The 57,671-nt window shown below is 34.8% G+C and carries 53 protein-coding genes, 1 tRNA gene and 1 pseudogene (2 of these 55 cut by a window edge); 19 read left to right on the top strand and 36 right to left on the bottom strand.

The annotated features are described in order from the left end of the window. The 3 genes in view from HNP35_RS09405 to HNP35_RS09395 are tightly spaced (at most 16 nt apart) and all read left to right on the top strand, a layout consistent with a single transcriptional unit that may run on beyond the window. A protein-coding gene (locus tag HNP35_RS09405) for an AsmA family protein (RefSeq protein ID WP_184160639.1) crosses the window boundary here: on the top strand, window positions 1-2,190 show its 3' portion. The gene continues 624 nt to the left of window position 1, outside the view; only the last 2,190 of its 2,814 coding nucleotides appear in the window; the start codon falls outside the window, past its left edge; it ends in the stop codon at window positions 2,188-2,190. Window positions 2,191-2,192: 2 nt separating this feature from the next. Beyond that, complete coding sequence (locus HNP35_RS09400; protein WP_184160637.1) at window positions 2,193-2,669, top strand: low affinity iron permease family protein; 477 nt, start codon at window positions 2,193-2,195, stop codon at window positions 2,667-2,669. Window positions 2,670-2,685: 16 nt separating this feature from the next. Continuing rightward, window positions 2,686-3,885, top strand: a complete 1,200-nt coding sequence (locus HNP35_RS09395; protein ID WP_184160635.1) for an NAD(P)/FAD-dependent oxidoreductase — start codon at window positions 2,686-2,688, stop codon at window positions 3,883-3,885. Between the two features lie 81 nt (window positions 3,886-3,966). On the opposite strand, the gene HNP35_RS09390 is transcribed toward HNP35_RS09395, so the two are convergent. Both HNP35_RS09390 and HNP35_RS09385 read right to left on the bottom strand, forming a co-directional pair. Then, the gene (locus HNP35_RS09390; RefSeq protein ID WP_184160633.1) at window positions 3,967-4,920 is read right to left on the bottom strand and encodes a bifunctional helix-turn-helix transcriptional regulator/GNAT family N-acetyltransferase; all 954 of its coding nucleotides are present in this window, start codon (window positions 4,918-4,920) and stop codon (window positions 3,967-3,969) included. Between the two features lie 231 nt (window positions 4,921-5,151). After that, window positions 5,152-6,177: a helix-turn-helix domain-containing protein gene (locus HNP35_RS09385; RefSeq protein ID WP_184160631.1), complete on the bottom strand. Its 1,026-nt coding sequence runs from the start codon at window positions 6,175-6,177 to the stop codon at window positions 5,152-5,154. A 168-nt stretch (window positions 6,178-6,345) separates the two neighbouring features. On the opposite strand from HNP35_RS09385, the gene HNP35_RS09380 reads away from it, so the two are divergent. Both HNP35_RS09380 and HNP35_RS09375 read left to right on the top strand, forming a co-directional pair. After that, window positions 6,346-6,831, top strand: a complete 486-nt coding sequence (locus HNP35_RS09380; RefSeq protein ID WP_184160629.1) for a DNA-deoxyinosine glycosylase — start codon at window positions 6,346-6,348, stop codon at window positions 6,829-6,831. 300 nt (window positions 6,832-7,131) lie between these two features. Beyond that, complete coding sequence (locus HNP35_RS09375) at window positions 7,132-7,566, top strand: DUF6526 family protein (RefSeq protein WP_184160627.1); 435 nt, start codon at window positions 7,132-7,134, stop codon at window positions 7,564-7,566. Window positions 7,567-7,584: 18 nt separating this feature from the next. Here the strand turns inward: HNP35_RS09375 and HNP35_RS09370 are convergent, their stop codons facing one another. From HNP35_RS09370 to HNP35_RS09360, 3 genes are all read right to left on the bottom strand, one after another. Then, window positions 7,585-8,751, bottom strand: coding sequence for a hypothetical protein (locus HNP35_RS09370; protein WP_184160625.1), 1,167 nt, complete (start codon window positions 8,749-8,751; stop codon window positions 7,585-7,587). A 169-nt stretch (window positions 8,752-8,920) separates the two neighbouring features. After that, entirely contained in the window at window positions 8,921-10,339 is a 1,419-nt protein-coding gene (locus HNP35_RS09365; protein ID WP_184160624.1) for an MATE family efflux transporter, read from the bottom strand. Between the two features lie 59 nt (window positions 10,340-10,398). Beyond that, the gene (locus tag HNP35_RS09360) at window positions 10,399-10,875 is read right to left on the bottom strand and encodes a MarR family winged helix-turn-helix transcriptional regulator (RefSeq protein WP_184160622.1); all 477 of its coding nucleotides are present in this window, start codon (window positions 10,873-10,875) and stop codon (window positions 10,399-10,401) included. Between the two features lie 171 nt (window positions 10,876-11,046). Between HNP35_RS09360 and HNP35_RS09355 the strand changes: the two genes are divergently transcribed. Further along, a complete protein-coding gene (locus tag HNP35_RS09355; protein ID WP_184160620.1) occupies window positions 11,047-11,961 on the top strand; it encodes a hypothetical protein in 915 nt (304 codons plus the stop codon). 340 nt (window positions 11,962-12,301) lie between these two features. On the opposite strand, the gene HNP35_RS09350 is transcribed toward HNP35_RS09355, so the two are convergent. From HNP35_RS09350 to HNP35_RS09325, 6 genes are all read right to left on the bottom strand, one after another. Further along, window positions 12,302-14,320, bottom strand: a complete 2,019-nt coding sequence (locus HNP35_RS09350; RefSeq protein ID WP_184160618.1) for a glycoside hydrolase family 97 protein — start codon at window positions 14,318-14,320, stop codon at window positions 12,302-12,304. Window positions 14,321-14,345: 25 nt separating this feature from the next. Further along, window positions 14,346-15,590 (bottom strand): glycoside hydrolase family 71/99-like protein, encoded by a 1,245-nt coding sequence (locus HNP35_RS09345; protein ID WP_184160616.1) that lies wholly within the window; start codon window positions 15,588-15,590, stop codon window positions 14,346-14,348. 299 nt (window positions 15,591-15,889) lie between these two features. Next, window positions 15,890-17,392, bottom strand: a complete 1,503-nt coding sequence (locus HNP35_RS09340; protein WP_184160614.1) for a RagB/SusD family nutrient uptake outer membrane protein — start codon at window positions 17,390-17,392, stop codon at window positions 15,890-15,892. A gap of 29 nt (window positions 17,393-17,421) precedes the next feature. Beyond that, window positions 17,422-20,436: a SusC/RagA family TonB-linked outer membrane protein gene (locus HNP35_RS09335; protein ID WP_246453424.1), complete on the bottom strand. Its 3,015-nt coding sequence runs from the start codon at window positions 20,434-20,436 to the stop codon at window positions 17,422-17,424. 30 nt (window positions 20,437-20,466) lie between these two features. Next, complete coding sequence (locus HNP35_RS09330; protein ID WP_184160612.1) at window positions 20,467-21,552, bottom strand: hypothetical protein; 1,086 nt, start codon at window positions 21,550-21,552, stop codon at window positions 20,467-20,469. Between the two features lie 8 nt (window positions 21,553-21,560). Next, window positions 21,561-22,082 carry a DUF5004 domain-containing protein gene (locus HNP35_RS09325; protein WP_184160611.1) on the bottom strand — a complete coding sequence of 174 codons (522 nt, stop codon included), beginning with the start codon at window positions 22,080-22,082 and terminating at the stop codon, window positions 21,561-21,563. A 480-nt stretch (window positions 22,083-22,562) separates the two neighbouring features. Here HNP35_RS09325 and HNP35_RS09320 point away from each other — a divergent pair, with 480 nt between their 5' ends. Beyond that, window positions 22,563-24,161, top strand: a complete 1,599-nt coding sequence (locus tag HNP35_RS09320) for a DUF6377 domain-containing protein (protein ID WP_184160609.1) — start codon at window positions 22,563-22,565, stop codon at window positions 24,159-24,161. 150 nt (window positions 24,162-24,311) lie between these two features. On the opposite strand, the gene HNP35_RS09315 is transcribed toward HNP35_RS09320, so the two are convergent. The 9 genes from HNP35_RS09315 to HNP35_RS09275 all read right to left on the bottom strand — a co-directional run bounded on the left by HNP35_RS09315 (window position 24,312) and on the right by HNP35_RS09275 (window position 32,742). Further along, window positions 24,312-25,535 (bottom strand): sterol desaturase family protein, encoded by a 1,224-nt coding sequence (locus tag HNP35_RS09315; protein WP_184160607.1) that lies wholly within the window; start codon window positions 25,533-25,535, stop codon window positions 24,312-24,314. Window positions 25,536-25,658: 123 nt separating this feature from the next. Further along, a complete protein-coding gene (locus HNP35_RS09310; RefSeq protein WP_184160605.1) occupies window positions 25,659-26,945 on the bottom strand; it encodes a Glu/Leu/Phe/Val family dehydrogenase in 1,287 nt (428 codons plus the stop codon). A 458-nt stretch (window positions 26,946-27,403) separates the two neighbouring features. Continuing rightward, window positions 27,404-28,258 carry a DMT family transporter gene (locus tag HNP35_RS09305; RefSeq protein WP_184160603.1) on the bottom strand — a complete coding sequence of 285 codons (855 nt, stop codon included), beginning with the start codon at window positions 28,256-28,258 and terminating at the stop codon, window positions 27,404-27,406. A 259-nt stretch (window positions 28,259-28,517) separates the two neighbouring features. After that, complete coding sequence (locus HNP35_RS09300; RefSeq protein ID WP_184160601.1) at window positions 28,518-29,981, bottom strand: magnesium chelatase; 1,464 nt, start codon at window positions 29,979-29,981, stop codon at window positions 28,518-28,520. 163 nt (window positions 29,982-30,144) lie between these two features. Next, the gene (locus HNP35_RS09295; RefSeq protein WP_184160599.1) at window positions 30,145-31,263 is read right to left on the bottom strand and encodes a vWA domain-containing protein; all 1,119 of its coding nucleotides are present in this window, start codon (window positions 31,261-31,263) and stop codon (window positions 30,145-30,147) included. A gap of 106 nt (window positions 31,264-31,369) precedes the next feature. Next, complete coding sequence (locus HNP35_RS09290) at window positions 31,370-31,768, bottom strand: YchJ family protein (RefSeq protein ID WP_246453422.1); 399 nt, start codon at window positions 31,766-31,768, stop codon at window positions 31,370-31,372. Then, a complete protein-coding gene (locus HNP35_RS09285) occupies window positions 31,740-31,973 on the bottom strand; it encodes a hypothetical protein (protein WP_057116258.1) in 234 nt (77 codons plus the stop codon). Before HNP35_RS09285 ends, HNP35_RS09290 begins: the two co-directional genes overlap by 29 nt. A gap of 80 nt (window positions 31,974-32,053) precedes the next feature. Further along, window positions 32,054-32,200 carry a hypothetical protein gene (locus HNP35_RS09280; RefSeq protein WP_184160597.1) on the bottom strand — a complete coding sequence of 49 codons (147 nt, stop codon included), beginning with the start codon at window positions 32,198-32,200 and terminating at the stop codon, window positions 32,054-32,056. Then, window positions 32,200-32,742: a hypothetical protein gene (locus HNP35_RS09275; protein WP_184160595.1), complete on the bottom strand. Its 543-nt coding sequence runs from the start codon at window positions 32,740-32,742 to the stop codon at window positions 32,200-32,202. Before HNP35_RS09275 ends, HNP35_RS09280 begins: the two co-directional genes overlap by 1 nt. 85 nt (window positions 32,743-32,827) lie before the next feature. Here HNP35_RS09275 and HNP35_RS09270 point away from each other — a divergent pair, with 85 nt between their 5' ends. The 6 genes and pseudogenes from HNP35_RS09270 (at window position 32,828) to HNP35_RS09245 (ending at window position 37,442) form a co-directional block, all read left to right on the top strand. Beyond that, entirely contained in the window at window positions 32,828-33,073 is a 246-nt protein-coding gene (locus HNP35_RS09270) for a hypothetical protein (RefSeq protein WP_184160593.1), read from the top strand. A gap of 394 nt (window positions 33,074-33,467) precedes the next feature. Continuing rightward, complete coding sequence (locus HNP35_RS09265; RefSeq protein ID WP_184160592.1) at window positions 33,468-33,908, top strand: KTSC domain-containing protein; 441 nt, start codon at window positions 33,468-33,470, stop codon at window positions 33,906-33,908. A gap of 261 nt (window positions 33,909-34,169) precedes the next feature. After that, complete coding sequence (locus HNP35_RS09260; protein ID WP_184160590.1) at window positions 34,170-34,931, top strand: DUF4369 domain-containing protein; 762 nt, start codon at window positions 34,170-34,172, stop codon at window positions 34,929-34,931. Between the two features lie 18 nt (window positions 34,932-34,949). Then, window positions 34,950-35,336 (top strand): annotated as a pseudogene (locus tag HNP35_RS09255) (TlpA family protein disulfide reductase); the annotation flags it as partial. A 424-nt stretch (window positions 35,337-35,760) separates the two neighbouring features. After that, a tRNA-Tyr gene (locus tag HNP35_RS09250) sits at window positions 35,761-35,844 on the top strand. Between the two features lie 290 nt (window positions 35,845-36,134). Then, window positions 36,135-37,442 (top strand): site-specific integrase, encoded by a 1,308-nt coding sequence (locus tag HNP35_RS09245; RefSeq protein ID WP_184160588.1) that lies wholly within the window; start codon window positions 36,135-36,137, stop codon window positions 37,440-37,442. A 348-nt stretch (window positions 37,443-37,790) separates the two neighbouring features. Here the strand turns inward: HNP35_RS09245 and HNP35_RS09240 are convergent, their stop codons facing one another. The 9 genes from HNP35_RS09240 to HNP35_RS09200 form a co-directional block, all read right to left on the bottom strand. Next, window positions 37,791-38,066, bottom strand: coding sequence for a DNA-binding protein (locus HNP35_RS09240; protein ID WP_184160586.1), 276 nt, complete (start codon window positions 38,064-38,066; stop codon window positions 37,791-37,793). Between the two features lie 83 nt (window positions 38,067-38,149). Next, window positions 38,150-38,437: a hypothetical protein gene (locus tag HNP35_RS09235; RefSeq protein ID WP_184160584.1), complete on the bottom strand. Its 288-nt coding sequence runs from the start codon at window positions 38,435-38,437 to the stop codon at window positions 38,150-38,152. Window positions 38,438-38,459: 22 nt separating this feature from the next. Further along, entirely contained in the window at window positions 38,460-39,491 is a 1,032-nt protein-coding gene (locus tag HNP35_RS09230) for a hypothetical protein (RefSeq protein ID WP_184160582.1), read from the bottom strand. A gap of 26 nt (window positions 39,492-39,517) precedes the next feature. Next, window positions 39,518-40,321: a hypothetical protein gene (locus HNP35_RS09225; protein WP_184160580.1), complete on the bottom strand. Its 804-nt coding sequence runs from the start codon at window positions 40,319-40,321 to the stop codon at window positions 39,518-39,520. A 27-nt stretch (window positions 40,322-40,348) separates the two neighbouring features. Beyond that, a complete protein-coding gene (gene traN, locus HNP35_RS09220) occupies window positions 40,349-41,179 on the bottom strand; it encodes a conjugative transposon protein TraN (RefSeq protein WP_184160578.1) in 831 nt (276 codons plus the stop codon). A gap of 17 nt (window positions 41,180-41,196) precedes the next feature. After that, window positions 41,197-42,483, bottom strand: a complete 1,287-nt coding sequence (traM, locus tag HNP35_RS09215; protein ID WP_184160576.1) for a conjugative transposon protein TraM — start codon at window positions 42,481-42,483, stop codon at window positions 41,197-41,199. Window positions 42,484-42,487: 4 nt separating this feature from the next. Then, a complete protein-coding gene (locus tag HNP35_RS09210; protein WP_184160574.1) occupies window positions 42,488-42,727 on the bottom strand; it encodes a hypothetical protein in 240 nt (79 codons plus the stop codon). Window positions 42,728-42,936: 209 nt separating this feature from the next. Further along, the gene (gene traK / locus HNP35_RS09205; protein ID WP_184160572.1) at window positions 42,937-43,560 is read right to left on the bottom strand and encodes a conjugative transposon protein TraK; all 624 of its coding nucleotides are present in this window, start codon (window positions 43,558-43,560) and stop codon (window positions 42,937-42,939) included. A 12-nt stretch (window positions 43,561-43,572) separates the two neighbouring features. Then, on the bottom strand, window positions 43,573-43,821 hold the full coding sequence (locus HNP35_RS09200; protein WP_317618008.1) for a hypothetical protein: 249 nt from the start codon (window positions 43,819-43,821) through the stop codon (window positions 43,573-43,575). A 119-nt stretch (window positions 43,822-43,940) separates the two neighbouring features. Between HNP35_RS09200 and HNP35_RS09195 the strand changes: the two genes are divergently transcribed. Next, window positions 43,941-44,318: a hypothetical protein gene (locus tag HNP35_RS09195; protein ID WP_281383343.1), complete on the top strand. Its 378-nt coding sequence runs from the start codon at window positions 43,941-43,943 to the stop codon at window positions 44,316-44,318. A gap of 190 nt (window positions 44,319-44,508) precedes the next feature. Here the strand turns inward: HNP35_RS09195 and HNP35_RS09190 are convergent, their stop codons facing one another. The 5 genes from HNP35_RS09190 to HNP35_RS09170 all read right to left on the bottom strand — a co-directional run bounded on the left by HNP35_RS09190 (window position 44,509) and on the right by HNP35_RS09170 (window position 52,538). After that, window positions 44,509-47,673 carry a DEAD/DEAH box helicase gene (locus HNP35_RS09190; RefSeq protein WP_184160568.1) on the bottom strand — a complete coding sequence of 1,055 codons (3,165 nt, stop codon included), beginning with the start codon at window positions 47,671-47,673 and terminating at the stop codon, window positions 44,509-44,511. Between the two features lies 1 nt (window position 47,674). Then, window positions 47,675-48,457, bottom strand: coding sequence for a hypothetical protein (locus HNP35_RS09185; protein WP_184160566.1), 783 nt, complete (start codon window positions 48,455-48,457; stop codon window positions 47,675-47,677). A 383-nt stretch (window positions 48,458-48,840) separates the two neighbouring features. Continuing rightward, window positions 48,841-49,662, bottom strand: coding sequence for a hypothetical protein (locus HNP35_RS09180; protein ID WP_184160564.1), 822 nt, complete (start codon window positions 49,660-49,662; stop codon window positions 48,841-48,843). 523 nt (window positions 49,663-50,185) lie between these two features. Then, the gene (locus tag HNP35_RS09175) at window positions 50,186-51,472 is read right to left on the bottom strand and encodes a PIN domain-containing protein (protein WP_184160562.1); all 1,287 of its coding nucleotides are present in this window, start codon (window positions 51,470-51,472) and stop codon (window positions 50,186-50,188) included. Between the two features lie 907 nt (window positions 51,473-52,379). Beyond that, the gene (locus HNP35_RS09170; protein WP_184160561.1) at window positions 52,380-52,538 is read right to left on the bottom strand and encodes a hypothetical protein; all 159 of its coding nucleotides are present in this window, start codon (window positions 52,536-52,538) and stop codon (window positions 52,380-52,382) included. 143 nt (window positions 52,539-52,681) lie between these two features. On the opposite strand from HNP35_RS09170, the gene HNP35_RS09165 reads away from it, so the two are divergent. The 5 genes from HNP35_RS09165 (at window position 52,682) to HNP35_RS09145 (ending at window position 55,998) form a co-directional block, all read left to right on the top strand. After that, window positions 52,682-53,257, top strand: a complete 576-nt coding sequence (locus HNP35_RS09165; RefSeq protein ID WP_184160559.1) for a Crp/Fnr family transcriptional regulator — start codon at window positions 52,682-52,684, stop codon at window positions 53,255-53,257. Window positions 53,258-53,324: 67 nt separating this feature from the next. Next, the gene (locus HNP35_RS09160; protein WP_184160557.1) at window positions 53,325-53,777 is read left to right on the top strand and encodes a carboxymuconolactone decarboxylase family protein; all 453 of its coding nucleotides are present in this window, start codon (window positions 53,325-53,327) and stop codon (window positions 53,775-53,777) included. Between the two features lie 713 nt (window positions 53,778-54,490). Beyond that, entirely contained in the window at window positions 54,491-55,060 is a 570-nt protein-coding gene (locus tag HNP35_RS09155; protein WP_184160555.1) for a hypothetical protein, read from the top strand. Window positions 55,061-55,325: 265 nt separating this feature from the next. Beyond that, entirely contained in the window at window positions 55,326-55,481 is a 156-nt protein-coding gene (locus HNP35_RS09150; RefSeq protein ID WP_184160553.1) for a hypothetical protein, read from the top strand. Window positions 55,482-55,773: 292 nt separating this feature from the next. Beyond that, window positions 55,774-55,998, top strand: a complete 225-nt coding sequence (locus HNP35_RS09145; RefSeq protein WP_184160551.1) for a hypothetical protein — start codon at window positions 55,774-55,776, stop codon at window positions 55,996-55,998. Between the two features lie 96 nt (window positions 55,999-56,094). Here the strand turns inward: HNP35_RS09145 and HNP35_RS09140 are convergent, their stop codons facing one another. Both HNP35_RS09140 and HNP35_RS09135 read right to left on the bottom strand, forming a co-directional pair. Then, window positions 56,095-57,195, bottom strand: coding sequence for a catalase family protein (locus tag HNP35_RS09140; RefSeq protein ID WP_184160549.1), 1,101 nt, complete (start codon window positions 57,193-57,195; stop codon window positions 56,095-56,097). 267 nt (window positions 57,196-57,462) lie between these two features. Continuing rightward, a protein-coding gene (locus HNP35_RS09135) for a gluconolaconase (protein ID WP_246453420.1) crosses the window boundary here: on the bottom strand, window positions 57,463-57,671 show its final stretch. 517 nt of this gene lie beyond the right edge of the window; 209 of the gene's 726 nt are visible here — the last part of the coding sequence; its start codon lies off the right edge, out of view; its stop codon occupies window positions 57,463-57,465.

Raw genomic sequence — 57,671 nt, 5'->3', positions numbered from 1 at the left:
CTTGATTTCTTTTATGATAGAACAGGTTATGTACGTAAAAAAGAAGTTCGTGCTGAACTAATTACCAGAATCAACACAAATTCCCTTTCTTTTATTTTGCAAAAAAATGAATTGAGAATCAATAAACTGCCTTTAAAATTTACGGGCTTATTTACCATTTTACGAGATGGATATAAAATTGACATCAAAGCTTTATCAGAAAATACAACGGTTAAAGATTTATTGTCTGTAATGCCTCCAGAATATCTGACTTGGCTAGAAAAAACAGAAATTTCAGGAAGAAGCGATTTACTATTGACTTTTAAAGGTGATTATAACGTTTCGAAAAAACAAAAACCAAACTTGGCTTTCAATTTAAAAATAAATGAAGGTTCAGTAAATCATAAAGATGCTCCGGTTCCTTTAAAAGATTTCCAAATGGATTTGAATGCGCTTCTTCCCGCTTTAGATCCTGAACAATTATTGGTAAATCTAAGAACTTTAAAATTTAAAGTTGGCGAGAAAGATTATTTCAATGCGTATCTGCATAGCAAAGGTTTAAGCGAAATGAGTGTTAACGCGAGCATAAAAGGGGCTTTAGATTTGGCTGTTGTAGATGCCGCTTTGGGTCTAAGTGATTTTGATGTAAAAGGAATTTTAAAAACTGATATTCAGGCAAAAGGGCTTTTTAGCACTTCTAAAAAATTATTTCCAAAAACGATCGGCGGTATTTCTCTGCGAAACGGTTGGCTAAAAACGAAATATTATCCAAATCCAATTACCAATATCACTTTTGTCGCCAATATGCTAAACAAAGCTGGAACTTATCAGGATTTGATTGTGGCCGTTGCGCCTGCTTCTTTCACTTTTGAAGGAAATCCGGTTTATGTAAATGCCACATTATCTGATTTTAGTGATTTGGCTTATAATGCTAAAATCAAAGGAGAATTGAATGTGGGTAGAATTTATCAGGTTTTCTCCGAAAAAGGCTTAGACTTAACTGGTTACGCAAAAGCTGATCTTTCTTTAAAAGGAAAGCAAAGCTACGCTACCACTGGACAATATGATAAATTGGACAATAAAGGAACTTTGATTCTTAAAAACATCAAAGCGACGTCTGAATTATTTCCAAAAGCATTTTTTATCAAACAAGGAAATTTCCGTTTTCAAAATGAAAAAATGTGGTTTGAAAAATTCTATGCTTCTTACGGAAAATCTGATTTTGACATTAATGGCTATTTATTAAATACAATTAATTATTTCCTAGAATCTAAGGGAACTTTGAGCGGAAACTTCAACTTAAAATCGAAACTGATCAATGTTGATGAATTCATGGCGCTTGAAAAAGGTGAAAATACAGATCGAAAAACAGAAGTAGAATACGCCAAAGAAGACCATCCAAAAATGAGTGGTGTCGTTATGATTCCAGAAAATTTAAATGTAAGCTTGAATGCCAATGCTGACAAAGTAGAATATAATGGATTGACAATCAATAACCTAAAAGGAAAAACAGGTGTTAAAAAAGAAGGTTTTTACTTAGAAAACATTAACTTTAACATCATTGATTGTTTGGTAGGAATTAATGCTTTTTATAAAGATGAATCTCCTACTGCCGCACACTTTGACGCTCATTTCACTGCAAAAGATTTCGATGTACAAAGAGCCTACAAAGAAATTCCGATGTTTCACGATATGGTTTCTGCAGCTGAAAAAGCACATGGAATAATTTCTGTCGATTATAAAGTTAAAGGCGATTTGAATGGAAATATGGGACCAATTTATGCCTCGCTAAACGGTGGCGGAACCATAAATCTTCGTGATGTAAAAATTCAAGGCCTAAAATTATTTGATGGAATTAGCTCTAAAACTGGACAAGACGGTTTGAACAATCCTGATATGAAAGGAATTGAAATCAAATCTACTATTGATAAGAATCTAATAAATGTTGAGCCATTTACCTTTAGTGTTGCTGGTTTTAGACCAACAATTAAAGGAACTACAAGCTTTGATGGACTTCTAGATCTAAGAATGCGTCTAGGTCTTCCCCTATTCGGAATTATCGGTTTTCCTATTGTAATTACTGGAACGCATGAAGCGCCAAAAATCAAAATTTTCAGCAAAACTGGGCAAGAAATTAATCCTGCCGTTTATGATGAAAAAAAGAACAAAGTAGTTAAAAAAGAGAAAGTCAGCAAATCTAAAACCAAATAGCAATGAAAAAAAAGCAGCGAAATAAAGATGGATTTTTTGAGCGATTTGCTTCCAAAGTCACAAAAGCAACTGGGAGCACTGCAGCTTTTATCAGCGCCTTTTTGCTTGTGGCAGTTTGGGCTGTTTCTGGACCTATTTTCGATTATTCAGAAACCTGGCAATTGGTTATTAATACAGGAACAACCATTATCACTTTTTTGATGGTTTTCCTTATTCAAAAAGCACAAAATAAAGATTCACTTGCCATTCAGCTTAAGCTAAATGAACTCGTAGCTTCAAACGAAATGTCAAGCAATAGCCTGATAGACATTGAAGAAATGACCGAAGAAGAAATGATTATCATTCAAAAATACTACCGCCGCTTGAGCGAATTGGCTAAAAAAGAAAAAAGCATTAAAACATCACATTCTATTTCAGAAGCGCAAGAACTTCATGATAGAAAACATCAAAATAGCACCAAACACAAAACCAAAACTTAACTTTAAATAACCAGAAATGAAATTGAGCTCTACCGAAACGTATTGGCCGTTAAAAAATGCCATGAAACACAGTTATCCTTCTATAGCGTCAGATATTACTACCGATGTTCTTATTATTGGTGGAGGAATTACAGGTGCTTTAATGGCTTATAAACTTGTAAACGAAGGCAAAAAAATTGTGCTTGTAGACCGACGAGATGTTTGCGGAGGAAGCACCTCTGGAAGCACAGCTTTATTACAATATGAAATTGATGTTCCACTTCATCAGCTCATCAAACTTAGAGGAACAAAATGTGCCATAGAAAGTTATCAAAATGGTAAAAAAGCCATTTTTGATCTTAGAAATATTATTGATGCTGTTGGCTGCGACTGTGGTTTTGAATTCAAAAAAAGCATCTATTTTACGACTTTAAAGAAAGATGTCCCTTTTTTAAAAAATGAATTTAAATCGAGAAAACAACACGGTTTTGAAGTAAGCTGGCTTAGCAGATCTGAATTGCAGAAAATGGGTTTAAATGCTATTGCAGGTATCGAATCTAAAACAGCCGCAGTAATGGATCCTTTCAAACTCGCAAGTGATTTGCTGTTTTATTGCCATGAAAAAGGAATGCAGATTTTTGACCGAACAAATATTACCAAAATCCAGCACCAAAAAGGCAGAATTATTGCTACAAGCGAAAATGAATGCAGCATAAAAGCAGATCACATTATACATTGTACAGGTTATGAAAGTACCGAAACGCTACAAGAAAAGGTTGTCGATTTAAAAAGCACTTTTGTTATTGCTTCTGAAAGTCAGCCCGATCTACCTGAATCATTTAAACATGCCATATTTTGGGATACGGCAGCACCTTATCATTATATCAGAACTACAGATGATAATAGAATCATTATGGGCGGAGGCGACGAAGACTTTAAAGATGCCAATAAACGTGATAAATTGCTTCCTAAAAAAGAAAAATATCTTCTAAAACAATTCTTTAGAAGATTTCCTGATTTAGATTTTAAAATTGATTATTCTTGGGCAGGAACTTTCGGAGAAACCAAAGATGGGTTGCCTTATTTCGGAAAACCAAATTCGAGACGAAATGAACATTATTTTTTAGGATTCGGAGGAAACGGAATCACCTTTAGCGTAATGGGAATGAATTCTGTTTTGGATTCTCTAAACAATAAAAAAAATACAGATTTAGAATATTATAGGTTTGGAAGGTAAATTTAAGGTACTGAGATGCTAAGACACTAAGGTTCTAAGTTTTTTTTCTTAGAATCTTAGCATCTTAGAACCTTAGTATCTTCAAGAAAGAATCAACTCCATCTGAATATTACATCTTTTATAAGGAGTTTCTAGTCCAAAGACTTTTTCAAAACCTAGTTTATAATAGAGATTAATTGCGGGTTTTAAGATTGTATTACTTTCTAGATAGATTTTTTTTGCTCCAAGTTCTTTTGCTTTATCGGCAATTGCTTTTCCTAAAAGCCAGCCTATGCTTTTTCCTTGGGCTTTTGGAGAAACGGCCATTTTTGCCATTTCAAAATCATAATCGGCTACATTTGATTTTATTAATGCACAAACACCAACAGGTTCATTTTCATACAAAGCAACCAAAATTTTACCGCCTTTATTGATAATATAATCTTCAGGATTATCTAGTGCTTTATAATCAGATTCTTCCATTTCGAAATAAGTCGAAATCCATTCTACATTTAAGGCTTTAAATGCGTCTTTGTATTTAGAATCATATTCCACAATTTTAACGTTTTTGCTTTCGCGAAGTTTCTTCTGATCGCTAACTCTTTTAAATAGTGATTTCTGTTGCAATAAAAATTCCCATTCTTCGACCGCAGCCCAAAGATTGTGTTTTGCTTCAGAAATCAATCCTTCAACCGCAACATCGATATCTAATAATTGTTGTTTGATTTTCTCCGAAATCTCGATTCCTTTCTTCGTTAAAACAACATTATTTTTTCGCTTGTCTTCTGTTTTTAAACCTTCTTCAAGTATTCCTGCTCCAATCATTTCCTGAATAATTTTGCTAACAGAAGGTTGTGAATGCCCAATTTCATTAGCAATCTCGGTAATCGTAATTTCTCTGTCTTCCGCAATTGTATAAAACACAGGAAACCATTTCGGATTAAAATCTACTCCATACAATTCGTAAATTTTAGAAGCATCGTCTGTAAAAGATGCGGTCATTAAACGTAAACGACTTCCTAATGCTACTTTGCCAACTTTATTAAAAAATTCCATAATAATAATTAATTATATAACCAGTTATGCAAATGTATAAAAAAAATCTTTTTTAGCAAAAAGTTTTTTTTAGGTGCTAAGAAACTAAGGTTCTGAGATCCTAAGTTTTTTTCTTAGAATGTCAAAACCTTAGCAACTTTATATATTATGCTTTAAAGCTAACTACATTAATTTAGTTTACAAAAATAACCTCAGTCCCTTAGTATCTCAGAACCTTAGCTCCTTAGGCCGTTAGGCCGTAATTGCCAACGAGTTCAAATTAAATTTATATTCTTTTGGACTGCAATTGTATTTTTGTTTGAAGATTTTTGAGAAATAACTTCTGCTCGTAAAACCGATACAATACACAATTTCAGAAATATTAAGATCTGAAGTTCTAATTAAGACTTCTGCTTTTAAAACTCGCATATGCGTAATGTAATCGTTGACTGTTCGATTATGAATCATTTTGAAACCTTCTTGAAGTTTGTTTGGCGACAAGCCCGATTTTTTGCTTAAAGATTTAATAGAAAAAGCTTCTTCTGGAGTTGATTTTATAAACTCCGAAAGTTCTTTTATCTCCTCCATTTCTCTCAAAGTCAATCCGTTTGATTCGTTTGCAAAAGCATGTAAATCGTCAGAATGCTGCTGAATTTCCATTGCCAGAATAATTCTCATAATTCCTTCTTTCAAAAGATTTCGAACAATTCCGGTTTGTGTAATCGAGTTTAGCTGTTCGATTTTTTCGGCAATTTGTAAATTATAAGAGCCAATGTAAAAGAAATCTTGAACCAAACTATTTTCAAAAAAAGTATCTCTTACTTTTTGGTTTAAAGAATGAAGCTGCTCTTTGGCATCAACTTGCGTTCCGACAATTATTAGCGTTAGTTTTGTCTTTTTTCCTTTTTCAAAAAATAAAACATTATCCTGATTTTCTTTAGAAGTTACAATAGCAGTCTGAAAGGTTTTTAGTTTTCGCTCTTCTCCGTTCAATCCAAAACTGTGCGAAAGATTTCCTTTAGAACAATAAGCAAAATAAATAGGCGACGATTTTACGTTTAAAATATCCAATCGTACATCTGTAGAAAATGTCATATCAAATTGGACATAAGAAATTGCATCATTGAAAGAAGCTCCTATAATAGAACCTTCGGCAAAACTATTTTCGACTTCCAATGTGTATTCATCCAAGTCAAAAGTCACTTTTCCTCCAAAATTAGTATGAAGTTCATCAAAAATATTTTGAGTTTTTTCTGTATTTATAGTAACTATTTTCATGGTCGTCGGATTTAAATTCTATAATTTGCCAAACAGATTGTTTGTAAAAATCTGAAAGTCAAAGTTCGTTCAAAGGCAGACCAAAGTTGTTATATAATTTTCTGGTTTTGTTTTATAATTCCTTATAAATGCTTATTTTAACATACATTGAAAAATCATTTTTATAGTATGAAAAGCTTCTCATTTGCTCCTATAAGTTCACCCAATTCTAAAATTTTAATTTTAGGTACAATGCCTGGAACAAAATCTTTAGAACTGAATCAGTATTATGGTCATAATCAGAATAACTTTTGGAAGTTTATGTTTAAAATTCTACAAAAAGAATTCTCCGAAAATTACGAAGAAAGAAAAAACCTGTTAATTAAAAACAATATAGCATTATGGGATGTCTTACAATTTTGCGATCGTGTTGGAAGTCTAGATAGCGCGATAAAAAATGAAATTGCAAATGATTTTGAAAACTTTTTAGAATTACATCCTCAAATAACTGCTATTTTTTTCAACGGACAGAAAGCAGCTTCCTTTTTCAAGAAATATGTACATTTAAATAAGGATTATCAAACTTTTACATTACCATCTACAAGTCCCGCCAATGCCAGCAAGCCTTTTCAGAGCAAATTAGACCAATGGAAACTTATTGAAACGCATTTATAAATAATATCGTTTTATATAATTTAAATGCAAATATTGGAATCATGTAACTTTTTCCTTTTAAAGTATAACAAATTTCAACCACTCTTGAAGTAATTTTACAAAAAGAAAAATAAGCCATATTGAAGATTTGACAAATGAAAAGGAAAGGCTTTATTCTTATTAAAATTGAAAAAGCAAACTGTAAAAAGTTTAGTCTATAAAGAGAACATTGGTTATGTTAGTTTATTTTTGGGAAAAAGCTACTCTATAGAAATATAGAGTAGCTTTGTTTTTATAGGTTACCATAATAAACTAAAGCGTATGAAAATTCAGACCTATTATAATCATATTCGGTTTTACAAGCCACACCATTTTATCTATTATCCTGTTTTAATATTGTTTCTGATTGGCAGCATCTATTTTGCAATTACAACAGAAGATCATCTAATTTGGTCATTTATAAGCGTAGGTTTTATATTTCTATTTGCATTGGCATTGATGCTTCGACAACATTATGCGCTTACACTTCAAAATAGAATTGTACGCTTAGAAATGCGTTACAGATATTTTACGCTAACAGGAAAACGTTTCGAAGAATTTGAATACAAACTCACAGACGATCAAATATTTGCATTGCGTTTTGCGCCAGACAACGAATTGATTCCACTTTTAGAAGATGTTTTAAAAAACAACTTAACTGGCGATGCCATCAAAAAAGCAATCGTACATTGGAAAGCAGATTATCATAGAGTTTAAAAAAAATAATTGAAATCTTTATTGAATTTTCTTTTTATTGAAAATCAGATAAAACAGAAATAACAAAATCCAAACTACGGCAATTACAGCAAAGTAGATCCCGATGATATTTGGATGCAGATAATTGGGTTCGTAGAATAATTTATCCAAAGTCGTAAATTTTTCAATTAGCGCTTTTCGATCAAAATTATTTCTAATTCCGTTTAGCAGTTCATCATTATTATCTCTATAATGATAAACATCTTGCGTTAATTGTTTCGGAACTAAACTAGTTTCAATATTGTATTTTTTCAGAATAGTATCTAGTCTTTGAAACTCGTATGTTAACGAATCTTTCTTTGATTTATAAAGCAAATTATAACGGTCAATTGCCGCTTGACGCTTTTGTTTATCAATCGAATCTCCTTTTACAGCATTAAAAAGCGAATTATTTTCTAAGAAAATACAAATATCTCCATCATGTTCTGGATGTACAGGAACACTTTTGAAAACAATTTCTGTACTGTCATTAAATTCTCTTTTCGAAAGAATTCGTTTGTATAATTCGGCTTTATCAAAACCTAAAATATCTAGAATACTATCTGCTTTATTGGTGGTTTTATCAAAAGTATTAGTTAGCACTTTTATAGTATCAATGCTATAATAACTAGTTTCTGTGATTGGATATTCGCCTGGAGAAATGGTGTCTTCTTGTTTAATTACTGGATAAGGTTTCGGATATAAAATATTCTCATAATTAAACAATTTCTCCGAACTGTACGAAGTGTATCCATATAAAAACGGATTTAAAACATTCAGCAGTTTTTTATCCTTATTAAAATCATTTTCAGACAATTCTGTTTTCAGTTTTGCATTCATTCCGAAGCTGTAACTAATAAAAAACGAAAAAGTCAAAAAAGAAATTACTAGCAAACAAGCCGAAATTTTGAGCAAATTTGCACCTTTATAACTTTCTCGAGAATGGTTTTTAACTAAAAAAATCAGGAAGAATAACAAAAATAATCCGCTTACAAAAAAGTGCGAAATCGAAACGTCATCATAAAATTTAAATCTATAAAACTCCGTGTAGATATTTATTTTCCCTAAACCTTTGAAAGTAAAATAACCATAGAGAAAATAAAGAAAATGAATTAAGGCTAATATAATTATCGATTTTACGAAATAACGTTTTAGAGTTTTAGTCATAAAAAAAGGTTCTAAGGTGCTGAGATGCTAAGGTTCTAAGATAGGAAGTTTATAAGTTTTTAGCTATAAAAATCTATATTTTTTTGATAAAAAAAAGACGCACCAAAGTACGTCTATATAAAAAATCAGGAAAAACCTCAGTCCCTTAGCATCTCAGCACCTTAGAACCTTATTTAACCTCAAACCCTTCCTTAACAATTTCGCTTTCGACTTTATCAATTAATTTATTGGTTTTGCCTGTTAATCTTTCTTTTTTCCAATCGCCCTTTATGTATAATGCCAAAGTAATTAAAGCCGTAAGGACCGAAGCAATCGGGAAAGCCCACCAAATACCTATTTTGCCTAAAGAAGTATTATGCGATAAAATAAAAGCAAGAGGAAACTGAATAACCCATTGCGAAACCAGAGTCAACATCATAGGTAATTTTGTATTTCCAACTGCACGGAAAACGCCCGTTAAACAAAGCTGTAAACCTAAAAATCCCCAAGAAAGACAAGTAATTCTCAATAATTCTGTTCCGCCTTCGATAACCGCTTGATCATTTGGAACGAAAAAGGCAATTAAATAAGGCGCAAAAATAAAAGCGATAACGCCAAGTCCTGTCAATAATCCGAAACCTAAATAGCCACCTAATTTTGCAATTTCAGAAGCACGATCGATATTTCCGGCTCCAATATTTTGTCCGACCAAAGTCGCAATGGCCATGGATAAACCTAAAGCTGGGATCAAAATTAACTGAATCAAATTAGATCCTGCACCGTAAGAAGCAACCGTTAAAGTGCCAAAACGTACAATTAAAAACGTAATCGCCATCATTCCCAACGCTCTCATTGATTGTTCGATAGAAGAGGGAAATCCGATTTGAAAAGCTTTTTTGATATGTTTATAATCTGGCTTAAAATCTTTAATACGAAGATGAATACCGTGTTTTCCTCTAAACAAAATTGCAAACCCGATAGCGATAGCCAAAAGCTGTGTAGACAAAGTTGCCAAAGCCGCACCTTTTACGCCCATTGCTGGTATGAAATTCCATCCATAAATAAATAGCGGATCTAGAGCAAAATTCAAAATAACAGTTCCTAAAACAATATAAACAGGTAAAGTTACACGCCCCACTCCACGCATAATCGATTGGAAAATCATAAATCCGAAGCTAAAAACGAGTCCGACAAAAGCTACTCGCATAAAACCTAAAGCATCAACATAAACTTGCGGTGTCACTTTTAAGAGATATAAAAAATACGGACTTAAAATATATCCTATTATAGACAATACTATTGAGACGATAATAACCATAGATAAAGTCTGCGCCGCAACGTGATTCACCATAGTTTGATTTCCTGCACCAAAATACTGAGCGATTAAAATTGATCCCGCAATGGCTAAACCAGTTCCTAATGCAATAGTTAAAAATATAACTGGTGTACTTATGGAAACTGCCGCAACAGCATCTCCACCCAATCGGCCAACCCAAAAAGCGTCAACTAACTGGTATGCTGCTTGTAACAAATTGGCAATCATAATCGGAACAGCCAATTTTAATAATGAAGAAAGAATAGGTCCTTCTAATAATTCATTTTTTTTCATTTATTCGAAATAATAATTAAAAATAAGTTGATATATCAACTTTTAAAATTTAAAAAAAATTAAAGCGTTTCTAACTTATCTGCATACGATCTAACAATGTGCAGCGCTTCGATTCTTTCTTTTGGAGAAAAAACAGACATTACCTCATCTTCTGCTCTTTTCATAAGAGAACGAATTTCTTTTGTCATTGTAAAACCTTCCTCCGTAAGACTTACAATATTTTTTCGTTTATCGATTTTATCTTTTACGACCTCAACAAGATTCTTTTTCTCAAGAGCTGTAATGCTTCTCAAGATCGAAGATTTGTCTCTCATCGTCTTATCTGATAATTCTCGCTGAGAAAGACCTTTATGACGCAAAATCATTAATATTGGCAATTGTTCAAGCTGCAACGTAATTCCTGCTTCTGTCATTAACGCATTGGTTCTTCTAAAAATTGCCCTTTTCATGCGATGAATTTGAAAGAAGAAACTATCAGCTATTTCTTCTTTCCAAAAATTTGAAACATTTTCTTTATCTGCATTTACATTTTTCATATGGCAAATTTACAAAAAAGGATGACATATCAACTAATTTTTAGTTAATATCATATTTTATTGATATTCAATTATTTCAATTAAATAATTAAGATTAAAAAAGAAATTTGAACGATAAATTTTACTAACTTTAATGTTAAAATTTTCCTAATCAAATAAAAAATTAAACTGATGAAACAATTATTTATTTTTTTGGTAATGACGCTCTTATGGATTCCAGTAAATGCACAAACATTTGCAGAGAGCACTTCAATTGAAGATTTAACAACTGTTAAATCCGAAAGTGAAAATTTTCAGGATAATTATGCCGACGATCTTCCTTGGCACGCTAGAAGATTTAAGGTAACTGCTGGTGTTTTTTTTCCAGTTAATAATACAGAGGTCAAAGTCGGAAGCAATAATGGTGAATTTGGTAATTTAATTGATTTTGAAAAAGATCTCGGATTTAATAAAAGTACTACTTCCTTTTTTGGTGCTTTTGAATGGAGAATTTCTCGAAGATCAAGACTTGGTACAGAATATTACTATTTAAGTAGAAATTCTACTAAAACGCTTCAAAAAGAAATTGAATTTCGCGACCATGTTTATCCTGTTAATGCTACTGTTTATGCCTTTATGGACAATCATATCGGTAGAATTACGTACGGTTATGCATTTTTATCAAAACCAAAATATGAAATCGGAGCTCTTATTGGAGCGCACGTTATGTTTACTGATGTTGGAATTGGACTAACTGGTGAATTAGCAGATTTAGAATATAAAGATAGTTTCGGCTTTACTGCACCTCTTCCAGATATTGGAATTTGGGGAGAATTTGTTCTAGGCAGAAAAGTGGGTCTTTATGCCAACTTCAATTATTTTGCAATTAAAATCAATGATTTTGACGGAAGATTATTGAGTTACAATCTTTCTATTCTTTATAATGTTTATAAAGATTTTAGTTTAACAGCTGGTTATACAGGTTTGAATGTTAGAGTCGATATGGAAAAAGAAAGATTAAATGGTTTCTTTAAATGGGGATATAATGGCCCGACTTTAACAGCAACGTATAGCTTTGGAAATCATGTGAAGCTGTATAAGCATTAGTTTTGAGCTCCTAAGGTTGTGAGATTCTAAGGTTCTAAGTTTTAAAATTGGAATCTTTTTTTAACGCAAAGCACGCTAAGAATATTTAATAGATTGTGAATAGAAAACGCTAAGTTCGCAAAGCTTTGTGCAGATAAAGCTTTGCGAACTTAGCGTTTTTATAAAAAGTCGCTTATCCAAAAATCTTATCGCCCTTTGCGTTAAAAACTACACTCAAAGTGGAGAAAACTTGAAACCTGAAACTTGAAACAAAAAACTAAAAAAACAAACCCGACAACTCCTCAGTTATCGGGTTCACTTCCAAACTTAAACTTACTTAACTCAAAATAAACTAACTAATTTATTTTTCCTTTGGAGTGAATTTTATAGCTGTTCCTCCTCCAGCTGCCAATTTGATGTTTAACACGGTTTTGTTGTTTACTGCTTGTTTAGAGATTGTAACTGGATAAGGATTTGTTTTATAATTTGCTCCTGCTCCATCTGCATATATTTCTGCTTCATATTCTTTGTCTTTATCCAAGAATGAAAGTGCCACTTTTAAATCTCTCGCATTTCTGTTTGTGATAGACCCTAAGTACCAATTTTTCTCATCCCAATCTTTACGGGCAATTGTAGTGTATTCTCCAATTTTTGAATCTAATACTTTTGTATCCGACCAAGTACAAGGCACATCTTTTACAAATTGAAATTCAGGTTTTCCTTCATAGTTTTCAGGTAAATCTGAAGCCATTTGCAACGGACTGAAAATAATTACATACAACGCCAATTGGTTTGCCAAAGTTGTCTGCACTTTTGCTCCAGATGGTGTTTTATAATCAAAATTGAAATTACCGGGAGTATAATCAAACGGTCCAGAAAGCATTCTTGTAAAAGGCAACGTTGTTAAATGTTCTGGCGTATTTCCGCCATCTATAGACCAAGCATTATATTCTTGCCCTCGTCCGCCTTCTTGCGACATAAAGTTTGGATAAGTGCGTTGCAAACCAGTTCCTTTCATTGGTTCATGGTTGTCAATCATGATATGATATTTGGCTGCAGTTTCAATTACTTTTCTGTAATGACGCGCTCCATATTGGCTGTCATGCCATTCTTTTTTATCCAAATATTTATTTACATAACCTGTTTTAACCGAATTTACACCCATTTTCTGATACAGTTTGAAAGCGTCTTCCAGTTGGCTTTCATAATTTTTGGTCGCTCCAGCAGTTTCGTGATGTCCAATTAAACGAACATTTTTCACAGCTGCATATTTTGTAATTTCTTCCAAATTAAAATCTGGATAAGCTTTTACAAAACTAAATGCAGAACCGTCTGCCGTCCAATCGCCGTCCCAACCTTCATTCCAGCCTTCGACCAAAACGCCATCGAAACCATTTTTTGCGGCAAAATCAATATACTCTTTTGTGTTTTTGGTTGTTGCACCATGTTTTGGTCCTTGTCCCCAAGTGTATTTTTCTAGATGCATTCCCCACCAAATTCCAATGTACTTTGAAGGCGTGATCCAAGACAAATCCTCAATTTTTGATGGCTCATTTAGATTTAGCATAATAGTCGAAGTCGCTACTTCTCCAGGATTTTTACCAACTACAATTGTTCTCCAAGGCGTTTTAAAAGGAGTTTCTGCATATACTTTTACACCATCAGCCCAAGGCACTAAATCACTTTTGTATTGTTTGTCAGATGTTTTTAAAAGTGTCATCGAAGCAAAATCTGTTAAATTCGCTTCGTGAATCGCTACATACAATTTGTCTTTGGTTTCGAAAGTTGCTGGCGTATTAATTGTATCGGTTTTACTCATCAACGTTTTACGATATTCGCTTTCATAATAACTGTTTTCGCGGTGAACCGGAATCCACCAAACTTCATTATTATCTTTAAAAGTAAATTGCGTTATTTCATTAGAAATTTTCACTTTTCCTAAATGTGGCTGTTTTGGAAATTCGTAACGAAATCCTACACCATCATCAAAAACTCTGAAAATAATATCTACTAAACGCTCCTCGCCTTTTGCTTCTTTTAAATGAACAATCAATTCGTTATGATGATCTCTCACTTTTTTGAATTCGCCCCAAGGTTGTTCCCAAGTTTCATCTGCCGATTTTTCTTCAGTAGAAACTACTTCAAAACCGTCTGTCATTTTAGCTAATCCTTGAAACTCAAATCCCATTAAAGAAGGCTCAATAACTGATTTTCCATTAGAAGAAAAACTATATTGTGGCTGGCCAGATGGCGTTAATTCAAAAGTTAATTCAGAGACTTTTTCTGGAGAACTGATTTTATACGTTTTTTTAGTACTGCAGGCCAACATTACAATTGATGCTAGCGCAATTATACAGTATCTATATTTTCTATTTTTCATTATTTAAATTGTATTAATTACAGCTCTATTTTATTTCGCTCATTATTTGTTTTGCCTTTGCAGGCTGCATTGAAACATAATAATTAAACGCTTGATCGAGTTTTTTCTGGGCTTCGACATTTCCTTTTTTCTGTACGCGTAAATCATACAATTTGCTGATATCTGGAAATATATTATCAGTATTTTTTACTCCAGCATAAGTTTTTATTTTTTCTATGAAAGAATAACCAAACTCAACTGTTGGTTCTATCATAGTTCCTTCTCCGAAATCATTCCAAGTAATTAACTGTAGATAATTTACATTAGCATTTTTAGCAAGCGTAAGCGTTTCATCAAGCGTTGCCCCATTTTTATGATCGATTGTCCAGCCAATTGCTGCTCCACCGCCACCTTCTGCATAAAAATCTTTAAAACCCGGATATGCTCCTCCCATTGCAACACCTAATTTTGGTTTGGTATTGGTGTAAAAATTAGTCAAGAAACTATTGTCTTTATACACCCAAGCATATTCTCCTGAAGCATTATCTCCTGCTTTTACAGAATGATCCCAAAGGGTTAAGAAAGTTGGTTTTGCAGTTAAAGTATTAAATACATTCGTCCATTCGGCAGCTGTTTGCAGCACTATCGGACCAAAATTCATCAAAAGCGGTTTGCCATTAATTTTGATATAATTAGCATCAGTAAAATAATTATTTTGTACATAAGCTAAGTCTGTTTTTGCCGCAGCAGTTACCGAAATTGCTTTTCCTGCATTGACAACATTGGTTAAAAATCGATCTTCATATACAATTGCATATTCTAAACCTACTTTTTCGAGCATTTCAATTAACTGATCGGTATTTTCTTTTACCATTCTATAATCATTAACATCGTAAGTGCCGTACCAATCGATTAGAATTCCATCAATTCCTGAATATTTCATCAACAATAAATGATTTTCAATCACATTTTTATCGCCTGAATGATAAGGTCCAATCAACGGATAATAATACGATGCAATTTCTCTTCGGCCATTTGCTCCAACATTATTCGGATTTTTATTAGCCATTGTCCAATGATATCCCCATTTTTTATCGGCACTGCTTTCATTGGTTTCAAACCAAGGCATATAGTGCATATAAATTTTGGTGCTGTTGGTTTTCTCAATCGCAACAGGTTCTGTTTTTTCTGGTTCTGTTGGTTTGTCTGAACCTTTGTCATCGCTGCTGCAGCCAGCAACCATCACAATGCTCATTAAACCTAAAACCATTGATGTGATGTATCTTTTCATATTGTCGTGCTTTATGTTTTGTTTTTGTCGCAGATTATAAAGATTAAAAGAATGTATTTTGATTAATTTCTTTCACGCAGATTTAAAAAGATTTAAGCAGATCTACACAGATTAATTTTTTTCAACATTTAAAACTAAATCCGATTTAATCTGCTATTATCTGCAGAATCTGCGTGGAACAAAATCATTTTTAAATTCTAATAATTCAGTTACCAACCTTTTAAAATCTATGACAAGAAAAATTAAAAACATGTCAGCCTTCCACGACTAACCAACATGGAAGACTGACATTCATAAACCTAATACCCAGGATTCTGTTTCAGGTTTTTATTAGTTGTAAGCACTGAACTTGGAATTGGAAAAATAGCTCTGTATTTTTCGGTTGTTCCTTTTTCCCACCATGGCAAAAAGAATGTTCCAAAACGAATGTTATCAGTTCTTCTTCTTCCTTCAAATGTGAATTCTTTCAGCAATTCTTGATCAATAAACGCAAGGTCAATTGTAGTTGGCATTTCTTCTCCAGCGCGCGTAACTACTTGCTGTAAAAATGGTTTTGCTAAATCTGGCGAACCTAATCTAACGTAACATTCTGCCTGCATCATTAAAATTTCTGCATAGCGAATTAAAACAAAGTCATGATCACGCTCCCATTGTTCTCCGGCTTTCATTTCATATTTCGCTAGACGAACACCTTCATTTTCTTTAGCATCTGTCAAACTTGTCAAATTTTCTGTGTAAGTAAGCGGTTCTCCATTATCCATCATAATTACAGAACCAGTTGCTAGATTGATCTGATCTCCATGAAGCATCCCTTTTTTTCTTTTGTCTGTATCTGCAAAAGCTGAATATACTCCTGGCTGTGCGCACATTCCGTTGGCACTCCAAGGATAATTTCCTGTTGGAGAAATAGCCAATTTCTGGTTGTAATGTGCAGACATTGAGTTCATATAGTTTCCAACAGTTCCCGCTTTTGAGTCGTAAGGAATTGCAAAAATAATTTCAGAAGAAGTCTGATTTTCTGTCGCAAAATTGGCGAAGAAATCTGGCGTCAAAGTATATCCAGTAACTTTCTGACACATATTGATACAATCTTGCCAACGCGCAACTCCAATAAATGCTTCTGAATTAAGATATAATCTTGCTAAAATTGAATAAGCAACATTTTTTGTCAATTTAGAATAAACCACATTTCCATTTAAATACGGAATTGCATCTGTCAATTCTTTTTCAACAAAATCATATACTTGTTTTCTTGTTGAATTAGTCGGAAGATCGGTATCTTCAAAATTGGTTACAATTGGCACATTTCCGAATAAATCTAAAAGATTGTAATAGTAATATGCTCTTACTGCTTTCAATTCAGCAAAAATTGGCGCTTTTGCCTGATCCGTTAAAGTCGACTTATTTATCTGATAAATAATCGCATTGATCTTAGCAATTCCAGTATAGTTGTAACGCCAAGCCGAAAGAATCATTCTATTGTCAGCTTTCCAAGTATGTCTTTGTGCATCTTGATATTGTCCGCCGTCGTACCAGTTCGTACCTCTTGTTGGAATAGTCGCTTCATCTGAAACAGTTTCATTTAAAAAGAAAACATATTCGCAAGTTGGGTAGTTATTCGATATCGGATCTGCAAATCCTCTTAATGAAGAATAAGCTCCACCAACCAATGCATCAATTTCTTTAGTCGTGTTTCCAAAATTCCCATCTTCTACTTGATCATACAACTGTTCATCCAAATCAGTACATGATACCGTAAAAAGCATACTTAAAAGTATTGGTGCTATTATTTTGATTTTCATTTTTAGTATTTTATGGTTATCAAATTCGCTTAGTTATTCAGCGTAAAGTTTAATCCAACAGAAATCGTTGTTGGTCGAGGATAATTATTGTATCTATCAATTCCAGGAGCTGCTAAACCAGTCTGATCCATCACACCAGTCTGATTTATTCCGTCTTGAGCATTTAATCCAATCTCTGGATCTACACCTTTGTAACCCGTAATTACAAATAGATTTTCTCCCATTACATACATTCTAACTTTAGATTTTTTGTATTTCAATGGCAAAGTATAACCTAATGACAGAGTTTGAAGTCTGAAGAAAGAAGCGTCTTCAATCCAATAATCTGAATATTTCGGAGCAGAAGTAATACCGCTTGATAAGAAAGCATCTGGCACATTAAACGCAGGCAATCTATTTGGATCGTTTAACATCATGTTTGTTGCATTTAATGCTTTTTGGCCAAACATTCCGTATCCAGAAAGTCCAAGATCAAAATTTCCGTAAGTGAAATTCATTCCGATACCTAAAGTCAAATCTGGCTGAATATTTCCTAAATCTCTTTTGTCAGCATCAACTAAAGCACTTTCTGCCACTACTTCATTAGCAGCATTGTAATACTGAATTTTTCCATCTGCATCTAAACCAGCATTTTTGAATCCCCAGAAAGTTCCAACTGGATATCCTTCAGCAATAATCTGAGAATATTGTCCAGACATACCTGCCAAACCGTGAAGAGATCCGCTGTAAATAACATCTGTTTTATAAGTTGGATTAGAAAGTTTTTCAATTTTCTGAACGTTATGTCCCAATGTCAAATTAGCGTTCCAGTTGAATTTATCTCCTTTAATGATATCTGCATTCAAAGTCAATTCTACTCCTTTATTAGACATTTCACCAACGTTAGCTAGCATTGTTCCCACTAAATAAGGCGGTTGAGGCACTTCATACGTGTATAATAAATCTTTTGTTTTTTTAGAATAATATTCAAAAGATCCTGTAATTCTATTGAAAAGTCCGAAATCAAAACCAACGTTAATTTGCTCTGTAGATTCCCATTTCAAATCTGGATTTGGGTTTTGTTTTGGAGAATAAGCTAAACTCCAAGTTTTAGTAACTGGATCGTAGTAACTATCATTTCCAACTCCTAAAATAGAAAGCGATTTGTACTCACCAATTCCATCTTGATTTCCTGTAACTCCGTAACCAACTCTCACTTTCAAGTTGTCTAACCAACCTTTTGAAGATTCCATAAATTCTTCGTTAGAAATTCTCCACGCTGCAGAAGCAGATGGGAAAGTTCCCCATTTATTGTTTTCTCCAAAACGGCTAGAACCATCGCGTCTTACCGTCGCAGTCAATAAATATTTTCCATCGTAACCGTAATTCGCACGAGCGTAAAACGAAACTAAATTTGATTTTCCTTTGTATGAATAAACATCTCCTAAACGATAATTGTAACCAGCTCCTAAATTATTATAACCAAAAGCATCCGTTACAAAACCACCTCTTTGCGCTCCGAAACCTTCGTAAATATTTTCTAGATAAGAATATCCAGCCAAAGCACTAATATTATGTTTGTCGATTATTTTGCTGTAATTCACATAAAGTTCGCCTTGCGCATTTGTATATTCACCATACGTTCTTTGTGCAAAACCGCCTTCTGTTTGCCCTTCCATAACAGCGTACGAAGGTTTGTAAGTTCCTCCTTTTACAGCATTGTGTTCTAACGAAATATTAGCTGTAGCTGTAAAATCGTTCAAGAATTTTACGTCTGTTTTGAAATAACCCAAAAGTCTATGTCTTTCATTATCAAACGTTCTGTTGGTTAAAATCTCAACTGGGTTTTGATAAATATTCCCTGTTACTTCGCTGAAGTTTCCATTTGAATCGTAAACTGGAATCGTAGGATTTAAGTTGTAAGCTCTTTCAAAAATTCTGTAATCAATTGGGTGCCATTTGTCAATGTTTGCAAATAATCCCATATCGAATTTCACTTCTTTATTGTCGCCAAGAAATTGGTAACCACTTACGTTACCGCTTAATCTTTCTAATCCAGATTTTTTAATAACTCCTTCATTATTTAAGTATGAAATTGAAGTTCTAAAACCGCTATCTGCTTTACCAGAATTGATACTTAAAGTATGAGATTGAGAAATAGCTGTCTGCTCAATTGCTTTTTGCCAGTTTGTATTTCCGCCATAATCTACAGCATCTGCAACTCCATTCTGACGCACATAACCTCTCCACTGATTTGCAGAAAGTAAATCTAAATTATCATTAACATAACCGAAACTAGTTTGTCCGCTGTACACTACAGAAACTCCCTTTGTTCCCGATTTTGTCGTAATCATAATTACTCCGTTTGCACCTCTAGATCCGTAAATTGCAGTTGCCGAAGCATCTTTAAGAACGTCTACCGATTTAATATCTGAAGGCTGAACTACGTTGATATCAACACCAGCAATTCCATCTACAACAATAAGCGGACTGTTACTTGCTGTTAGCGAAGTTCCTCCACGAAGACGAATTGTAGAACCCGCCGCAGGATCTCCAGAAGGACGAATAATATTCAATCCCGCTACTTTTCCTTGTAAAACTTGCTCTGTTGAAGAAATTGTTCCTTTTAACAAATCATCTGCTCCAACGGTAGAAATTGCTCCCGTCAAATCTGATTTTTTTACTTTTCCGTAACCAACAGAAACAACTTGTACTTCTGCTAAAGCATAACCGTCATTTTGCAGACGAACTTCATAATTACTATTTCCTGTAATTTGAACTTTTTGAGTTGTAGCTCCGATAAACGAAATTTCAATTGCACTTCCTACGGCTACCTGAAGGCTAAATTTACCATCAAAATCTGTTGTAGTTCCGTTTTTTGTTCCTACTTCAATGATAGAAGCTCCTGGCAATACCGTACCAGTATTGTCATAAACGGTTCCTGTGATTTGTTTTTTCGTCTGCGCGAATGTACCGACAGCAAGAAAAAGCATAAAAATCATCAATACCGCTCCTTTAGCAGTCCACATTTGATGCTGGACGCTTTGTATATTTTTACTATTCATTAGAATTGGTGTTTTTAATTTAATAGTGAATTATTTGTCTAGAGTTTTAAGCGGAATCATCGTATCCGATATCGTTTTGTCTTTGTTGTCTTTTACCAAAACATGGATTTCGTTCAGATTCGGAAGTCCGTTTAATTCTGATACTAGATTGACAAAACCTTTAATCTCAGTAGTTCCTCCAGAAAACTCACCAGAAAATGTTTTTGTTCCAGCAGTAATCGTGTAGATTAGCTTGTTTACGCCTACTTCATTGTTTTTTCTAGACATTCCAAGAAAATCTCTTTGACTGATTTGCAAAGGGAAAAAGCTGAAACTTGGTGGCGGTGGTGGAATAAATTCTCCCGCATAAATAATCTGATCTCCAGAATTTGTAGTCCAATCTTTTGCGACCATCAAGAAAGTAATGTTTTCCATCACAAAACCTGCCGGCGGATTGTAATATTGCTGCGGAATCAAATCCATTCTATAAAAACCATTTCCAAGATCTTTCAGTTTTGTTTTCTCAGAAACATCTGGAAGCCAAGCCTGATATTCTTGTAAAACTGCCCAGTTGTTTAGTCCGCTATGAAAGTGCACACTTGGAACACCTGCAAAACCATCTTTTAAATTAGAATTGAATAAAATACTAACCGGTTTATCAATCAAAGGCTTTGAAGGATAAGATCTGATTAACTCATTTGAAGTATAAAATGATGAAAAATCAGTGTATGGCATATTGGCAACATCACTTTGTTTAGATCCGTTAAAGTTTTTCAAACGAAACCAAAATCCAGCACTTGCTGCAATTTCAGCAGGAGTTTTAGAAAAATAAACGGTTGGAGTCAAAGTAAAGCTCCACATTTTATTTCCTTCATATTTCAGTTTAGCAAAGCTTGAAGAATGTTCCCAGTTTCCAGCGTCTGGCTCAGATGGAGACCAAATCCAGATATAAAGATCTTCTGTTTCTGCAAAAGTAGTTCCCGAAAGATCGAAGTACCACGTAACTTGTTCGTCGTATTTGTAAACAACAGGATATGATGACATTGGTCCTACAGCTCCGGCATTTTCTTGTGCCTTCATAAAATTAGGAGCCATCAATAAGCAGCCAAGTAAAATTGTATATATAAACTTTTTCATGTTACTTTTTAATTAATAGCAGTTAATTTAAACACATAAGAAACAAAATCTACTCCGCCCGAAGTACGGGTTAATTGAATTTGCATTTCTTCATTTTTTCCTGGAACGGCAAGCAATCTAAGTTCATCTGTTTTTTGCGTTTTCTGCGCATCGCTGTACAAATAGATTTTATTTGTGCCTGTATTCGTTGGCTGAAAATCTGAACTTAATGCCCAGTATCCCTTTGGAGCAAATAACGGAGGGACGTTTCCGGTAACTTCATAACTTGTTGGCTGGTTCTTTTCGTCTACGTTGAATTTGATTTTAAAATCTTCGTAATTGAAATAAGTACTCAAGTTTTCTTCACTTGGTTCGATCTTGCTTGCCTTGGCAACTTCGTCGACCATTTTCAGATTTGTTAATCCCCAATTGCCATTTACTTTTTCATAAAGGGTAATCGGATCTACGTAGCTTCCGTCATCTGTGTTATCGCAGCCAATGGCAAAAAAACACATCATAAAAGCTAACCAATAAAGACTTTTACATTTCATAAATTTTGGTTTTTGTTAGTTTGTTATCCCCTTCAAAAGGATACAACGAAGCTAGAAGTTAAATAAATCCTAAAAAAAAAATCGGAGAAAAATCAAGATATTATTCAGACAATTTTAAAAACAAATAACTGATTATCAATATTTTATATTTATTTTTGTTTAGAAAAAATCAAGATGGTGTTTAGATGAAAATGAGCACTTTTTTAATGGTAAAAATGACAATATGTAAAATATTTGGTATATTTTTTTCACTATGCATTTATATAACCTCTTTTTATTGTATAATTGCAAATAAATTGACCATTTTTAACATTTATCGCTTGTTTTCACCTTAGAAATTCCCTTTTAAAGCGATGTTATTAAACAGATTATAAAATTCCAAACCATCAGATTTCCATTAATCTCAAACTTATTTTAATTTTAAAACGAATTAACTAACTATACAAAAAACCAACCTTACCCTAAACCAAAACCTAAATCATGCGAAGAATATTCATACTGTTTTTCTTCATTATAGGATTTTCTCTAACTGCGAAAGAGACAAATCCTTATTTAGAAGAATTGGATCAGGTGCTCTTGAAAAAAGAGATTTATCTGAAACAGAAATATCGAAAAATTGAATCTTTAAAGAAAAATGTATCAAAATTTACATTGAGCCAAAATAATGAAGCGCTCTACAATTGCTATATGTCATTATTTGACGAATACAAATCTTTCAAATATGATTCTGCTTATTACTATTTAGAGCAATCAAAAATCAAAGCCAAAGTTTTAAAAGACCCCAAATTTTTATCCAAAAGCCGAATTAAAGAAGGGTTTGTTTTACTTTCTTCGGGACTTTTTAAAGAAGCGATTGATACTTTGGATGTTATTGACGACACCAAACTAGATCTTAAAAACAAATTCGAATATTACAACATCAAAGCCCGTGCTTATTACGATTTAGCTGATTACAATCGTGATCAGCGATTTAATATTCATTATGTTCAGCAAGGAAATCATTTCTTAAAAAAAGCACTAGAATTAATTGGCACAAATACCAATGAATACTGGGCTGCAGAAAGTTTGAAACGACTTAAACAGCAAGATTGGCGCGGTGCAGAATTTGCTTTTAGTTATTGGATTAATAATTATAATCTTCCGCCAGACTATTACGGAATTGCTACTTCTAGTCTCGGATATATTTATTCGGAACGGGGTTATACCAAAAAAGCCATTCAATATCTGGCAATGGCGGCCGTTGCCGATGTGAAAAATGCGACTAAAGAAACTGTTGCACTTCGAAATTTAGCCAATGAACTCTTTAAAATGGGTTATTTAGACAAGGCAAACGAATACATCAATATTGCCATGGACGACGCAACTTTTTACAATGCAAGGCATCGAAAAATTGAAATTTCGTCGATTCTTCCTATTATAGAAAAAGCACAATTGAATAATGTAAAAGATAAAAATGATAAACTAGAAAAAATCATTATTCTTTTGACTATTCTTACGGTTATCATTTTTGTTTTTCTTGGAATAATTTTCAAACAGTTAAAAGAGAAAAATAAAGCCCGAAAAACTATGGCTGAATCTTATTTAAAACTACAGGAAATGAATGTAAGTTTAAGCGAGGCAAATGCTATTAAGGAAGAATATATCACGTATTTTATTAAAGCAACTTCAGCTTTCATTAATAAGATTGATCATATTCAAAAAAGTACGTTGCATAAAATCATCACTAAAAAAACAGATGAAGTTATTGCAAGTTTGAAACGTTATAATGTGAAGGAAGAAAGAGAAAATCTTTTTCATCAGTTTGACGAAATTTTCTTAAAATTGTTCCCAACTTTTGTGACAGATTTCAATAATCTATTTCCAAATGACCATAAATGTTTGGTTAAAAAAGGCGAACTTTTAAATACCGAATTGCGAATTTTTGCTTTGTATAGATTAGGAATTCAAGACAGCAATCAAATGGCAGAATTCCTGGAACTTTCTGTAGCGACAATCTACACGTACAAAACCAGAATCAAAAGCAAATCTGATTTTAAAGATACGTTTGAGCAGAAAATTATGGAGATAAAGACTATTTAAAGTTACTAAGATTCTAAGATGCTAAGGTTCTAAGTTTTTTTTAGCCACGAATTCACGAATTTTCTTTTCATAATCAGTTCGTGTAATTAAAGCGCGTAAATTTCACGTATCATTTTAAATAAAAAATTCGTGAATTCGTGGCGGAAAAAACTACTCAACAGGTTCCAACTGTAAAATCGTATTCTGGTAAATTTTGCTTAATGAAAACAATTGTTCTATAAAAATCAAAATCGCAATTGGAACAAAGAAAAACACAATTAGATCTTTTTCATATAGAAAGTAAGTAGAAATCATAGCAAGACGCGCATATTCTAAATAGTAAATCCATTTTCGTTGTTCAAGCAAAGCCCCGCAATTAATTAAAGTTAGAATGACTAGCGAAAGCACAAATATCTTGTCATAGCTTTCTAAATAATCAAAGTAATAGGTAAAAATGGTTAGAATTAACGTGCAAATTCCTAATTGTATGTAGAGGTAATTTTTAAATCTCAGTCTTTGATTTGGAGAAGCTTTATCTTGCAGAAAACGTTTTTCGAGAATTGGGCGAATATCTTGATCCATATCGGCTGGACTTCCAAAAACGGCTTTCCATCTCGCTTTAAATCCGCTAGAGCGCTTCCATAATTCATAAATTTCGAAGTAATAGTGGAAATGTTGCCATAAAAAACTATAGCTTTTCAGCGGATGCGTTAAACCATATTTCGGCTTTTCTTCTTCAGTTTGAAATGTTCCAAAAATCCGATCCCAAAAGGTAAACATATCGCCATAATTCTTATCCAGATATTTTTCGTCAGAAGCGTGATGAACGCCATGAACAGAAGGCGTTACAAAGACATATTCCAACCATTTTATTTTACCAATTAATTGAGTATGTGTAAAGAAAGAATAAGCGCCATGAACAATGAGCATTGTAATTACCATTGAAGGATGAAAACCAATAAAAGGCAAAACACACCAAAATCCTGTTCTAATTATAGCTTGAAAAGTTGTAATTCTGGCTGCTGCAGTAAAATTAAATTCTTCACTGTGATGATGTACAATATGCGCTGCCCAAAAGAAATTAACTTCGTGCCCTAATCGATGATACCAATACCAGACAAAATCTGTTGCGAGAATTAATGCAAACCAAATAAACGCATTTTTCGGAATTTCGAAGATTCTGTAATTATCATAAATAAAATAATACAGCTGATAAAAACTGGCGGCAATAAATAAGTTAATCAAACGCTCTGCGATTCCGATGCTGATATTAGAAACAGAACTTTCATAATTAAAAATTTCAGGCCTTTTTTTGCGTTGAGCAAGCTTATATTCTAAAAATAAAAAAAGAAAAAACGCAGGCATGGCGAAGGCTAGAAAATTAATGTTTTTCATCTTTTCAATACTTTATAATTGGAGATTTTAAATTAAACGAAAAGACACTTCCGTCAATTTAGCCTTTATAGGGAGAAAAAGCAAAATCAACGAAAATGATCTTTTACCAAGTAAACCTGATTATTAATTCTGTTTATATTGAGGAGCTTCTAACGCAATCTCTTTTACAGATTGTGTCTCGGCTACTTTTTTCAAAGCAATAATATAAGCAGCAATGCGAGGCGTTACATTGTGTTTTACTGCCACTCTAAAAACAGTATCAAAACCTTTTTCTAAAATATCCTCCAAACGTTTATTGATTTGGTGGATTCTCCAAGACTCCAAAAGTGAATTCTGAAGCCATTCGAAATAAGAAACTGTAACTCCGCCAGCATTGGCTAAAATATCAGGAACAACTAATATATTTTTATCATGCAAAATTTGATCTGCATCTGAAGAAACTGGTCCGTTCGCACCTTCAACAATAATTCTTGCCTGAATATCGCCCGCATTTTTCTGCGTAATCACATCTTCCTTGGCCGCAGGAATCAATAAATCAGTTTCTAAAAGCAATAAATCTTCATGTTTAATCGCAACCGAATTTGGATAACCCTTTATCGTTTTGTTATTCAGATTATAATACAAAATCAATTCTGGAATATTAATTCCATTCGGATTATAAAACGCTTCTGAAACATCGCTCACCGCAATAATCTTCACTCCTTTTTCATACAAAAACAAAGCCGAATGCAGTCCAACATTTCCAAATCCCTGAATTACTGCCGTCGCTCTCGCAGGTCTTATTTTTAGTTTTTGAAGCGCCAAAAGACTAATAATGCTTACGCCTCTTCCTGTTGCTTCCACCCTTCCCAAAGATCCACCTGAATGAAGGTGTTTTCCTGTAACAACGGCATGAATTGGTCTTCCGTGCAATAATGAAAATTCATCCATTAGCCAGCCCATTTCGTCTGGACCTGTTCCCATGTCTGGTGCTGGAACATCTTTTTCTGGACCGAAAATGTCAGACAGAGCTTTTGTATAAGCGCGTGTAATTTTTTCTAATTCAGTTTTAGAATGATTTCGTGGATCGCAAATAATGCCGCCTTTAGCCCCACCAAAGGGAATTCCAGTTACAGCAGATTTCCAGGTCATCCAGGCGGCAAGTGCTTTTACTTCATCCAGATTTACAGCGGTATCATAACGAATTCCGCCTTTCGAAGGCCCTAAAGCCGTATTGTGAATTACTCTGTAACCTTCAAAATTCTGTATTTCTCCGTTATCCAAAGTGATAGAGAAGTTTACTGTAATCTGTTTTTCCGGTTTTTGCAGTTTTTGTTTAATAGATTCATCTAAATTCAAAATATCTGCAGCTATATTAAATCGATCAATCATCGATTGAAAGGGATTGTGTTTTATAATTTCTGAACTCATAATATATAGTTTTTAGGTTTGGGTTATCTTTTTAGTAATCAATATTCTTCTTAATTATGAAGATTTTTTATTTCTATTTTTAAAAACAACTGCAACACGGAATCTTTATTAAACCGTTACGCATTAAAATTTTTCTATTTCTAATGGTTCTCATATTTCCATTTTTTAATGATTCAAAAAAAAGCCTTTCATGGTGCAATGAAAGGCTAAAAAAAAAAAAAAAATAACTAACAAGTACTTTCTCTATTAACGCCATTTCAAAACGTGATTCATCTTGCAGCACATCGCAAAGCTGCAATTGAAAGACATCATAATATTTCGGCTATAGTTTTTCATTGTTGAAGCAAAGCTACAAATTTATATTTATAAATTCTATAGAATTAGTAGAATTTAATTTAATAAATTCTCAACTTAACCTAAAATCAACTGTAAATTAAATAATTAGCGTTTAAAAAAAATTACTGTAATTGCGATAAAAAGATAAAAACAACCGCAATTAATGCCAAAAACAATCCGATAATATTAATTTTAGAAAGTTTTTCTTTGAAGAAATAAGCTCCCACTACGGTTCCTAAAACAATAACTCCCATATTCATTCCAGCAAAAACAGTTGATGGGTTTTCTGCAAAAGCTTTATGCGCTTTTAAATAGCATAGTATATTTCCGAAATTAAAAATCCCAACCAATAACCCAAAAGGAATATTTTTTACAGCAAAACTTTCTTTTGTGATGAATAACTTATACATAACGATAACCAATGAAACCGTAAACGAAATTAAGAATACTACAAACAAAGAAGTTGTGTAAGGAACGACGGTATATAAAGCTATTTTCTTAAAAAGAATATCAACAATTCCGAAACCTAATAATACCATTGCAGGATAAATCCATTTATTCTCTGTATTGTCAGTTGGCTTTTTTAATATGAATAAAAGTGCCGAGAATCCAACTAAGACTCCAATAACTTTATAGGTATTAAATGCTTCATTAAACAATAACCAAGCTGCTAAAATCGGAATAAAAAGTGACAATCGCTGTGCCGCATCGGTTTTTGCAATTCCCATAAATTTTATAGAAAGTGCTAAAAACAAAAATACAATTGGAAGTAAAATTCCGACCGCTGTATAAATTTCTAAAGGTGCATTATGATCCAAAGCATTCAGATCTGGACTAAAAGTGAAGTAACAAAGCGTAATCGCCGTTATATAATTGAATGAAATAATTTGAGACGGATTAGCATTATATTTTCTTGAAATTTTGAATATAACACCAACAATTACACTGCAAAGAATACTTAATATTAGGAATAACATAAATTCATTTTTGGATTGTAAAAGTAATCTTTTGTAAAATAAAAAAGCCCAGCCGGTTTTAAAAAACCAGCTAGACCAGATCATATCATAGAGCGTTGGAAAAAAATCTAATTAGATCTGCTGAAATCTTTTTAAATCTGCGTGAAAAATCTATGTGTAATAATTATTTCACGCAGATATACACAGATTAAAGCAGATTTTAGACAGATTAATTCTATCTAAGCTAATGTTATAAATTTGAAAAAAGTAAATACTTTTCTTAAAATTTACTAATGTAACTTCCGTAAATATCTCTAAACTGATTTCCTTTGGCAAATCTATCTTTGCTTAACTTTCTATATTCTACCAATCCCCATAAAACAAACTCTTTCAAGAAATACTCATCTTCTTTTGCTGTTTGTGGCTGATATTTTTTAATTAAATCATCCAAAGGCGTTACTTCGTCTAGAATACTTTTATATTCTTTATCGGAAGCATCGTCTAATAATTCGAAACCGCTTTCGGCAAAAAACCATTCTACTACATCAGAATATGGTGTTTTTTCGTCTGGTTTTTCTAATTTTTCAATTTTTGGAAAATATTCTGGAAATAATGTTCGAATTGCAGAACCAATTAAACTTTCTGCCACTACATCAGCTCCCTCCTGCTCTCCTTCGTAAACCAACTCTACTTTTCCAGTAATCGCTGGAATAATTCCGATAAAATCTGACAAACGTAAAGTTGTTTTGTCTACACCTGAAAGCAATGCGCGACGTTCTGCCGTACTAATTAAATTTTCAAAAGCCGTTATACTCATTCTTGCACTTACACCGCTTTTGTTATCTATATATTCACTTTCGCGGGCTTCAAAACTAATCTGTTCTAAAATATCTCTTGCCAAACTTGGCACATAAACAAGATCAGTTTGATTTTTATCCAATTTAGATTCCTGCTCTGTAATTGTTCTCGCAATTTCTATAGTTTCAGGATAATGTGTCAAAATCTGAGAACCAATTCTATCTTTTAAAGGTGTAACAATACTTCCTCTATTGGTATAATCTTCTGGATTTGCGGTGAAAACAAACTGCATATCCAAAGGCATTCTTAATTTGAATCCTCTAATCTGAATATCTCCTTCTTGCAAAATATTAAATAAGGCCACCTGAATTCTTGCCTGTAAATCTGGTAATTCGTTAATTACAAAAATACAGCGGTTGGCTCTCGGAATCATTCCGAAATGAATTACGCGGTCATCTGCATAGGATAATTTCAGATTTGCCGCTTTAATTGGGTCGACGTCTCCAATTAAATCAGCAACTGTCACGTCTGGAGTTGCCAGTTTTTCGAAGAAACGTTCGCTTCTATGTAACCATGAAATTGGCGTTTCATCACCTTTTTCATCAATTAAATCTTTTGCAAAACGCGAAATTGGATTTAACGGATCGTCATTAATTTCTGAACCAGAAACATACGGAATATATTCATCCAACAATTCGATCATTTTACGAGCTAAACGCGTTTTAGCCTGTCCGCGAAGTCCCAATAAATTTATATTATGACGAGATAAAATAGCTCTTTCTAATTCTGGAATTACGGTATTTTCGAAACCATGAACCCCTTCAAAAACAGGTTTCCCAGATTTAATTTTTTCACGAAGATTATTTCGCAATTCATCTTTAATGCTTGTACTCTTATATCCAGCGGCTTTTAATTGACCTAATGTCTTTATAGTATTTATTTCCATTTTATTGAAATATAGATTGTTTATTTATTGATTTGGCGCTTCGACTTCGCTCAGCGTGACAGTTGATATGTTAGACGCACTGCCATGTGTCTCTACGATATGCGTTATGTTTATCATGTGCAAAGAAACCTTAGTATCTTAGAATCTTAGCCACTTAGAACCTTTATTTAACCCTCTTCTTCCTATTCGCTTCATAATCTTCAAAAATCATTTCACCCAAACCTTTAATGCCGGTATAAAATGCTTTTCCCTGATTGGCTTCAGTAAACTGATTTACAAAACGCTGTAAATAAGGATCTCTAGCTATCATAAAAGTAGTAATCGGAATATGAAGTTTTCTTGCCTGCTGCGCCTGAGTGTAGCATTTGTCCACAATATATTCGTCCAAACCATTACTATTCATATAATAAGAACCGTCACGTTCGCGAACGCAGCTTGGTTTTCCGTCAGTAATCATAAAAATTTGTTTGTTGGTATTTCGTTTTCTTCGCAGAATATCCATTGCCAATTGTAAACCCGCAACGGTATTCGTATGATATGGACCAACTTGCAGATAGGGTAAATCTTTAATTGGAATGGTCCAGGCATCATTACCAAAAACCAAAATATCTAACGTGTCTTTTGGGTATCTTGTTGTAATAAGTTCCGCTAAAGCCATGGCAACTTTTTTAGCCGGTGTGATTCGATCTTCGCCATACAAAATCATACTGTGGCTAATGTCGATCATTAAGACAGTGCTCATTTGTGCTTTATATTGTGCATCTTCTACAATCAAATCGTTTTCAGTAAGCATAAAATTATCTACGCCATTATTGACCTGAGCATTTCGAAGACTTTCAGTTAAAGAAATTCTTTCCAAGCTGTCGCCAAAATTATATTCACGGAATTCTCCCGTATGTTCATCACCGCTTCCTGCGTATTTGGTTTTATGATTTCCGCTTCCAGATTTTTTCAAGTTTCCAAAGATTTGATCTAAAGCCTGCTGTCTGATCGCTCTTTCGGTTTTTGCCGTAATTCCGAAACCAGAACTTCCATCGCCTTTAACTTCATCTCTGATGTAACCTTTCTTTTTTAAATCTTCGATAAAATCGTCTATGGTGTAATTCTCGTCGGTAAGTTTGTATTCTTTATCCAGTTCCCTAAGCCAGTTTATGGCTTCATCAAAATCACCCGAAGTATGGGTGATCAACTCTTTAAAAATAGTAAAAAGTTTGTCAAACGGAGACTGAAAAGGAGCTTCGTAAGTCTTAAAATAAAAGCCTTTTTTAAATTCGTTTTTCATAAATCTAAAATTACGTCTTTTTAGAATTATGAAAAACGAATCGTTTATTAATTTTTAGTTAAAATATTCAACTAAAAATTGAAGTTAACAATGTTAGATATGTTAATTATTCAAACTTTCCGTCCAAATAATACCAAGCTCCATTTTCGAATTTAAAAGTAGAAAATTCATAATGAGTCTGAGGTTTATTATTTGAATCTAAAAAGTAAGCTTTAAATTCTACAGTATTTTCGGTGAAACTAAGAATTTCCAATTTCTGCCATTTATTAGAAACAGCCCATTTTAAAATTTCAGGTTTCGAATAATATTTTCTTTCAGAAACATAAGTGGTTTCCATTAAATAATCGGCATTATGAGTTGCATAAGCGGAATATCTGGAACGCATTAAACTTAAAGCCGAAGATGCTTTTTGACTTCCATTTAAATACAATCCGCAACAGTTTTCAAAAAGCAGTCCTGTGTCGCAGAAACATTTATTATTCTCCATCAACAGGTTCTTCTCCATTAATTTTTACGTGAAGTTGGTTCAATAAAACCTGATAACGAGTGATCTCTCTAACTTCTTCATCTTCTTCAGCGAAATCAATCATTTCGTCAAGAGTTTCACTTACTTCCAACAATTTGTTGTTTGCTTCTCTGTCATTTTTTGCAGCGATTAAATCAATAATTTCTTGTACGCTCGCTTTTAGGGTTTCGAATTTACTATTCATTTGTTTTTTGTTTCAGGTTTCAAGTTTCAGGTTTGCTTTGTTAACTTGTAACGTGAAACCTGAAACTTGAAACAATTATTTTATTCTTCGTTTTTACTTTCGTTGAATTTTTTCACAATTTCTTTCAGCTTTTCTTTGCGAGAAAGTTCGGCTTGTTTTTTCTTAGCCTGGGCTTTGTGCAATTTGTCATTGTGCTTTTTGATATTTCTTTCATTATTGCGTCCCATTATACTTCTCTTTTAATTTGTTCTAAACTTTTCTCTGTGAAAATCAATTCGTTGATAATTTGTTTTCGTAAATCATCAATATCCTCATAATCAAAATGTTTCGCCCAATTCGTCAGCTGCTGGAGATTTCTTATTTGTTTTAGCCTTTTTGTTGTATCCAAACTGGTTCTTAAAACTGCTTTTCCATCATAATCAGGATTATTTTTATGCTGATAATTGGCCAAGTTTTTTTCGTAATCCGCTTCGATATAATATAATTTATCTGTAGCATTGTCCGGATAAAACTCATTCCATTTAGCAAAACCAATCTTTGTTTTCGATTCTGTTTCTGGATCACGAGCAACTAAGCGCCATTTGCTGTTTGCCAGCCTTCCCCAGTGATTCGAAACACGATACATTCCTTCTTCTGTATAATAATATGTGCTTCCAGCTTTACTTTCAAATTGTTTTTTTAATCCTTTAATAGAATCTTGCAACACTTCATTAAAAGCACAAAATGTATTTTTAAAAGAATTTGGATGTGGTTTAAAATTTTTCTGCATGTGCAAATATACTCAGTTTACAGCGAACTCACTAAAACAATACTTAATTGCTTACCTTTGCCTTTTAATTTAAAAACAGAGAATCATGTCGAAAGATACACAACAATCAATGCCGCAAAAAGGAGTTTTCACAGGCATTATCGAAAAAGATGAAAATAACAATTATTTCTGCGGTGAATATCTTTTAGACTATAAAATGGTTCAAGCAAAGTTTAACGTCGGTGATTGGATTACAATAAAATCGGTTATAGAAAACCCAAGTGATATGAGCTACAAACAATATCCAAAAAAATCTAGAAACTTCGATAAAGCTAATCATAAACCAGAATAGTTCTTTTGTTTCAAGTTTCAAGTTTCAAGTTTTGTTGGAGCGTGTAATTTTTAACGCAAAGAACGCTAAGGTTATTTTTTTTGCTGAGTGTTATACATTGAGAATATTTAAGTTCGCAAAGCTTTGTGCTGACATAGCTTTGCGAACTTTATGTTTATAAATATTACTCAAAAAATCTTTGGCGCTCTTTGCGTAAGTCTTTGCGTGCTTTGCGTTAAAAAAAAAAAAATCTTCGCTCTGTTAGCAATGAAAATAAACTTACCGTTAACTTTTTTCAATATTTTTTCCATCAAAACTAAAAAGTTAAAAAAAAGTGTACCTTTGCAAAAAATTTGTCGATTTGAACTAATTAATATCGATTTCAAACTAATAGACAAGTAGTTACCTTTTATTTATGAAAAAAATAGTTGAATACCGTAAGTTACTAAACGTAGAGAAAACTGCAGAGTTAAAAGATTTAAAAACAATTTATCGTAATGCGATGAAAGAATCTCATCCTGATAAATTTGTTGGAAACGAGGCTGGTTTAAAAGAGGCAGAAGAAAAAAGTAAAACAATCATTGAAGCTTACCATTTTTTAGTAAGTATTCATCCTGATACTATCAAACTTAATTTACCTGAGTACACAGAAACAATTACAACTTGTTCAATCACAGATTTTAAATTTGTTGAAGGACGTTTAATTATCGATTTCTCTAACGGAAGTGTTTACGAATACATTAGTGTTCCAAAAGCAACTTACGTGAAAATGGTAAATGCTGATTCTCCAGCAAGATTTGCTAAAAGACATATTTTAAACAACTTTACTTGGAGAAAGAAAACAAACCAAGAATAGTTTTTAAACACTATATTTATAAAAAAGCACTCGTTTAATTGAGTGCTTTTTTTATATCTAAAAATTAAAATTTTGATTATAATGATTTAAAATAAGTTTCTCAATGATAGCTTCAAGTCAATTAAGGCCAACAAACATGCTGATTTAATGCATTTTAGACCTAAAAAAACTATAACAAAATTTTAGGTTACAAAATTCTGTATGTTTTATATTTTTAGATACTTTTGTTGCACAAATCAATTAACTAATTAATTTTTTATAATGAAAAAAATACTTTTTGTACTTACAGCTTCTGCAGCTATCATTTCTTGCAGCAAAGTTAAAGATGGAGAATACCTTATTACAGGTACAGCTACAGGGATTGAAAATGGAAAAACTATCATCTTACAAGGTGCAGACCCTGCTACAAGAATGCCAGTTTCTCTTGATACAGTAAAAGTTGAAAACGGAAAATTTGAAATAAAAGGAAAAGTAACTGAACCAGCTTTCCATACTTTAATTTTACAAGGTGCTAACGGTCCAATTCCATTTATCCTTGAAACTGGAGAGATCAAAATTAATATTGATAAAGATAGTATCCACAAATCTAAAGTTTCTGGAACTTACAATAACGATGAGTATGTGGCTTTCACGGAAGACATGACAAAAACTCAAAAAAACTTAATTGATTTTCAGAAAAAGAATAATCAAAAAATGCAACAAGCTCAACAAGCTCAAGATACAGCAACTATCAACAGCTTGATGAAACAATATATGACAATTCAAAAAGAGGTTCAAGAGAGCAGCAAAACTAAATATTTGAAATATGCTGAAACTCACCCAAAATCATTCATTACAGTTTTGATCGTTCAAAGTATGTTTAATGATCCAGCGGCTGATACAAAAAAATTGGAAACTCTTTACAATTCTTTAGATGAGTCTGTAAAAAACACTGCTCCAGGTAAAGAAATCAAAACTAGATTAGGTCAAGCAAAAATGCCATCTGTTGGTGCTACAGCTCCTGCAGTAGGTAGCCCTAACTGAAGAGCAGATTTTTCGGCTCCTAATCCAGAAGGAAAAGTAGTTTCTCTTAGAGAAAGTTTAGGAAAAGTAACTATTGTAGATTTTTGGGCTTCTTGGTGTGGACCATGCAGACAAGAAAATCCTCATGTTGTGGCATTATACAAAGAATTACACTCAAAAGGTTTAAATATCATTGGAGTTTCTTTGGACAAAGACGCAGCAGCTTGGAAACAAGCGATAGCAAAGGATGGATTAACTTGGACTCATGTTTCAAACTTAAAACATTGGGAAGAGCCAATTGCAAAACAATATCATGTTGAAGCAATTCCTGCAACTTTTATTCTTGATGCTAACGGAAAGGTAGTTGCTCAAGACTTAAGAGGTCCTGCGTTGAAAGAAAAAATCTTAGAGCTTTTAGCTAAATAATACTTAAGTATTCAGAATAAAAAAATCTCCCTTGTGGAGATTTTTTTTTGTTTTAAAACATGATTAAAAAAAATATAAATCCATCTTACCTCTATTTTTTTCGACTAAAGCAATTCCTAACCAATAAAATCAAATACTAACTCGTAAATAATTATTCTATTTTCCCAATAAAAACAGAGGTTAACGACTAAAAAAAGTCATTGCAAAAAATATAAACCAGAAAAATAAGCAGAAGAATAATCTTATATTTTAAAATAAACCAAAAAAAACTTAATCAATAATGTTTTTTATTTTATTCAATTCCAACTAATTAAAAAATAACTTTAAAATAACTTTAAATTAAGTGCTTTTTTTGTTTGGAAATGTAGAAAACCTTCCTATCTTTGCCACCGCTTAGAACAACAAAGCACAACAAGCTGAGATCGGGGAGATACTCAAGCGGCCAACGAGGGCAGACTGTAAATCTGCTGTGTGAACTTCGCAGGTTCGAATCCTGCTCTCCCCACCAAAAGGGTAAAAGAAGTAAAAAGGTCACTTTTTCAATCTTTTCAAAAACCCCTAAAAAACGTGGTAAAGCCTGCAAATCGTAAGATTCGCAGGCTTTTTTCATTTATGCTGCTTTTCATATTTTTTAAAACCGCTCAAAATCTCTATGGCAGAATCGTGGCACTTTTGGTTTCCACGAAAAACTGCCACAGAAATTGAATAAATCCCTTATAACCAAAGGGGTTAACGAGGTTAACGACTTGTTTTTTTGACGCTATAATTCTACATTTATTAATCTAAAAAGACTGAATTATGTTAGAAAACAGTTTTGGGTTAGTTTTCTTTATGAAAATAACCAGTAATGACAAAAGAATTAGAACGGTTTACTTTAGAATAACCGTAGACGGCATCCCTAAAGAAGCATCAACCAAACGCAAATGGGAGTATTCAAGATGGGACCAAAAAACCGAACGAGCGGTTGGCTCTAAAGAAGATGCAAAGTCTTTAAACTTCTTTCTTGATTCACTGACAATTAAAATCAATGAAATCAAAACTGAAATGCTCTACAGCGGAAAACATATAACTGCTGAAAAAATCATGGATCAAATTCTTGGAAGAACAGCACCAAAAATCAAGGTTCTGGAAGAATTTCAAAAGCATAATGACGAAATGAAGGCTCTTCTAGGAAAAGGATATGCAAAAGGCACTCTTGACAGGTTTACCATTACTAAAAACCATTTAACTGCTTTTATTAAATTCAAGTTTAAAAAAGAGGATGTTGAATTTGCGGATTTGAATCTCGAATTTGTTAAAGACTTTGAGTTTTATCTTAGAACAGTGCGAGACTGCAGCAATAACACTACACTAAAATACATTGCAAATTTCAAAAAGATTGTAATCCGCGCGATTGATAAGGAATTAATCACAAAGGATCCTTTTAAGAACTTTAAGGGGCGAAAAACAAAACTGGTAAAGAAACCGCTTAACACTCAGGAACTGTATGAACTGGAAAGGCATTATTTTACTACTGACAGGCTTAATGTTGTCAGGGACGTATTTGTATTCCAATGTTACACTGGACTTGCTTACATAGACGCTTACCAATTAAAGAAAAGTGATATCAAAGAAGGCATTGACGGAAACCTTTGGATTATGTCCGAAAGACAGAAAACAAACTCAACAACCAATGTCCCGCTGCTCCCTCAGGCACTTAAAATCATTGAAAAATATAAAGAACATAAGCTATGCATTCAGCGCGGAACGGTACTGCCTGTCTCATCCAATCAGAAAATGAATGAATACTTGAAAGAAGTGGCAGTTTTATGCGGATTTCCATTTACTTTAAATACTCACATCGCGCGCCGCACTTTTGGAAGCACCGTTACATTAAACAATAATGTTCCTATAAACGTAGTTAAAGAACTACTGGGCCACGCATCAGTAAAACAGACTGAAGCATACGCCATAACTGAACAGGCAACAATCGGCCGTGAAATGTCAATTCTAAATAAAAAACTCAATAAAACTGAGCCTAAAATGTCTAAGCCGGACTTGGCAGTTCTCAGTAGACTGGAAAAAGAAATCCAGGCAATCAAGAAAAAATACAACATTTCTTCTTGATAAATATTTTTAAGACATATTCAAACTTAAAAGAGGCTATCTCAAATATTTTGAGATAGCCTCTTTTTACATAGTTTTACTTCGCTCTTATAGCCAGGATGATACGAAGGGGTATACTTAACGTATCCTAGATCCTGAAGTTGTTTAAAATACTTATGATAAGTTGGCAGAGTGTTCACATGCGATAATTCCATAATTTTACTGCGACTTACTTTTATCCTCCTCCTCTGCCCCTGCTTGTATCCTAACCCCAGTATAGCTGTCAAAATTGACAGGTGCCAGACATTAAGTTTGGGATCCTTAGCGTACATAGACAAAAAACTCATTATATGGCTTTCTTTTAATCTATTAAACTTTGTCATCGCTAAAGAGTTTTTGAATATCTTCCCTGTTATAATAATAAGATCCAAGTACCTTTTTAAAACGTACTTTTTGCGAGGTTCTAAGATTCTGCACCGAGCCTGCAGAAATATCAAGCATCCTACGGACAGCTTTACTTTTCAGCCACTCAGATTCCCGCTCAATATTTTTTGGCTGAAATGCTTCCGCAACAGCAGTACGCACCGTATCGGCCATGTAAAGCCCGAACTGTCTTAAATCATCTTTCGTTATAAATTCTTCCATGAAATTCTGGTTTTACTCATTATAATATTTGATCATCTACTTTAAAACAAAACTCTGTCTACTTTCAATTTTTACAGTACAACTTATTCCAAGTGAAAATAAATACTGCTCCTTCTGTTCTTATTCTTAGTAGGCACATAAATCAAATAACCGTAGTCATCCAATTCACGCATACATTTTTGATAGGTTTTATGAGACATGATCTTAGCAATACTCTGGATTTCTATGCTGTAAGCCTGAATAGGATTTACAAAATCTTTGCTTGCACGAAATTGAAGCAGGGCTGCAAAAATTGCAATGTGAGTTGTGCTGATCCTGAAGTCATTTTCGATTGCCTGAAAAAATCCCGATAAAAGATTAAGATTTTCCATAACTGTATAAGATAAATAAACATCACATATGATGAGATTTTTTTGCGGTCTGCGACTCAATATTTTGCTGAGGCTTTAGCAACGGATTAATTTTACAGCCGTTTTTAATTTCCGCCAGACTAAGTTTCTGCATCCTGTCGTTATAAAAATTCAAGTTTTTAAAGCGTGGATTTGCTTCCAAAAAAACCTTCATTTCTCTCCCTTGTATCATAAGAAGAACTTCTTCCCTCCTGCCCTTTTTCAAAGAATCGGCCAGGGATTCAACTGCCTCATAATCATCATTTTTAAGAGGAACAGTCCTTAAAGCATCGCTTACATTGTATCCATACGATTCTGGAAACTCATGCATTCTATAATTGTCATTAAGATCCCTGTCGTTGAAGTTAAACTGTTTCCAAGTTCCGACTTTTAGGACTGCTCTCCCCGCAAGCATTCCGTATGCGTCTGCAGCGCTGAAGCCCTCAGTTTTCTCATTCTTAAAGTAATGTGTACAGCGTCTGGATGGCGACGAATCTGTGTAAAGAATTGATCTGAATCCATCAAATTGGTAAGCCCCCTGCGCATCTTTTACAAATTGAAGTGAATGTTCAAGTCTTTCATTCTCTGAGATGTGATAAGAAACAGGAATAGAAAAATTTAACTGCTGCTCCTGCATATGCTCCAATACTTTGCCATAAGCCACATGAAAACCGCTTTTTATAAGCTGTTCCTCTAAAGTTTTCTTGTTTAATTCCAAATCTTTAAGATAATCCTGTTTATCTATCCTTTGAAAAGCGACAGCACTAAGCGCTTCATTTACAAGTCTAACAATGATATTGGGATAGACTTGATGCTTCAATTTATTATATTCATGCTTAAGAAACCTGAGAGTTATTTTTTCATCTACAGCTTTCGTCTTTTTATATTTAAAAAGGAGCATCTTAAAAAATTTCAGTTTCTCTATGCCAAAAGAGCGTTCTATATTAGGGCTGTTCTGAAATAGAAATTTTAATTTTTCTTCCTTGCACTGCCAGACTTTTATCTCATTTTCTACTCTATTGTTTTCAGAAGACATAGCTGAACTCTAATTAATATTAAAACTTAAACCGATCTTCCTGCTTTTTTTGAACGGGAATTACTTTTTTTTTCTTTCTGAGAAGGCTCATCATTATTAGTGCTCTGCTCTGCACTCTTTTCTTTGGATTGGGACTGTTTCTCAGTCTTGCTTTCTCGGTCATTGATTCGCTGTAAAGAAGAATCGTAAACCTTTATGGTTTTAAACTGCGGATTAGCTTCAACGAACTGTTTTCTCTCCTCTCCGCCGACAACAAAAGTTACGGACTGAAGGTTTCCTTTTTTAAGCGAATTCATCAGATCTTCCTTGTACTGCGGTGTTAGCAGTTCTTTGATTGAATGCTTTTCCAGCGCAGCCTCCAAATCATAGCCATAGTTCTCATGATAATGCTGTAATTTGAAATTTCCATCATTTTCACTGTTTTTGAAGTCAAATTTTAACCAGCAATTATATGTTTCTCCTTCTTTAGTTTTTAAATCCTTATTAACTGATCTGCCCTCCATCAAATTATAGGCTTCTTTGAGTGTAATGCTGGTGTTATCGCTGTTTATATAAAACGTCTGCTCCAGTCCCGGCTTATTATCCTCTTTCTGGAGATTCACCTTATAGGAATTAAAAAAGTACATATCGCTCTGATCGGACTTTTTAAAATTCAGTTCAACGGTAACGGTATCCCTGTTAGGAACACCATTGTTCATAATGCCGGTATGGATCATTTTAAAATCTTTATCCCCTTTTAGGATATTCTCCCTTAATTCAGCATCGAAAGTTTCTCCGAAGCCGGTATATTTTAACTTGTCTTTCAGATACTGCACATTTTTCTCGTTCATGATCTTTACATTTTAAATTAGTACTAATTATAGGTTACCCAGTATTTCAAGATTAACCAGGTGCCTGTTCTTTATGTTAAGTTCCAGATGCCTGCCTCCATTTTTCTCAAAGACCTGCATTGTGAATTTCTTCTTTTCCGGTATCGTAAATTTAGATAAGGCAAAAACTACTATAGTTTGTGATTTGTCGGAAATCCTGCTAAATTCTCCGGTGCATAAAAGCGGTGTCTTTTCTATTTCCTGAGCTGCAGTTCTTTTGGATTTTTTCTGGTCTCGGATAAAAAAACGAAGCTGGTCCACATCGTAATTAATTCTGGAATCATTCCCTAAAAACACTCTGAAATACATCACGTCCTGATGAATAAATATGCCGTCAACCTTAAACTCAATTTCTGCATTTTTTGAACCCAGTCCGCTTACCTTATTTTTCTTGGATAGAGCAAGCAGGGCATATTCTTTTATTTCTTTCTGGTTTTCGTTCTCAAGAGAAAACAGCAGCGATTTATCGTCACCAATTCGTAACCGCGCATCCACATTTAATGTAGGACACAGATCATCAAAATTTAAAATGAAACTGTAAAGATTACCGTCGGAAGTTACAACAGTCAGGTTAGTCTGTGGAAAATTCTGCTTGTCAGCTTTAAGAAGCAGTATATTTTCCACTCCTTTAGCTTTCTGCACCAGAACATCACGGCTTCCGACATCCAGGCTTTTTACCGGATACGGAAATAAAATGCTTGTGGTTTTTGAATAGCTAAGCTGTATATTATTAAATTCAGCTTTAGCATCATACTGCGCTGAAACTGAAAAACCAGCCAGAAAAATAAATGTGATAATTAGTGTCTTTAAATTTTTCATTTTCTTTTAGTTTAAAGTTATTGTTCATTCTTTTCTTTTTCATCGTAGAGAAGCACTTTGTAACCTGCCTTGACTGCTACTTTTATCAGCTTAACTTTCCTGCTTAAAAGTGATTTGGCTGCCTCCACTCCCATTCCTGCCGCCTGAGCTCCCCAAGAATCACTGACTCCTGCCAGTCCAATACTCTGCATGGACCTGTCAGCGGATGCTTTTGCTACATCCCTGTTTATGGTTCCAGGAATGTAAATGCCTTTAATGCCGTCTATATCAAAGACGGATAGTTCAACCGGGAAAATGGAATTCTGGTATTTTATGGTATTGATCTTTATTTCAAGCCTTTCTCCCTTAAGTGACGCTGTCCCAAAAACGAAACTGTTTTTTGGAATTAGTACGCCATTGATAAAAACGTCACTTGCAAGTCTGATTTTTACAATAGAACCGTTGACAATCGTCTGCGTTTCATGAACCGCTGCCTCAACTGCGTTCTGATTTTGTTCATCGTTGATTTCACCATCAAGCGAATAAAATGAATTTGCTGACTGCTCATAATTTACTTTGTTGGTCTGAAGAGAGCTCAGGTTTTGCTCTTCAGCTTTTCTGTTCACTGAAAAAACTTTTCCTTTTTGAAGCTTTGAGTTCTGACGCAGTTTCTCCTGTACACGTTCTGGGTGCTGGATATCCAGAATATTTTCCAGCATGCCGCCAAGCTGGGCAAGTTCAGGATCAGGCTCAGAAGGCGCACTCATGGCTGCCATGAGCTGTTCAAGATTTTTTAACTCGGCTGATTCACCGTGAGGCATTTTCTGGTACTGAAATTCCCTCATATCCTGACCGCTCTGATATTCTTTTGGAGGTTCCGCAATAGCTTTCTGGAGCGCTTCAAGTTTCTGGTACATCTTCTTTTCATTCTCTGGTTTGAAATAGTCTGTTTTCAGTCCGTTTTGTTTATCATTCCATGCAACCTCATCCGTATCAAAAAAACGTTTTGATTCAAGATTATCATTATCTTCCGCACCAACCGAATAATTAGGATCTTTCTTTTTTTGTTCCTGCAGTTTTATAGAATCAATTGATGCCTGGTCATAATAGCTCATTTTATCCAAACTGGAATCTTCCTTTAGTTTTGGATTTGGAAGCAGCATATTAAATCCCTTTTTTTCAGTTCCTGAAATTGGATTTTCTGTTCCTTTGCCTCCTCCAAGCACCCAGAACAGCATGGTTATAAATGGAAGAACAAGCAGTGGAAGAACCAGCATCATACTGCGATTCTTTTTCTCTCTGGCTGAAAGTGTTTTATGTTCCATAATCTTATTTTTTATAGTTAGATGAATTCGTTTCGTTGAGCTTCGGACTGCTGCTAAAATCTTCAGCGTTGGAATTTTGATTTTTAAACAAATCGATTAAGTCTGCCGCATTTATCACACTGTCAATATATCTGCTGAGATTGGATCTCTCAGCATATTTGTTAAATGGAAGATTCAGAGAATGGATATGGCCTACCTCATCACTATAAGATGGCTTAAGCACTTTTACTGCATCAATGTTCATTGATTTTTGACTTTCTGACAGAAAACCGCTCAATGCGTTATAAACACATAAAATCGTTGCAAGGGCCGCAAAAATGATTACTGAAAACTTAAGCTGTGAATTTGAAAGGTCTCTAGTCAGCCTATTCATTTTTGTTACCCACCAGAATCTGATCATCAGATATGACCTTGAAGACTTTACATTCTGTCTTTGTTTCCGCATCAGACTTCTCATGGCTTTCGATTTACTGTTCCAAGATCTTTGTTCTCAAGAGTATTGAAGCGTTCAATCAAAAACCCATGCGGATTGTTATCGCTCCTTGAAACATTTCGCAGCGTTCCTTCTGTAATCAGATTTCTGTTCAATATGCTTGTTGTCCTTATGATGTTCTGCCGGGCATAGCATTTAAAGCGATAGGGATATTCATTAATATCAATGCGGACGCTGTCTACAATAACAGTCTGGCTTATATTTCCTGATATAATTCCCGAATAATATCCGTTTTCTTTTAAATCATCGTATATGCGCTTGACAGAATTATCAGCCAGATACAAGGCCTTGGTAACATTGGCTTTAATTACTTTATCATCTGGGTCAAGGCTGAAGAAAAACTTATGGAATGTCCTGACGTGATCCCTTGCTTCAACAGGTACATTATCCTTACGGTCTGATGCAAATGCCTCAAGCGCCTTTCCATTTGCGAGGATATAAACCTTGTCGTGCATCAAAGCGACGGAACTGAAACTTTTATAAATAGAATAAGAGGTTATGGCAGCGCAGCAAAGAATAACCAGCATTGTAAATCCTCTTATATGACGAAAAGCAGTATCTATATTTTTCATTTTACTAAACATAATCGAGTGCTTTTAATTTTTAGAGTTTCCCTTGAGCTTCTCGCTCATGTAATTTCCTTTTTCCTCAAAATAAGGCGAAGCAGCTGCTGAAGATGACATGCTCTGGCTCATTCTGCCTGCTGCACTTCCCATTGAATCCATTACCATTCCTGCTGCAGTGGCAGCACCACCAATGACAGTAGAAGTTGAACCGCCAAACAAGCTTGTCACTTTCTGTCCCAATGCGCTTCCTCCTGATGCATGCACGATATAATTGGCCACGGAAGGCACAGTAAAGTACCCCACAATTCCAATAATCATGAATATTAAGTATCCGTATCATCAGCGGACAGGTAAATGGTGATACTGCAAAACAGCTCTCCGAACGCTTTGGAAAAATAATGCAGGATCGTGAGAGCATTTCCATAAACAGCTCAGATACGTCCATCAGCAGATCAAAACAACTGGAAGCTGCCGTGCCTGCTTCGAAGATTTCCTGTTTGAGTTCCGGTGAATTTGTCGGCATTACAGCCGATAACCCAGACTGTAAAATTGAACTCAAAGCATTCCATTCGGAAATAATCAATAATCACGAGCAGCTTAAAAAAGAAGAAGACTCATATCAGGGAATTAGCCCGGTGCGTATTATTAACAATACCATGATTGAACGCAATTATCTGCAGATTAAAGAGGATATCTCCGAAATTGTAAATTCAGAATTTGAGCGTATATTGCACGACCCTGCACTTTCTCATTTGATTATCAAAAAAAAGAAATAATTCTTTCATACTTCTGATATTCACTTTACATGCAACTCCTTTTTACCTAATTTTGTACTGATGAATTCCGAAGTAGCTAAACGATATTTCATCTATAAATGCTAATTAAATATACTTTAGGAATTATATCCCATTCATATTTCTTGGACACTATGAAAAGAAAAATTGATATCACTATTAGTATTTGTCTTTAAAACATTGAATATAATTCATGACAGTATACACGTCCCCTGAATTTATATTTCTGCTTAAAGAACAATTTATCCGCATCATCAAAACCTTCTCTTATGCAACTAGCTAAAACCCTAATATTAGGAGGAATTTGATGCTCTTTAAATTTTTTCTGTTTTGCTTTTTCTAGTGTAATAAATGACAATATTCCTAAGCTAAAACTCAGTTCAGGAACGAGTCTCAAAATAAAACTTCGGGCTTTTATCAAATACAAGCTTTTATCTGGTGTTTTAGGATCCGGAATAATATCATTTATCTCTTTTATTGTTTTGCCTTCTACATATTTTTTTAAAATTTCACACACAACAGGAAGTTTCTCAAGTATTTCCTTGTCGCTATGAACCTTACTTAGTTGCATACCACAAGCTTTTCTAATTTGATCGCGCGTATTAGGTTTGGTGAAAATTCGGCCTAGGAATTTTTCATCCTTACCTAGCCACTTGAAAAACCAATCTATGAATTCAGATATTGAATAATTAATAAATTTTTCAAAATCCTCTTCATCTATATTCTCCGAAAGTTGTAAAATTAACGTTGGGTCCACACCCGTTTTAAAGCTGACTTCTTTTGTCCACAGAACATCTTCTGACAAATCATCTAATTGTTTTCTTCTTTCTAAAAATTTTTCAATCTGACTTTCAAAACTTTCAGATTTCAACTCTTTTTCTGCTTTAAAAGCATACAAAGAATTCCTCAAAAGCACTCTTGTATCAAATTCTGAAAGTTTTTCTGCTTTAAATCTATATAAGATATTTGCCTGATTTACATCGAGTGCTTCTGCATCGTCTTGAAGGGAATCAAGCAGATATTCTAAGGGGTCCTCAATTTTAAGACATTGGTCGCCTTTTGAAAACACACGCTTTTTTAAATCCCACCATCTACTGGAAATCACTAAATCCCGCATCGTTACTATATCGCCAGGTATTAAGATAACCGCTCCCTGTGATGAGAGACCCGCTCTTCCTGCTCTTCCTGCCGCATTCAATAGATCATGCGGTTTAACTGGTTCTCTATACCCTAATTCATCATCAAATCTATCATCACCCGCTATAATTACTATTTCTGCCGGTAGGTTAATTCCTTGGGCCAAAGTTGCAGTCGCCACCATCACGACAGCACCATCAGCTATTTTATAATATTCTTCAATTAAATTCCTTTCAGCAGGAAGAAGAAGTCCATGATGCACACTTACATTGTACTGCATGTAAAAATAGGAATGTTCTATTGCGCCTAATTCTTTAGCTAAAAGTTCAATTTCTTTATCTTTTTCTTTACAAAAATCGGTAAAACTATTTTCTCGATCTAAGTTGTTATTGATCTTTTTCCAGGTCGAGTTTGCTATTTTAGGATCATCTACAAAAACCAATGTTTTGAGCCCCAATCTCGCAAAATGGATTGCCAGTTTCGAAGCAACTTCATTTCTATTACTTGTTAACTGCCATTTTTTATTTATATCAAGCGCCACCTTACTATTAATAATAGATGTTCTCAAATAATCACTATCAGCAGTCGTTTCCCAAATATTTTTCAAACTGAAAAAACAGTATGGCATGATCTTCATTTCTCTTTTTAAACCTAATGACGGACCAATGGTATCACCTCTGTACCTAGCTTCATTGCATAAATTCCGTAGATCCGAAATCTCGCTTTCCTCAAAAACAATACATCCGTGGAGCTGTCTTGTTGGTTTCCACGAAGAGTTAAAGAGAAGGCATTCGCGATTGGTGATTTTTTCCACCCAAGAACATATCTCTTGGCCATTTTCAACCATTGCAGAGATCAACAAATAATCTGAATGTGGAATTAAGGTAAATAGCGACAGCAAACAGTACATCGCATCTATTGAACGTCTATCTTTTTTTATATCTGTTCCGTGAATTAAATGAAATTCATCAAAAACAACCAAACCAACATGATGGAATATCTCAGGATATAGATTAATTATGGTGAGACATCGTTCGGGTGTCATTACCAAAAAAGGGAAATTATTAAATTCTGCAAATTCAGTATATTCTCCATCAAATTCAAAATCCTCAGGATCGTAGTCTTCAAAAAGGTCCTTTAAATTTCTCTTTACCTGATCTTCTAAGGCATGTGTCGGCACCAAATAGATTGTTTTTTTTCCAGAGTATGCAGTTGAAGCGATCTTTAGCTCCGACAGTGTTGACTTCCCTGCTCCTGTAGGCAACGTTAAGACTGCAGATGTTCCAGGCTGTAAAAATTGCGTAGCAACTGCATCCTTATGATTTTCCCACAAATATGGACGTTGTGCTGCCAGCTTGCTTAAAAATTTATTCCAAAATCCGCTATCGACACCATCGGGAGTAGGAATATTGATAACTCCTCTACCAGTTATATCACTTCCCAAAATTTTTAGAAGTCGTGCTAACCTATATGGTCCAGCAAAGACACTTTTCTGACCCAAAAATGCTTCTTCCGAGATAGACAATTCTATTACGTTATCAAAATGTACTTCGTGATCTAATATTTCTTTTCCTGTTAAGGAGGAGGCAATAGACACAATTCCCAATCCCAGTTCCCTCCACAGAAAATTTAAAGCTATATCTTCCAGATCAGAATCAATAGAAATTTCTTTTTCACTGAAACTAGCTTTAGAGATGAAAGATAATCTCCCTTTCGCCAATTCAACTATTGAAGCTACAAGTCTCTGCTGTGTCAAATTTAAGATCTTTGATTCAGGCAGTGAATTGGTCATCTCTGCAGCATCTGCCTGACTGTTTCCAATCAAAAACAGTATAATTGAAGCAATATATCTTGATATTACATCCGCATCTAATATTTTACCTGACTTGACGTCCTCCGATAAGGTTATTTTATATAATAAGCTGTTAGCTGTTGCGGCTACAAAAGCAATGGACTCTTTTTGCTCGTGATTTGGAATGCTAATAAGAATGGTTTCTAAATTGTTCGCTAATTTCTGTAGCAACATGAGGGAATTTAAAAGACCATCATTTTCTAAATTTACATCTCCCTCAGTGATTTGTCGCCTCAAACTAACAACCTGCGCATAAATTCTCGTCAATTCCTGGGGCAGCCTTTCAATATCAATATCTCCGATCTGTGGAATGTCTTTAATTTTTTCTTCTGTCTTACTATTATACATCCTAGCTTTTTTTTGATTCAAGATAAGTAATTACTTTATTAGCAAAATCATTCATCCATACCCTCATATCTTCGATGTGTATGCTGGAAGCACTTCTTCTGACCGAGGAGTCCCCTTCAACTGATTTATCATAATTTAAAAATAAACTTATCCTGCCTTCCAAGGGATTGTGGTCTGCATTTCTTGTTATCCCAATTCTATAGAGACGAAATTTATTTTCAAAGATATCATTCTGCACTTTTTCTAAAATTTCTCCCGCATTTAATCCGCCAATTAGACTCGAAATGATTCCTACAAGTGCATTATCTTTGGCGCCCTTCTCAAATTCTTTAAATTCTGGAAAAACCTGCGTAACAATTTTATTTCTAGGATTAGCTGTACATTTATCTTCTGTAATTATAATATTTTCAATTGTATCATCTGAATTTAGAGTGATAGCTAACCCATCAATACCATGCTGTGCGGGAGCAAAATGTGGATAATTAGAAAAGAATGGTACTGCAGATTTGCTTTTCGCAAGAACGATCCATGAAATCATTTGAAAAAGCCAGCCATCACGTTTGGAAGCACTGGTAGATCTAATTTTTGCGATTATCTGATCTATAGAATCATTTTTTTGAACAGGAAAAGTAGTAGACAAGGACCTAATTATTCTTAATATATGATGATGATGACCTAACAGCATTTCTCCAACAAATTGCGCCAATAAATCCTTATCGACTATCTCATATTCATTATCTACAAATGAGGGTGAACCATTTATTACATTAAATTTAAAAGGCATATTAAATTTTATTATTTAGAAAATATTCTTCCAGCTCCCGATGCGGTGCTCGTTTCAAAAATAGTCATATCCAATTGATTCAACTTAAGTAAAAATACTTGATTTACCATTACAGCAAGAAAAATACTCGTCGATACTGTTTATGTGCAACCTTATTAAAAACTACTATTTGATAAGTCAGGGTCCAAATTACAGAGGGATTATCAATATCCAAAAATAATACTTCACTAATACAACAGGATTTAATGCAAGAAGCAGAAAATCATTTCATCCATTTGGAAGAATACATTATGAAGGAGTTTTGAAGCAGACACTTGTAAATAATAGAACATTTTTAAATTTATTTCATTAAATAATGAAAAAGGATATTAAAAAAACTAAAATTAATTAACCATCACAATACTCGAATCCGGAAAATCAATATCCAGAAATTTCTTGATCATTCCTGTCACAACATCGATCCGTGTTCCTATGATTATATTTTTGTTCTTAGCGAACCAGTCAGTCATTATCGCCGTTAGTTTGGGCTTTATGATTCCAGTTGACATATCCTCGGGATCGGTGAACCAGAGTCCGCAACCGCTGATGCCATAAAGGTCCGGGCCTGTGCCATAAGTGCCTTTACTACCGTTATACACGTGTTTTTTATTGTACGTCGCGATAACATTCACGTAAGGATTCCGCCCCAACTGTTCGTAATGCTCGGCTCCTATCGGTGCTGTAAAATGAAATAGCGTGGTGATGCAAAAAATGTCGGTTTTATATTTGACTTTTGTCTTGCTGGCGGGAAATCCAAGAAAAGCGTAATATTCCCAAGGCTGGAAGATGTGATTGATGGCCAGATCCTCTGCCTGCACAAAACTATAAGACCTCTTGATATGTGGCAGACACTCGTCGTCCAATCGGAGGACTGCAATATCCAGCTCATCCTTTTCGCGATTCTCTGTTCGATTGATGTAGGTATCACCACCCGGATATATTATCTCTTTTTCCTGAGACAGAAAAATAAAAAACTCTCCGTGCTTGTCCATAACATGGGCGGCCGACACAAGGAAATAGTGATTTTGAATCTGAATAAACACGCCAGTTCCATGGGCTTTATAACTATAGCTGGACTTGTCTAGCATGACAATGCACGTGCAGCTCCTTATTGCTTCGATACTGGCAAACTGCAGGTTTCTGTATGCTTCAGCAGATGTATCCATATAAAATTATATTAATTCTACAATTAATTTATTACCTGAAAAATAATCAAAAATCGGAAATATAAACAAACGATGACAAAGTTTAGGCATTTCAACTTCATTAAGAATATTTAGCCCGTACAACAATTTATAGAAGAGGATGACAATCTGCGGCACTGCTTATGTACTAACGAATATTATAAAAGGAAAAATTCGCTTATACTATCTATAAAAGTGCTAGGACAGTCCCTTAAAACCATAGAACTATTACTTAGAAAGATGGAAATCATCCAGTGCTGAGGATTGAAGAATAATTCTTCCAATCATCACAGGCAGATTGTGAACCTGATAAAGAGCAATCTTCATCAGCTAAAAGAGAAGATAAATAATAGAAAAATTGATGCATAATCTTAGAGCCGGTATTATTACGGGCTCTTTTTTTTTGCCGACGAAGACACTTTAATGCCATAAAGATCTGAAAGATGTATTGCTTTGGAAGATGAAAAACATTTGTAATACAACATCTCAAAAAAACAGATGAAAGTTAGATTAATTTGGCAAATATTCCTTTTTCAGTAACTACGCCAAATACAATCTGAGCCTCCTCTGTTTGGATCTCATCCAATTCTTCTGCTTTGCGAACCCTTAGATTATGATAATAAGCAAGTGTAGGAACTACTACTACGATCCTAACACTATCCATTTTCTTGGAAGATATTTTGGAAGTACCTTTAGCTAGTGAATCATTAATTTTTCGCATCAGTCTATAGACAGACATATTTGATGCTGAAATTACCTCCACGCCCTGTTTAGTTATAAAATCTTCAATTATAAAATCCGGAAAGCGATTGTTTCGTATTATTTCCTTATTTCCCTCCGTTTGTTTTAGCCATGCATAGACCGCCTCCTCCGCCTGGTATCCTTCCAAATCCAGAGGATATACATTTTCATTCAATTCTATTTCCATTATCTTTACTTCTGTAACTGCTTCCTCGGCAGCACCAAGTATATCTAAAAATTTCGATGATTTAATGATATGTAATGTTTTATCCTCCGTATAATTTTTAAACTCTGTTATAAGTTCAAATCTGGGATACAGGGACTGGCTATCACTCCTGTAAAACCAGTCATTCTTTTCATCTCCCGAAACAAAAACAATATCTTTATTTTTGTTTTTCGCTACAGCCAATATCGTTCTCCAGATTATCAGATCTCCTATCCCATAATCATCTTTCGCTTTATCCTTAAATCCAGGAGGAATATTGTGCTTGTTTCTTCTTTCCAGATCATCTATTAATTCATCTTGCGAAAGGTCAAGTTCTTGTATAATATTAGACTTGAATAACTCCTTATAGACTGCACTCACTGGATCATCCCAGCGCCATTTTTTCATATTTTCAAGAATATTGTCTATTTTTTTTGAATAATTTTTCTGTAGTTCCTGTATCTGCTTTTCAATATCTTTTGCTTCTTTGTACTCCGTCAAAGATTCGAGTAGCGGATACTGACCAGTAGCGGGCTTACTGATCTTGCTTTTCACCGCATTAAGCTGTTGAAATAATGTTTTCAAGTGCTCGGGCCTGTTTTTAGCAAACTCTCGGGCGACTTGCGCCGGGATTAGCAGCTGATCTTTTGCAATAAGTTTCGAAAATGCCTTTTCTATTTCTTCAAAACTTGAAGTTGAAGTTTTATAAGGTAGCAGCAAAACGTTTGTATCTATAATAAAAATACAGTCTTCTTTGATATCCTCAATTGATTTTATATCAACATTAAAGATGTCAGCAGCATTCGGATATATATCATGGTGCAGAAAAGCCTTTTCTTTGTCCATTAATGATGAGTTTATATTGACAGCTAATATAATATTTTTAAACGTGTGTGCTTCGCAGATGTTAAAGAAAAAATATAAATGCTTTTGTTAATTTGATAGAGTCATCACTGGATAGTTGAGTTAAATCGGTCATTCCAAACAAATTCATTATTTCTTTTAAAACCTTATAAAAAGCGAAAGCATTATTTTAATTATTACAGTAATAACTGGAAAAAACTATCTTTACAAAAACTCCATTTTTATCAATTGTAATGTAGTAAGTGTCTCTATACGAAACGCAAAAGACTGGCTAACTTGTAAGCGAAACTACTGATTTACTCAAGGTTAATTTGAAATATGGATTAGCCTGAAAAATGTCATAAATATTAGTTTAATGAGCTTTGTGGCAAAATCGTGGCACAATGTATTTTTTAAAATTTAAATCACAGCAAAATCAAGGCTTAATGGGTTTAGGTTCGAAACTGTATACGTATTTTTATTCTTATTTTACTGAGCTTCAAAATTGACTTATCTCTGTTCTGCTACCCTGCCACTTTAGCCCCGACAGAAGCGGAAATCCTTTTGCGCCGAACCTGGGCGCAAAAGATTGCTTCGCCGGTTCGCCAGCGCTTGGGTGAAACGCATAGATGGAACAGCTACAAAAAAATAAAATTAAAACTAAAACAGCGCAATACAATTGGCGGTGCTGCCCGCTCAGATCAGTGCAGCTTATCATAAAGGCTGCGCCATTATAAATAAAACCCCTAATTTTGCTTTCACAAAAGAATTAAAGCAACGCAGCCTTGACGGTGCAGGAGATATGAAAAAATATGAAATAAAAAAACAGCCCAAGGCGGCCGGCCGATCTCCCGCAATGAACATTTTTGGAACTTATGTTCACCGGAATTCAAATTTTAAAGCTGATTTATTATATAAGATCTTTCTGCAGATCTTTCAAGAGTCTTATTAAATCTCTTATTTCATCTTTCTCATAAGGGCTTCTCGGAGCATCTGTATACTCCCGGGATAAGATTTCAATAATCTCTGACTGGACTGTAATGATCTCAATTAGTTTATCTGCTTTCATAATAATAGCTTTTAACCAAATATAATCACTAATTTTGATACTTTAAATTCAATAATCACAAATACTGAAAAAAGGCTTCCGGACTCTGCCTGAAGCCTGCCCAGGGGCAGGCAGATCAAATACGCACAAGCCTTTGAATTACAATGTCCGATATATTCAAAAAACATATAGCCAAGTTCGCCAAGGTACCAGAGGATGACTTTGAGCAGATCATAAAATTCTTCGACATCAGAGAGGCGGGTAAAAAAGAAAATTTACTGGAGCAGGGACAGATCTGCCGGCATCATTATTTTGTCCTGGAGGGGCTGCTCAGAAAATTCTACATCAACGAGAAAGGCACCGAGCAGACCACTGAATTTGCCATAGAAACCTGGTGGCTCACCGATAACTTTGCCTACGAGAACCAGCTCCCGACAGAGTTTTATATTCAGGCAGTGGAAAAATCCACACTGCTCTGCATCACACCCGGGAAGTGGCAGAAGCTGCTGGAGGAGTTTCCGGTGATGGAGCGCTATTTCCGTTTTGTCTACCAGAGGGCTTATGCAGCGGCCCAGAAACGCATCAAATTCCTTTTCTCGTTCTCAAAAGAAGAATTTTATTTTCAGGCAGTCCGTAACCACCCTGAATTCATTCAGCGTGTTCCCCAATACCTGATCGCTTCCTATCTGGGATTCACCCCCGAATACTTGAGCGAAATCCGCAAGAGGGCTCTTTCTTAAACCAGTTTAAGTTTTTTGTTTTTCATATTATCCAATTTTGCATGGAACAATTTAAAAGAATAATACCATGCAAAAACGATTAAACATCAAGCAGGCCGCCCCTGATGCACTCAAAGCGATGATCGGCCTTGAAAGCTATCTTTCAAAGATTTCCATCTCCGAGACAGCCAAAGAACTCATAAAGATCCGCGCCTCTCAGATCAACGGCTGCGCCTACTGCATCAACATCCATACCCAGGACGCGGTTAAAAACGGCGAGACAAACCAGCGCATTTTTCTCCTGAGCGCCTGGAGGGAAGCGGGGGATATTTTTACAGAAGAAGAAAAAGCAGTGCTGGCGATAACGGAAGAAATAACATTAATACATCAACAGGGATTATCAGACCAGACCTATTCAAACGCCGTGCATTTTTTCAGCGAAAACCAGATTGCAGATATCATAACTGCCGTAATTACCATAAATCTTTGGAACAGGGTTGTACTGAGCACCCGACTGCCTATAGGACAAAGTCTGGCATAAAACTGCAAACAAGTGCGGGCTTAAAGAGACTCCATAAAAAACTTTAGAATTATAATCAGATCTGATAATAATGAGCCCGTCTGTTTCGGGCTCATTTCTTTTCCAGGAATACCAAAGCCAATCAGCAGCATCACAATTCAAAAATAAGAACTCAGCCCCGGCAGCATATGAATAAAATAAAATATGAATAAAATAAAAAAAGATTTCTTTTAAAAACTGCCTTTTAACACGGCCTTTCCTTTCAGGCAATGGAAAGGATGAAAACCCACTACGGATTTGACGTCGTGAGGAGATGCGCATGCGTCTCTTTCAAACCTAACAATAAACACGAAATTTTAAAACGCAAAAAATAAATCATGTTTCTCAACTGCCATGCCTATCATTCCCTGCGCTGCGGCAACATTCCGCTGGATGATTTTCACTGTGACAAATGTTCTTTTCGAGAGAATTATTGTTTGCAGCAAAGCAGCTTGATGCAGCAGCTATGCTGCATATCAGTATTTGAAGCATATATCCGTATGATATTGGATCTGCCTGCTTGTCTGATTGCTATTTTATAACTGGAATTCATTATTCTGTAAAGAAAATTGTACCTCTCCGCTATAATTTTGCTAAAGAAGCATTATGCATCCAGAGAGCTGCAGCGATCCTCCCTGCGGGGCAATCCCTTAGCGGCACGCGATAGCAAAAAAATAATTTAAAAATATAATGTGATGAAAACAGATAAAAAGGAAAATGAGCGTCAGAATGACAAAAATTTCCAAAATACAGATTCAGGCAAGCAGGGAGAGCAGAAAACCGCCTCCCCTTCCGACCACCCTTTTACAGAGAATGCCGAACCCGATTACGCAGATGATCTGAGCACGGAAGAGATCGGCAGCGGATCCGACCACCAAAAACCTTCAGACGCGGACCCGCAGAAATTAAAAGTCCGCAATTCAGACGTGCAGGACAGTGATAAAGACAGTAATCCATACGATTCAGAAAATCTTGATAATGAATCCGACAGCGGCTCGAAAGATATAACCGAGAAGGACATTGAAGAGGATCTTATAAATAATGATCCTTCTGAAGGTTTTGAAACTGACATTGACGCGCCCCAGAGTGATGAAACTCAAAGTGGCGGCTTCGAAACCATTGAACCCGATCACGATAACCCCGTTAACAAGGAATTTGAAATTGGGGAACTTGGCAACGAAGAGCTTAAAGAAGATGAACGCGTCAGAGATGAAACAGATAATGGTGCAGTCCACAATTACAGACCATCCCAACGAAAATTTTGATACACTTACCTTTTCTTTCCATATAAAACAGTTACGAATAACGGTTTTTTATATGATTTCGTTTTTATAACCGCATCAGACAGCTGAGGCCAAACTATATTTAAGAATCTGCCTATTGCTTATTACGCATACTGTTAAGTTGGAAATTAAAGACCATCTGCTTAAAATTATATAACAAAGTGCAAAAAAAATATAAGCTCAGAATTTTAGAGTACATTATTTTTATTAAGTGAAGTACTTTTAAGCTAACCCCAAAAAAAAAATTATGAAAGCACTATTTTCCAAAGTTGTTATACTATCAGTTTTAATGGCGGCGCTGCACATCAGCTGTGAAGCGCTATGCGAAGATGAAAATGATGCCTCGAACCGCAAAGAAAATTATATAATCAAAAACGACTCACTTACTGTTTCAAAAAATTAATGACTGCCGGAAAGCTTGGCAGCTCTCAGTCGCCTTATAACAGTTTCTGAGTCTGCATCCTTGTAATACGTCATTTCCCCATCATGATGCCTGCTAAAGTGCGCACAGCAATGACCTTTGCATTTAATTGGCTGACAGTTAAAACAATAATAATCTGAAAATAATGTAATTAAACAGATACAGACTGTAATATAATCCGGCTCTTTCTACCGTAACTTTACTGCTCTTTAAATTACAAGAAAGAAAAGACTGCAGATAAAGCAGCATTTATTAACTATCTAATTTTAACATTATGATACCACAAGAAAACTACGATACTTACCGTCAGGACGACAGTTTGTATCATATGGGGGAAGAATCCATCCAGTCCGAAACCATGGAATATACCGATCCGGGCGTGAACCAGCATTATAAGGACGAAAGGTCTGCCGACCACCAGCCTACCGAACTGGATCATGACGATGCCGACAGAAGAACTTTAGATGAATCTGAAGCCGATGAAGATGATGAGGATTAAAGATATTACTTTTTCCGAGAATGACCAAAGTATATAAGCCTGCGTGATGCAATCATCTCGCAGGCTTTTTTAATCTATTATTTTACGGGGCGGCAATTAATCTGGCAGCTGGTCAATGCTGACTGGTTCTATCCTTGCCTTAGCATTCATATGGTGTCTGTATCGGCTTGAAGTTTCATAGGCCAGTTGTCTCACCCGCATAATATTGCCCAGCGGACGATGATCAGCCAGGCTGTGAAACGGATTAAAACTCAACGTGTCGTCTGCATACACACGGCGCTCGGGACTGAAAGTTTGCTGCGGATGAAAAGTAATTTTACCAACAGGCTGATAAGGACTCTGGTCCTCGGGCCACTGCACGGATCCGTCTTCCACGGGCATGATTTCCAAATCGGTGCAGAGCTGTGCGCCGATTTCATATTCCGCTGTAGCAGACTGGAAAAAATCAGCTACAATTTTTGTTAAAAAAGCGTGCTCATCTGCGTCGATAATATCCTTATCAATTTTCTTCCCCGCTAATTCCTTTACATTATCCGAAAGTGGCTTAACATTTATTTTGGCCACATAATCCCCAAAACGCAGTGCTGCCATACTGAAATAAGTATCCCCAAGGATATGTGGTCCCGGTGCGCTCAATTGATTGGTATCATCAGCAAGACCTACTGCGGCAAGTACATTCTGCACCCCGACAGCGGCCTTCTGCGCGATTTCCTGAAAGAGCTCCCCGCTTTCGGCCTGCTTTTCCAGCCCCTCCTGCATCTTGAGGTATTCCTTTATCGTTCCGGTTGGAATGACAGGATAATTTACCATAAGAAAGTCCTGGGTCACAGCGTCTGAGAGTTCTGGCAGCAGCTTTTCTCCTTCCACTCCGATTACTTTTATGGCCATACCCCTGAATGCTGACATTTTATCGGGTACGATGGAGCCCTGCGCCGTTGATAAGCGCACAATTACTGGATAAGTTCCGGCCTTGGCAAACAACCCCTGCGCCAGATGTTCGGGCAGGTTATCATATACCTTAAGCTCGCCTTTCAATACAGCATGGCTTTTGGCATGCGCATCGCGTATGGCATGTCGGTATTTCTCGTACATCAGGCGGTTAACCCTTGCCATCGAATCCACGATCTTCCGGCTTATTTCAAGTTCATCGGGCTGTATTACTTCGATCGAATCGCTATAAGGAATATACTCTATCATGTATGGTATGGTATGTTATTGTTTTTTAATCTTTTATTTTTTTACAGGAGCAAACACGGCCTGCTGCAGGGAAAACTTTTTTGATGGTACGTTATTACCTTCAGTAAGTTCGCTGAAATTCGCATTCATGATCCAGGTTTCACTGCCCGAAACAGCCGCAGTAGAAGGAAAGGCAAAACGGTCTTCTACAGAAGTGGATTCCGAAACCTCCGCCTTAGTCCAATTATCGGTGCTTTTAATCTTGAATATTTTGTTTACTCCTCCATTCTACACTAGTGTCAAAGTGGAATTGTTATTTAAAAGCATACCGTCTGCGCTTGGAAAGAACTGGTCTATTTTTACCTTTGTCCCGCTATTGGGATTTGAAATCGGCAATTTTATAAGTGCTCCTTTCCCATTGTTTGCTGCCAGCAGAAAACCTTCCGGATGATAAACAATTCCATTGGGTCCGACTCCTGTTGTTTTAAGCAGTTCGT

It is taken from the genome of Flavobacterium notoginsengisoli, assembly GCF_014207905.1.
Classification (GTDB): domain Bacteria; phylum Bacteroidota; class Bacteroidia; order Flavobacteriales; family Flavobacteriaceae; genus Flavobacterium; species Flavobacterium notoginsengisoli_A.
This window is presented reverse-complemented; position numbering and strand designations above follow the sequence as displayed.

Coding starts and splice junctions, on each gene's coding strand:
- HNP35_RS09400 (WP_184160637.1), top strand. CDS start 2,193: ATGAAAAAAAAGCAGCGAAATAAAGATGGATTTTTTGAGCGATTTGCT.
- HNP35_RS09395 (WP_184160635.1), top strand. CDS start 2,686: ATGAAATTGAGCTCTACCGAAACGTATTGGCCGTTAAAAAATGCCATG.
- HNP35_RS09390 (WP_184160633.1), bottom strand. CDS start 4,920: ATGGAATTTTTTAATAAAGTTGGCAAAGTAGCATTAGGAAGTCGTTTA.
- HNP35_RS09385 (WP_184160631.1), bottom strand. CDS start 6,177: ATGAAAATAGTTACTATAAATACAGAAAAAACTCAAAATATTTTTGAT.
- HNP35_RS09380 (WP_184160629.1), top strand. CDS start 6,346: ATGAAAAGCTTCTCATTTGCTCCTATAAGTTCACCCAATTCTAAAATT.
- HNP35_RS09375 (WP_184160627.1), top strand. CDS start 7,132: ATGAAAATTCAGACCTATTATAATCATATTCGGTTTTACAAGCCACAC.
- HNP35_RS09370 (WP_184160625.1), bottom strand. CDS start 8,751: ATGACTAAAACTCTAAAACGTTATTTCGTAAAATCGATAATTATATTA.
- HNP35_RS09365 (WP_184160624.1), bottom strand. CDS start 10,339: ATGAAAAAAAATGAATTATTAGAAGGACCTATTCTTTCTTCATTATTA.
- HNP35_RS09360 (WP_184160622.1), bottom strand. CDS start 10,875: ATGAAAAATGTAAATGCAGATAAAGAAAATGTTTCAAATTTTTGGAAA.
- HNP35_RS09355 (WP_184160620.1), top strand. CDS start 11,047: ATGAAACAATTATTTATTTTTTTGGTAATGACGCTCTTATGGATTCCA.
- HNP35_RS09350 (WP_184160618.1), bottom strand. CDS start 14,320: ATGAAAAATAGAAAATATAGATACTGTATAATTGCGCTAGCATCAATT.
- HNP35_RS09345 (WP_184160616.1), bottom strand. CDS start 15,590: ATGAAAAGATACATCACATCAATGGTTTTAGGTTTAATGAGCATTGTG.
- HNP35_RS09340 (WP_184160614.1), bottom strand. CDS start 17,392: ATGAAAATCAAAATAATAGCACCAATACTTTTAAGTATGCTTTTTACG.
- HNP35_RS09335 (WP_246453424.1), bottom strand. CDS start 20,436: ATGAATAGTAAAAATATACAAAGCGTCCAGCATCAAATGTGGACTGCT.
- HNP35_RS09330 (WP_184160612.1), bottom strand. CDS start 21,552: ATGAAAAAGTTTATATATACAATTTTACTTGGCTGCTTATTGATGGCT.
- HNP35_RS09325 (WP_184160611.1), bottom strand. CDS start 22,082: ATGAAATGTAAAAGTCTTTATTGGTTAGCTTTTATGATGTGTTTTTTT.
- HNP35_RS09320 (WP_184160609.1), top strand. CDS start 22,563: ATGCGAAGAATATTCATACTGTTTTTCTTCATTATAGGATTTTCTCTA.
- HNP35_RS09315 (WP_184160607.1), bottom strand. CDS start 25,535: ATGAAAAACATTAATTTTCTAGCCTTCGCCATGCCTGCGTTTTTTCTT.
- HNP35_RS09310 (WP_184160605.1), bottom strand. CDS start 26,945: ATGAGTTCAGAAATTATAAAACACAATCCCTTTCAATCGATGATTGAT.
- HNP35_RS09305 (WP_184160603.1), bottom strand. CDS start 28,258: ATGTTATTCCTAATATTAAGTATTCTTTGCAGTGTAATTGTTGGTGTT.
- HNP35_RS09300 (WP_184160601.1), bottom strand. CDS start 29,981: ATGGAAATAAATACTATAAAGACATTAGGTCAATTAAAAGCCGCTGGA.
- HNP35_RS09295 (WP_184160599.1), bottom strand. CDS start 31,263: ATGAAAAACGAATTTAAAAAAGGCTTTTATTTTAAGACTTACGAAGCT.
- HNP35_RS09290 (WP_246453422.1), bottom strand. CDS start 31,768: ATGGAGAAGAACCTGTTGATGGAGAATAATAAATGTTTCTGCGACACA.
- HNP35_RS09285 (WP_057116258.1), bottom strand. CDS start 31,973: ATGAATAGTAAATTCGAAACCCTAAAAGCGAGCGTACAAGAAATTATT.
- HNP35_RS09280 (WP_184160597.1), bottom strand. CDS start 32,200: ATGGGACGCAATAATGAAAGAAATATCAAAAAGCACAATGACAAATTG.
- HNP35_RS09275 (WP_184160595.1), bottom strand. CDS start 32,742: ATGCAGAAAAATTTTAAACCACATCCAAATTCTTTTAAAAATACATTT.
- HNP35_RS09270 (WP_184160593.1), top strand. CDS start 32,828: ATGTCGAAAGATACACAACAATCAATGCCGCAAAAAGGAGTTTTCACA.
- HNP35_RS09265 (WP_184160592.1), top strand. CDS start 33,468: ATGAAAAAAATAGTTGAATACCGTAAGTTACTAAACGTAGAGAAAACT.
- HNP35_RS09260 (WP_184160590.1), top strand. CDS start 34,170: ATGAAAAAAATACTTTTTGTACTTACAGCTTCTGCAGCTATCATTTCT.
- HNP35_RS09245 (WP_184160588.1), top strand. CDS start 36,135: ATGTTAGAAAACAGTTTTGGGTTAGTTTTCTTTATGAAAATAACCAGT.
- HNP35_RS09240 (WP_184160586.1), bottom strand. CDS start 38,066: ATGGAAGAATTTATAACGAAAGATGATTTAAGACAGTTCGGGCTTTAC.
- HNP35_RS09235 (WP_184160584.1), bottom strand. CDS start 38,437: ATGGAAAATCTTAATCTTTTATCGGGATTTTTTCAGGCAATCGAAAAT.
- HNP35_RS09230 (WP_184160582.1), bottom strand. CDS start 39,491: ATGTCTTCTGAAAACAATAGAGTAGAAAATGAGATAAAAGTCTGGCAG.
- HNP35_RS09225 (WP_184160580.1), bottom strand. CDS start 40,321: ATGAACGAGAAAAATGTGCAGTATCTGAAAGACAAGTTAAAATATACC.
- traN (WP_184160578.1), bottom strand. CDS start 41,179: ATGAAAAATTTAAAGACACTAATTATCACATTTATTTTTCTGGCTGGT.
- traM (WP_184160576.1), bottom strand. CDS start 42,483: ATGGAACATAAAACACTTTCAGCCAGAGAGAAAAAGAATCGCAGTATG.
- HNP35_RS09210 (WP_184160574.1), bottom strand. CDS start 42,727: ATGAACATTGATGCAGTAAAAGTGCTTAAGCCATCTTATAGTGATGAG.
- traK (WP_184160572.1), bottom strand. CDS start 43,560: ATGTTTAGTAAAATGAAAAATATAGATACTGCTTTTCGTCATATAAGA.
- HNP35_RS09195 (WP_281383343.1), top strand. CDS start 43,941: ATGCAGGATCGTGAGAGCATTTCCATAAACAGCTCAGATACGTCCATC.
- HNP35_RS09190 (WP_184160568.1), bottom strand. CDS start 47,673: ATGTATAATAGTAAGACAGAAGAAAAAATTAAAGACATTCCACAGATC.
- HNP35_RS09185 (WP_184160566.1), bottom strand. CDS start 48,457: ATGCCTTTTAAATTTAATGTAATAAATGGTTCACCCTCATTTGTAGAT.
- HNP35_RS09180 (WP_184160564.1), bottom strand. CDS start 49,662: ATGGATACATCTGCTGAAGCATACAGAAACCTGCAGTTTGCCAGTATC.
- HNP35_RS09175 (WP_184160562.1), bottom strand. CDS start 51,472: ATGGACAAAGAAAAGGCTTTTCTGCACCATGATATATATCCGAATGCT.
- HNP35_RS09170 (WP_184160561.1), bottom strand. CDS start 52,538: ATGAAAGCAGATAAACTAATTGAGATCATTACAGTCCAGTCAGAGATT.
- HNP35_RS09165 (WP_184160559.1), top strand. CDS start 52,682: ATGTCCGATATATTCAAAAAACATATAGCCAAGTTCGCCAAGGTACCA.
- HNP35_RS09160 (WP_184160557.1), top strand. CDS start 53,325: ATGCAAAAACGATTAAACATCAAGCAGGCCGCCCCTGATGCACTCAAA.
- HNP35_RS09155 (WP_184160555.1), top strand. CDS start 54,491: ATGAAAACAGATAAAAAGGAAAATGAGCGTCAGAATGACAAAAATTTC.
- HNP35_RS09150 (WP_184160553.1), top strand. CDS start 55,326: ATGAAAGCACTATTTTCCAAAGTTGTTATACTATCAGTTTTAATGGCG.
- HNP35_RS09145 (WP_184160551.1), top strand. CDS start 55,774: ATGATACCACAAGAAAACTACGATACTTACCGTCAGGACGACAGTTTG.
- HNP35_RS09140 (WP_184160549.1), bottom strand. CDS start 57,195: ATGATAGAGTATATTCCTTATAGCGATTCGATCGAAGTAATACAGCCC.